The organism is Stenotrophomonas sp. CASM106 (assembly GCF_049384825.1).
In the GTDB taxonomy this organism is placed as follows: Bacteria; Pseudomonadota; Gammaproteobacteria; order Xanthomonadales; family Xanthomonadaceae; genus Stenotrophomonas; species Stenotrophomonas muris.
Genome location: NZ_JBMRFS010000002.1, coordinates 223,376 through 278,914, shown reverse-complemented (window position 1 = coordinate 278,914; position 55,539 = coordinate 223,376). Strand labels below are relative to the sequence as shown.

At 67.2% G+C, this 55,539-nt stretch carries 54 protein-coding genes and 1 pseudogene (2 of these 55 only partly in view); 33 read left to right on the top strand and 22 right to left on the bottom strand.

Going from position 1 to position 55,539, the window contains the following annotated elements:
* From uvrA to VG556_RS05050, 4 genes and pseudogenes are all read left to right on the top strand, one after another.
* Positions 1–2,028, top strand: the 3' portion of a protein-coding gene (gene uvrA / locus VG556_RS05065; protein ID WP_049441204.1) for an excinuclease ABC subunit UvrA. Its footprint begins 966 nt before the window's first position; only the last 2,028 of its 2,994 coding nucleotides appear in the window; its start codon lies beyond the left edge, outside the window; it ends in the stop codon at positions 2,026–2,028.
* Positions 2,028–2,435, top strand: a complete 408-nt coding sequence (locus VG556_RS05060; protein ID WP_014646371.1) for an acyl-CoA thioesterase — start codon at positions 2,028–2,030, stop codon at positions 2,433–2,435. The genes uvrA and VG556_RS05060 overlap by 1 nt, the downstream gene beginning before the upstream one ends.
* 97 nt (positions 2,436–2,532) lie before the next feature.
* Positions 2,533–3,258, top strand: coding sequence for a hypothetical protein (locus VG556_RS05055; RefSeq protein ID WP_049419389.1), 726 nt, complete (start codon positions 2,533–2,535; stop codon positions 3,256–3,258).
* 45 nt (positions 3,259–3,303) lie between these two features.
* A pseudogene (locus VG556_RS05050) lies at positions 3,304–3,384 on the top strand (enolase); the annotation flags it as partial.
* A 72-nt stretch (positions 3,385–3,456) separates the two neighbouring features.
* On the opposite strand, the gene VG556_RS05045 reads toward VG556_RS05050, so the two are convergent.
* The gene (locus VG556_RS05045) at positions 3,457–3,903 is read right to left on the bottom strand and encodes a copper chaperone PCu(A)C (protein WP_041863160.1); all 447 of its coding nucleotides are present in this window, start codon (positions 3,901–3,903) and stop codon (positions 3,457–3,459) included.
* Positions 3,904–3,937: 34 nt separating this feature from the next.
* Between VG556_RS05045 and VG556_RS05040 the strand changes: the two genes are divergently transcribed.
* From VG556_RS05040 to VG556_RS05025, 4 genes are all read left to right on the top strand, one after another.
* Positions 3,938–4,714 carry an enoyl-CoA hydratase/isomerase family protein gene (locus VG556_RS05040; protein ID WP_014646368.1) on the top strand — a complete coding sequence of 259 codons (777 nt, stop codon included), beginning with the start codon at positions 3,938–3,940 and terminating at the stop codon, positions 4,712–4,714.
* A gap of 87 nt (positions 4,715–4,801) precedes the next feature.
* Positions 4,802–5,722: an acyl-CoA thioesterase II gene (gene tesB / locus VG556_RS05035; RefSeq protein WP_005408551.1), complete on the top strand. Its 921-nt coding sequence runs from the start codon at positions 4,802–4,804 to the stop codon at positions 5,720–5,722.
* Between the two features lie 4 nt (positions 5,723–5,726).
* Entirely contained in the window at positions 5,727–6,236 is a 510-nt protein-coding gene (locus VG556_RS05030; protein WP_100449616.1) for a pathogenicity-like protein, read from the top strand.
* 177 nt (positions 6,237–6,413) lie between these two features.
* Positions 6,414–7,631, top strand: coding sequence for an RNA polymerase sigma factor (locus VG556_RS05025; protein WP_423179980.1), 1,218 nt, complete (start codon positions 6,414–6,416; stop codon positions 7,629–7,631).
* A 52-nt stretch (positions 7,632–7,683) separates the two neighbouring features.
* Here the strand turns inward: VG556_RS05025 and VG556_RS05020 are convergent, their stop codons facing one another.
* A complete protein-coding gene (locus tag VG556_RS05020) occupies positions 7,684–8,244 on the bottom strand; it encodes an EF-hand domain-containing protein (RefSeq protein WP_100449615.1) in 561 nt (186 codons plus the stop codon).
* 156 nt (positions 8,245–8,400) lie between these two features.
* Between VG556_RS05020 and VG556_RS05015 the strand changes: the two genes are divergently transcribed.
* Together VG556_RS05015 and VG556_RS05010 are read left to right on the top strand one after the other, a co-directional pair.
* Entirely contained in the window at positions 8,401–9,156 is a 756-nt protein-coding gene (locus VG556_RS05015) for an arginyltransferase (protein WP_100449614.1), read from the top strand.
* Between the two features lie 38 nt (positions 9,157–9,194).
* Positions 9,195–10,409: an endonuclease/exonuclease/phosphatase family protein gene (locus VG556_RS05010; protein ID WP_100449613.1), complete on the top strand. Its 1,215-nt coding sequence runs from the start codon at positions 9,195–9,197 to the stop codon at positions 10,407–10,409.
* A gap of 83 nt (positions 10,410–10,492) precedes the next feature.
* On the opposite strand, the gene purT is transcribed toward VG556_RS05010, so the two are convergent.
* Positions 10,493–11,680 carry a formate-dependent phosphoribosylglycinamide formyltransferase gene (gene purT / locus VG556_RS05005; protein WP_014646362.1) on the bottom strand — a complete coding sequence of 396 codons (1,188 nt, stop codon included), beginning with the start codon at positions 11,678–11,680 and terminating at the stop codon, positions 10,493–10,495.
* A 137-nt stretch (positions 11,681–11,817) separates the two neighbouring features.
* Between purT and VG556_RS05000 the strand changes: the two genes are divergently transcribed.
* Genes VG556_RS05000 through VG556_RS04980 form a run of 5 tightly spaced genes read left to right on the top strand, consistent with a single transcriptional unit; the run spans position 11,818 to position 14,516 of the window.
* The gene (locus VG556_RS05000) at positions 11,818–12,699 is read left to right on the top strand and encodes an SPFH domain-containing protein (RefSeq protein WP_014646361.1); all 882 of its coding nucleotides are present in this window, start codon (positions 11,818–11,820) and stop codon (positions 12,697–12,699) included.
* 45 nt (positions 12,700–12,744) lie between these two features.
* The gene (locus VG556_RS04995; RefSeq protein ID WP_014646360.1) at positions 12,745–12,924 is read left to right on the top strand and encodes a hypothetical protein; all 180 of its coding nucleotides are present in this window, start codon (positions 12,745–12,747) and stop codon (positions 12,922–12,924) included.
* Entirely contained in the window at positions 12,921–13,100 is a 180-nt protein-coding gene (locus tag VG556_RS04990; protein WP_014646359.1) for a DUF4177 domain-containing protein, read from the top strand. Before VG556_RS04995 ends, VG556_RS04990 begins: the two co-directional genes overlap by 4 nt.
* Before the next feature lie 3 nt (positions 13,101–13,103).
* A complete protein-coding gene (locus VG556_RS04985; protein WP_014646358.1) occupies positions 13,104–13,697 on the top strand; it encodes a PH domain-containing protein in 594 nt (197 codons plus the stop codon).
* A 9-nt stretch (positions 13,698–13,706) separates the two neighbouring features.
* Positions 13,707–14,516 carry a M15 family metallopeptidase gene (locus VG556_RS04980; RefSeq protein ID WP_049406427.1) on the top strand — a complete coding sequence of 270 codons (810 nt, stop codon included), beginning with the start codon at positions 13,707–13,709 and terminating at the stop codon, positions 14,514–14,516.
* Between the two features lie 154 nt (positions 14,517–14,670).
* Here VG556_RS04980 and VG556_RS04975 read toward each other — a convergent pair whose 3' ends face one another.
* From VG556_RS04975 to VG556_RS04960, 4 genes are all read right to left on the bottom strand, one after another.
* Positions 14,671–15,042, bottom strand: coding sequence for a DUF423 domain-containing protein (locus VG556_RS04975; protein ID WP_014646356.1), 372 nt, complete (start codon positions 15,040–15,042; stop codon positions 14,671–14,673).
* A 104-nt stretch (positions 15,043–15,146) separates the two neighbouring features.
* A complete protein-coding gene (locus tag VG556_RS04970; protein ID WP_014646355.1) occupies positions 15,147–16,220 on the bottom strand; it encodes an SRPBCC family protein in 1,074 nt (357 codons plus the stop codon).
* Positions 16,221–16,454: 234 nt separating this feature from the next.
* Positions 16,455–17,096: a response regulator gene (locus VG556_RS04965; RefSeq protein WP_006424175.1), complete on the bottom strand. Its 642-nt coding sequence runs from the start codon at positions 17,094–17,096 to the stop codon at positions 16,455–16,457.
* Entirely contained in the window at positions 17,096–18,292 is a 1,197-nt protein-coding gene (locus VG556_RS04960) for a sensor histidine kinase (RefSeq protein WP_100449612.1), read from the bottom strand. Before VG556_RS04960 ends, VG556_RS04965 begins: the two co-directional genes overlap by 1 nt.
* Positions 18,293–18,442: 150 nt before the next feature.
* Between VG556_RS04960 and VG556_RS04955 the strand changes: the two genes are divergently transcribed.
* Genes VG556_RS04955 through VG556_RS04935 form a run of 5 tightly spaced genes read left to right on the top strand, consistent with a single transcriptional unit; the run spans position 18,443 to position 21,466 of the window.
* Complete coding sequence (locus tag VG556_RS04955) at positions 18,443–19,039, top strand: GNAT family N-acetyltransferase (RefSeq protein ID WP_014036357.1); 597 nt, start codon at positions 18,443–18,445, stop codon at positions 19,037–19,039.
* Positions 18,985–19,830 carry a septum site-determining protein MinC gene (gene minC / locus VG556_RS04950; protein ID WP_100449611.1) on the top strand — a complete coding sequence of 282 codons (846 nt, stop codon included), beginning with the start codon at positions 18,985–18,987 and terminating at the stop codon, positions 19,828–19,830. Before VG556_RS04955 ends, minC begins: the two co-directional genes overlap by 55 nt.
* Before the next feature lie 37 nt (positions 19,831–19,867).
* Entirely contained in the window at positions 19,868–20,677 is an 810-nt protein-coding gene (minD, locus tag VG556_RS04945) for a septum site-determining protein MinD (protein WP_005415682.1), read from the top strand.
* A 2-nt stretch (positions 20,678–20,679) separates the two neighbouring features.
* Positions 20,680–20,940: a cell division topological specificity factor MinE gene (gene minE, locus VG556_RS04940; RefSeq protein WP_005408532.1), complete on the top strand. Its 261-nt coding sequence runs from the start codon at positions 20,680–20,682 to the stop codon at positions 20,938–20,940.
* A gap of 46 nt (positions 20,941–20,986) precedes the next feature.
* Positions 20,987–21,466: a hypothetical protein gene (locus VG556_RS04935; protein ID WP_014646351.1), complete on the top strand. Its 480-nt coding sequence runs from the start codon at positions 20,987–20,989 to the stop codon at positions 21,464–21,466.
* A 71-nt stretch (positions 21,467–21,537) separates the two neighbouring features.
* On the opposite strand, the gene VG556_RS04930 is transcribed toward VG556_RS04935, so the two are convergent.
* The 3 genes from VG556_RS04930 to VG556_RS04920 all read right to left on the bottom strand — a co-directional run bounded on the left by VG556_RS04930 (position 21,538) and on the right by VG556_RS04920 (position 27,205).
* Positions 21,538–22,782, bottom strand: a complete 1,245-nt coding sequence (locus VG556_RS04930; RefSeq protein WP_046429580.1) for a DUF819 domain-containing protein — start codon at positions 22,780–22,782, stop codon at positions 21,538–21,540.
* Positions 22,783–22,922: 140 nt separating this feature from the next.
* The gene (locus tag VG556_RS04925; RefSeq protein ID WP_100449610.1) at positions 22,923–25,001 is read right to left on the bottom strand and encodes an alpha/beta hydrolase family protein; all 2,079 of its coding nucleotides are present in this window, start codon (positions 24,999–25,001) and stop codon (positions 22,923–22,925) included.
* A gap of 239 nt (positions 25,002–25,240) precedes the next feature.
* Entirely contained in the window at positions 25,241–27,205 is a 1,965-nt protein-coding gene (locus tag VG556_RS04920; protein WP_100449609.1) for an OPT family oligopeptide transporter, read from the bottom strand.
* A gap of 276 nt (positions 27,206–27,481) precedes the next feature.
* On the opposite strand from VG556_RS04920, the gene VG556_RS04915 reads away from it, so the two are divergent.
* The 3 genes from VG556_RS04915 to VG556_RS04905 all read left to right on the top strand — a co-directional run bounded on the left by VG556_RS04915 (position 27,482) and on the right by VG556_RS04905 (position 31,128).
* Entirely contained in the window at positions 27,482–28,024 is a 543-nt protein-coding gene (locus VG556_RS04915; protein WP_234413132.1) for a hypothetical protein, read from the top strand.
* Positions 28,025–28,115: 91 nt separating this feature from the next.
* Positions 28,116–29,264, top strand: a complete 1,149-nt coding sequence (locus VG556_RS04910) for a DUF1624 domain-containing protein (protein ID WP_100449608.1) — start codon at positions 28,116–28,118, stop codon at positions 29,262–29,264.
* 109 nt (positions 29,265–29,373) lie between these two features.
* Positions 29,374–31,128 carry a peptide MFS transporter gene (locus VG556_RS04905; RefSeq protein WP_014646346.1) on the top strand — a complete coding sequence of 585 codons (1,755 nt, stop codon included), beginning with the start codon at positions 29,374–29,376 and terminating at the stop codon, positions 31,126–31,128.
* Positions 31,129–31,137: 9 nt separating this feature from the next.
* Here the strand turns inward: VG556_RS04905 and VG556_RS04900 are convergent, their stop codons facing one another.
* From VG556_RS04900 to VG556_RS04890, 3 genes are all read right to left on the bottom strand, one after another.
* Positions 31,138–32,535 (bottom strand): hypothetical protein, encoded by a 1,398-nt coding sequence (locus VG556_RS04900; RefSeq protein WP_146257705.1) that lies wholly within the window; start codon positions 32,533–32,535, stop codon positions 31,138–31,140.
* A gap of 136 nt (positions 32,536–32,671) precedes the next feature.
* A complete protein-coding gene (locus VG556_RS04895) occupies positions 32,672–34,660 on the bottom strand; it encodes an alpha/beta hydrolase family protein (protein WP_100449606.1) in 1,989 nt (662 codons plus the stop codon).
* A gap of 163 nt (positions 34,661–34,823) precedes the next feature.
* Entirely contained in the window at positions 34,824–35,459 is a 636-nt protein-coding gene (locus VG556_RS04890) for a LysE/ArgO family amino acid transporter (RefSeq protein ID WP_005415673.1), read from the bottom strand.
* A gap of 140 nt (positions 35,460–35,599) precedes the next feature.
* Here VG556_RS04890 and VG556_RS04885 point away from each other — a divergent pair, with 140 nt between their 5' ends.
* From VG556_RS04885 to VG556_RS04870, 4 genes are all read left to right on the top strand, one after another.
* Positions 35,600–36,505 carry a LysR family transcriptional regulator ArgP gene (locus VG556_RS04885; RefSeq protein ID WP_049406408.1) on the top strand — a complete coding sequence of 302 codons (906 nt, stop codon included), beginning with the start codon at positions 35,600–35,602 and terminating at the stop codon, positions 36,503–36,505.
* 185 nt (positions 36,506–36,690) lie between these two features.
* The gene (locus VG556_RS04880; protein WP_100449605.1) at positions 36,691–37,137 is read left to right on the top strand and encodes a GNAT family N-acetyltransferase; all 447 of its coding nucleotides are present in this window, start codon (positions 36,691–36,693) and stop codon (positions 37,135–37,137) included.
* A 191-nt stretch (positions 37,138–37,328) separates the two neighbouring features.
* Entirely contained in the window at positions 37,329–39,017 is a 1,689-nt protein-coding gene (gene mqo / locus VG556_RS04875) for a malate dehydrogenase (quinone) (RefSeq protein ID WP_046429482.1), read from the top strand.
* Positions 39,018–39,343: 326 nt separating this feature from the next.
* Entirely contained in the window at positions 39,344–41,536 is a 2,193-nt protein-coding gene (locus tag VG556_RS04870; RefSeq protein ID WP_100449604.1) for a TonB-dependent siderophore receptor, read from the top strand.
* Positions 41,537–41,605: 69 nt separating this feature from the next.
* On the opposite strand, the gene VG556_RS04865 is transcribed toward VG556_RS04870, so the two are convergent.
* Positions 41,606–41,926 carry a hypothetical protein gene (locus VG556_RS04865; RefSeq protein ID WP_100449603.1) on the bottom strand — a complete coding sequence of 107 codons (321 nt, stop codon included), beginning with the start codon at positions 41,924–41,926 and terminating at the stop codon, positions 41,606–41,608.
* A 153-nt stretch (positions 41,927–42,079) separates the two neighbouring features.
* Here VG556_RS04865 and VG556_RS04860 point away from each other — a divergent pair, with 153 nt between their 5' ends.
* Positions 42,080–43,027, top strand: coding sequence for a nucleoside hydrolase (locus VG556_RS04860; protein ID WP_100449642.1), 948 nt, complete (start codon positions 42,080–42,082; stop codon positions 43,025–43,027).
* A gap of 4 nt (positions 43,028–43,031) precedes the next feature.
* On the opposite strand, the gene VG556_RS04855 is transcribed toward VG556_RS04860, so the two are convergent.
* The 6 genes from VG556_RS04855 to VG556_RS04830 all read right to left on the bottom strand — a co-directional run bounded on the left by VG556_RS04855 (position 43,032) and on the right by VG556_RS04830 (position 48,957).
* Positions 43,032–44,291: an MFS transporter gene (locus VG556_RS04855; protein WP_005412589.1), complete on the bottom strand. Its 1,260-nt coding sequence runs from the start codon at positions 44,289–44,291 to the stop codon at positions 43,032–43,034.
* Positions 44,292–44,369: 78 nt separating this feature from the next.
* A complete protein-coding gene (locus VG556_RS04850) occupies positions 44,370–45,383 on the bottom strand; it encodes a hypothetical protein (RefSeq protein ID WP_100449602.1) in 1,014 nt (337 codons plus the stop codon).
* Positions 45,384–45,508: 125 nt separating this feature from the next.
* Positions 45,509–46,822 carry a sensor histidine kinase gene (locus VG556_RS04845; RefSeq protein WP_100449601.1) on the bottom strand — a complete coding sequence of 438 codons (1,314 nt, stop codon included), beginning with the start codon at positions 46,820–46,822 and terminating at the stop codon, positions 45,509–45,511.
* Positions 46,819–47,559: a response regulator gene (locus VG556_RS04840; RefSeq protein WP_100449641.1), complete on the bottom strand. Its 741-nt coding sequence runs from the start codon at positions 47,557–47,559 to the stop codon at positions 46,819–46,821. Before VG556_RS04840 ends, VG556_RS04845 begins: the two co-directional genes overlap by 4 nt.
* Before the next feature lie 57 nt (positions 47,560–47,616).
* Positions 47,617–48,162 carry a redoxin family protein gene (locus VG556_RS04835; RefSeq protein WP_100449600.1) on the bottom strand — a complete coding sequence of 182 codons (546 nt, stop codon included), beginning with the start codon at positions 48,160–48,162 and terminating at the stop codon, positions 47,617–47,619.
* 3 nt (positions 48,163–48,165) lie between these two features.
* The gene (locus VG556_RS04830; protein WP_100449599.1) at positions 48,166–48,957 is read right to left on the bottom strand and encodes an alpha/beta fold hydrolase; all 792 of its coding nucleotides are present in this window, start codon (positions 48,955–48,957) and stop codon (positions 48,166–48,168) included.
* A 342-nt stretch (positions 48,958–49,299) separates the two neighbouring features.
* Between VG556_RS04830 and VG556_RS04825 the strand changes: the two genes are divergently transcribed.
* From VG556_RS04825 to VG556_RS04805, 5 genes are all read left to right on the top strand, one after another.
* Complete coding sequence (locus VG556_RS04825) at positions 49,300–49,944, top strand: DoxX family protein (protein WP_049469733.1); 645 nt, start codon at positions 49,300–49,302, stop codon at positions 49,942–49,944.
* Between the two features lie 95 nt (positions 49,945–50,039).
* Entirely contained in the window at positions 50,040–50,516 is a 477-nt protein-coding gene (locus tag VG556_RS04820) for an EF-hand domain-containing protein (RefSeq protein ID WP_100449598.1), read from the top strand.
* Between the two features lie 54 nt (positions 50,517–50,570).
* On the top strand, positions 50,571–51,416 hold the full coding sequence (locus VG556_RS04815) for a DUF692 domain-containing protein (RefSeq protein ID WP_100449597.1): 846 nt from the start codon (positions 50,571–50,573) through the stop codon (positions 51,414–51,416).
* Entirely contained in the window at positions 51,409–52,143 is a 735-nt protein-coding gene (locus VG556_RS04810; protein ID WP_100449596.1) for a DNA-binding domain-containing protein, read from the top strand. The genes VG556_RS04815 and VG556_RS04810 overlap by 8 nt, the downstream gene beginning before the upstream one ends.
* Before the next feature lie 82 nt (positions 52,144–52,225).
* Positions 52,226–52,864 (top strand): ferric reductase-like transmembrane domain-containing protein, encoded by a 639-nt coding sequence (locus tag VG556_RS04805; protein ID WP_100449595.1) that lies wholly within the window; start codon positions 52,226–52,228, stop codon positions 52,862–52,864.
* A gap of 55 nt (positions 52,865–52,919) precedes the next feature.
* Here the strand turns inward: VG556_RS04805 and VG556_RS04800 are convergent, their stop codons facing one another.
* Positions 52,920–54,056, bottom strand: a complete 1,137-nt coding sequence (locus VG556_RS04800; protein WP_111144170.1) for a metallophosphoesterase — start codon at positions 54,054–54,056, stop codon at positions 52,920–52,922.
* Positions 54,057–54,176: 120 nt separating this feature from the next.
* Positions 54,177–55,539 carry the 3' portion of a TerC family protein gene (locus VG556_RS04795; protein WP_100449593.1) on the bottom strand. Its footprint extends 179 nt past the window's final position, so the window shows 1,363 of its 1,542 coding nt (coding positions 180–1,542); its start codon lies off the right edge, out of view; it ends in the stop codon at positions 54,177–54,179.

Sequence of the window (55,539 nt, the reverse complement as noted above, 5' to 3'; positions counted from 1 at the left end):
ATCGCCTCGCTGGCCAAGCACTACCGGTTCGACGTCGACGCGGCATGGAACTCGCTGCCGCAGAACGTGCAGCAGGCCGTGCTGTACGGCAGCGGCGATGAGGCGATCACCTTCACCTACTTCACCGAAGCCGGTGGCCGCACCCAGCGCAAGCACCGCTTCGAGGGCATCATTCCCAACCTCGAGCGCCGCTACAAGGAAACCGAATCGCCGGCGGTGCGCGAAGAGCTGTCCAAGTACATCAGCGAACAGCCGTGCCCGGAATGCCATGGCGCGCGCCTGAACAAGGCGGCACGCAACGTGTTCGTGGCCGACCGCCCGCTGCCGGAGCTGGTGGTACTGCCGATCGACGAGGCGCTGAAGTTCTTCAGCGAACTGAGCCTGCCGGGCTGGCGTGGCGAGATCGCCGCGAAGATCGTCAAGGAAATCGGTGAGCGCCTCGGCTTCCTGGTCGATGTGGGCCTGGATTACCTGACCCTGGAACGCAAGGCCGACACCCTGTCCGGTGGCGAGGCACAGCGCATCCGCCTGGCCAGCCAGATCGGCGCCGGCCTGGTCGGCGTGATGTACGTGCTCGACGAGCCGTCGATCGGCCTGCACCAGCGCGACAACGAGCGCCTGCTCGGCACCCTCACCCGCCTGCGCGACCTCGGCAACACGGTGATCGTGGTCGAGCATGACGAGGATGCGATCCGCCTGGCCGACTACGTGCTGGACATCGGCCCGGGCGCGGGCGTGCATGGCGGCGAGATCGTCGGCCAGGGCACCCTGCAGGACATCCTGGAGGCACCGCGCTCGCTGACCGGCCAGTACCTGTCGGGCAAGCGCGCGATCGAGATCCCCGCGCGCCGGCACAAGCCGAACCCGAAGATGACCCTGCACCTGCGCGGGGCCAGCGGCAACAACCTCAAGGGCGTGGACCTGGCGATTCCGTCGGGCCTGCTGACCTGCGTGACCGGTGTATCCGGCTCCGGCAAGTCCACCCTGATCAACGACACCCTGTTCTCGCTGGCCGCCAACGAGATCAACGGTTCCTCGCACCCGATCGCCCCGTACAAGGAGATCGATGGCCTGGACCTGTTCGACAAGGTGGTGGACATCGACCAGTCGCCGATCGGCCGCACCCCGCGTTCGAACCCGGCCACCTACACCGGCCTGTTCACCCCCCTGCGCGAACTGTTTGCACAGGTGCCCGAAGCGCGTGCGCGTGGCTATTCGCCGGGCCGTTTCAGCTTCAACGTGCGCGGTGGCCGCTGCGAAGCCTGCCAGGGCGACGGCCTGATCAAGGTGGAGATGCACTTCCTGCCGGACGTATACGTGCCCTGCGACGTCTGCCATGGCAAGCGCTACAACCGCGAGACGCTGGAGATCCTGTACAAGGGCTTCAACATCAACGACGTGCTGGAAATGACCGTCGAGGATGCACTGAAGCTGTTCGAACCGGTGCCGTCGATCGCACGCAAGCTGGAAACCCTGGTCGACGTCGGCCTGAGCTACATCAAGCTGGGCCAGAGCGCGACCACGCTGTCCGGTGGTGAAGCACAGCGCGTGAAGCTGTCCAAGGAACTGTCGCGCCGCGATACCGGCCGCACCCTGTACATCCTCGACGAACCGACCACCGGCCTGCACTTCCACGACATCGAAGCGCTGCTGGGCGTGCTGCACAAGCTGCGCGACGAAGGCAACACGGTGGTGGTGATCGAGCACAACTTGGACGTGATCAAGACCGCCGACTGGATCGTCGACCTGGGTCCGGAAGGCGGCCACCGCGGTGGCACCATCCTGGTCACCGGCACGCCGGAAGACGTGGCGGCCTGTCCGCAGTCGTATACCGGCCAGTTCCTGGCGCGCATGCTGCCGTCCACCAGCGCGCGCCCGGAACAGCCGGCTGCCGTGGCCAACAAGCCCGACGCCCGCCCGCCACGCAAGGTGAAGCCTGAGAAGCCGGCCAAGGTTGCCAAGAAGGCCGCGGCCGCCAAGAGCACCGGCAAGGCCAGCAAGAGCACATCGAAGAAGAAGGACGCCTGATGAGCAGCGAACACAAGATCCTGGCCCGCATCCCGATCAGCGTGCGCTGGCGTGACATGGACAGCATGGGCCACGTCAACAACGCCAAGTACATTTCCTACCTGGAAGAAGCGCGCGTGCGCTGGATGCTGGGCGTGGACGGCGTGTCGATGACCGACCGCATCGCACCGGTGGTGGCCGCGACCAACGTCAATTACCGGCTGCCGATCGTGTGGCCCAACGACATCCTGGTCGAGCTGTTCGTCGAGCGCCTGGGCAACAGCAGCGTGACCATCGGCCACCGCATCGTCGACCAGCACGACGCGTCGAAGCTGTACTCGGACGGCAACGTGGTGGTGGTGTGGATGGATACGCAGACCGGCAAGAGCGCGCCGCTGCCGGAGGCGATCCGCAGCGCCTCCACCTGACGCGCCCTGGTAGGTGCCGACCTTGGTCGGCACGCTTTGGCTGCAATGAGGTTGCCGGCCAGCGGCCGGCACTACCGATCCCATTCAATGGACTGACATGATCCACCAGACTGAACTGCGCGACCTGCTGCCCGGCATGGTCCCCTTCCCCACCGACGTCTTTCCCGCCGACCAGGCCTGGCTCGGCCAGCACCTGCTGCCGCTGCTGAAGATCGACCTGGGCGTGCTGCGGCCGGAACTGGCCGGCCAGGTGGCGACGATGCTGTGCCCGATCGAGCCGTACGACGGCTGCATCGGCGAGACCACCGAAGAACACCACAACGATTTCACCGGGACCAACTGGATCGCCTTCGAACTGACCGCCGGCAACCAGATGCGCTTCCTCGGCAATGAGGGCTATTTCATCGGCGAGGCGGTGCAGGACAAGGATGCGCAGGAGCACATCGCGCAGATGCGCGACAGCTACGCCAAGGCCCGCGATTACCATGCCGCGCACGGCCGTCTCGCCTGCTACTCGCGTTACGGCAAGGGTGAGGCCAGCGAACGCGACTACTTGGATACGCTGGGCGGACCGATAGGCTTCGGCAACTGGACCGAGACCGCGGAGATTCCCGCGGCCTTCGAACTGGGCTTCACCGACGCTGCCGATGATCCCAACGCTGCGGACGATGCCGAAACGGTGATCATCACCCGCAACGGCAACAAGTTCTTCGCTGTGGCCGGCGTAGCCGGCTACAACTGGTGCGCCACCGGCGCCGACGCGATCGTGATGCTGTACGAGCCGGAAAGCCGCACCGTGCTGTTCTCGTACGACTGGTCGTAAGGCCCTTTGATCGTGCCGGCCAGCGGCCGGTACTACACGATCCTCTGCGCCACCGGCGCCGACGCGGTCGAGGTGCTGTACGAGCCGGAAAGCCGCACCGTGCTGTTCTCGTACGACTGGTCGTAAGGCCCTGCGGTAGTGGCGGCCGCTGGCCGGCATTGCCCGTGCTGCCGGCCAGCGGCCGGCACGACCATCCCGCTACGGCGCAGCCTTGCGTACGGCCAGCGTCGCACTTGCTTCGCCGCCGCCTTCCAGCTGCAGCCGTAGCGGCACCGCCTGCCCCTCCTTCAGCGCGCCCTTGCCCTGCATCAGCATCAGGTGCAGGCCACCGGGCTTGAGCTCGGCACGTGCACCCGGCGCCAGCGGCAGGCGCTCGATCGCGCGCATCCGGCTGACCCCATCCGTGATCGTGGTTTCGTGCAGCGACACATCATTGAAGCTGCTGCTGGTCGCGCCGGTGATCACCACCGCCTTGCCGCAGCCGTTGTGGATGACGCCGTAGCCAGCGGTCATCGGCATTGCCGGATTCGGTGGCAACCGCGCCCAGCCCTGATCCACCGTGACGCAGCCCGATTCCGCCGCCGAGGCCGATGCTGCGGCCGCACACAGAAGCCACAGTACGCCAACGAATGGTTTGGTTATCATCGCCCAGGTTCCTTCTTCGCAACGAGACCGCAGCATGACGACGCTCATCGAGGTGATCAACCATGGCCCCATCCGCGAACTGCGCCTGGCGCGGCCGCCGGTCAACGCACTGGACACCGACCTGTGCCGGCAGTTGATCCATGCCATCGAGCTGGCCATGGCCGAAGACGCGCACGGCATCGTGCTGTCGGGCAGCGAGCGCATCTTCACCGGCGGCATGGACGTGCCGCACCTGCTCTCGCATGGCGATGACAAGCACAAGCTGCTGGACACCTGGAACGCCTTCTTTGGCGCCGTACGCACGCTGGCCGAGAGCCGCATCCCGGTGGTCGCGGCGATCACCGGCCACGCCCCGGCGGGCGGCTGCGTGCTGGCCCTGTGCTGCGACTACCGGGTGATGGCCCGCAGCGCCGATCCGTCGCGGCCATATGCCATCGGCCTGAACGAGGTGCAGGTGGGCCTGATCGCGCCGGAGGGCATCCAGCGCCTGCTGCGCCGTGCGGTGGGCGTGCACCGCGCCGGCGTGCTGCTGACCACCGGTTCACTGGTACCGGCCGAACAGGCGGTGCAGATCGGCCTGGTGGATGAGCTGGCAGAGGGGGACCTGGTGGTGGCACGCGCGATTGCCTGGCTGCAGGACCTGCTCAGGCAGCCGCGCCAGCCGATGCTGCTGACCCGCGCCATCGCCCGCGCCGACCTGCACGTGGCGCTGCAGCCGGACCTGATCCAGCTCGACCGCTTCGTCGAGGCCTGGTTCGCCCCGGACGCACAGAACGCCCTGCAGGCGCTGGTAGCCCGGCTGGGCAAATAGCGGTTGCCCCGCCCGGGGTCAGATCCCTTTCGCCGGGCGAAAGGGATCTGACCCCTGACCGGTATAATCAGGCCCTCTTTCACTGCTGTGGCCGCCCCCTTGAACGACACGCCCGAACCCGTCGTCTCCGAGCTGATAGACCTGCTCACGCTGGAGCGGCTGGAGGACAACCTGTTCCGCGGGCAGAGCCGCGACATCGGCACCAAGTACGTGTTCGGCGGGCAGGTGCTGGGCCAGGCGCTGGCCGCGGCACAGGCCACGGTCGACAACGGCCGCCACGTGCACTCGCTGCACGCCTATTTCCTGCGCGCCGGCAACATCGACCACCCGATCGTCTACGACGTGGACCGTACCCGCGACGGCGGCAGCTTCTCGGTGCGCCGGGTCACCGCGATCCAGCACGGCAAGGTGATCTTCTTCTGCGCGGCATCGTTCCAGCAGGCCGAGACCGGCGCCGAACACCAGCACAAGATGCCCGAAGTGCCGCAGCCGGAAGACATCGAACCGAACCGGCCGCTGCCGGCCGAAGTGCTGGAGCGGCTGCCGATCAAGGTGCAGCGCTGGCTGTCGCGCGGCGGCCCGTTCGAATTCCGCCACGTCTACCCGCGCGACGAACTGAACCCGCCCAAGCGCCCGCCCTACCACCAGGTGTGGCTGCGCCTGAGCGAGCCGGTCGGCGATGCTCCGGAACTGCACCAGGCCCTGCTGGCCTATGCCTCGGACTTCCACCTGCTGGGCACGGCGACGTTCCCGCACGGCATCAGCTACTACCACCCGCACGTGCAGATGGCCTCGCTCGACCACGCGATCTGGTTCCACCGCCCGTTCCGTGCCGACGACTGGCTGCTGTACTCGCTGGACAGCCCCAGCGCGCAGGATTCGCGCGGCCTGGCCCGCGGCCAGTTCTTCACCCGCAATGGTGTGCTGGTGGCCAGCACCGCGCAGGAGGGCCTGATCCGCGTGGTTCCCGACCAGGCTGCCGCGGCCGCCGTGCCGGCCAAGGAGTAAACCCATGCGCCAGATCTTCAGCAGCCAGCGCGTGGAAACCGTCGAAGGCGTGGCCGAGCTCCTGCGCGGGCATGGCATCGACGTCAAGGTGACCAACGGGCGCTCGTACAAGACCCGTCGCCGCGGCCAGTTCAGCTATACCGACCTCGGCAACGCCAACGCCTACCCGGCGGTATGGATCGTGCGCGCCGACGACCAGCCGCGTGCACGCGAGATCCTGCGTGAGGCGCGCCTGCTCGACACCACCCGCCGCGACCATCCGACCGCCGAGTTCGCCTTCCGCGACACGCCGGAACAGGGCAGCGGCGGCCGCAGCTGGGCCTGGCGCATCCGCATCGCCCTGCTGGTGGTGATCGCCGGCGTGGCGCTGGTGATCGGCCTGCGCCATCGCGGTGCCCCGGCCCCGGCAGCACCGGCCCCTGCCCCGCAGGCCCAGCCGCAGCAGGCGCAACCGGCCCCGCAGGCCGCACCGGAAGAGGATGAAGTCCGGGTCCGCATCCAGCCATCGAAATAACCCACGGGTCGTACCCGCCGCTGGCCGGCAACTGCAAAAAGGGGACGGAGGGGATTAAGTCGTTTGTGGCACAAACGACTTAATCCCCTCCGTCCCTTTTTTGTCAGCACAGAAAGTCGGTCACATTGGGCGCGCGGCTCCGTCATGGGACACAATCCCAGCAGGAGAGCCGCCGCCATGACGACGTTCGCCGCATCGATCGACCAGACCCTGGAACGCGAACTGCCCGCCGCCGCCAGCGGTTGCCAGCACGCCTACGGCCGTATCGTGCTGGCCTGCCAGAACACGGTCACCGCCATCGCCCTGGCCATCACCCGCGACCGCCAGGCCAGCGAGGACATCGCCCAGGAGGCCTTCGTGAAGGGCTGGCAGCAGCTGCACCAGCTGCGCAGCGCGACCAGCTTCCTGCCGTGGCTGCGGCAGATCACCCGCAACCTGGCCCGCGACTGGCTGCGTGCGCAACGCGGCCGGCCGCTGACCGGCGAGGCCGCGGAGGTGGCGATGGGCATGGCCGCCGACCCGGCCCCAGGTGCGGCCGATCGCCTGCAGCGGGTGGAAGAGGAGATCGCCGCCGAGGACATCATCTCCGCCCTGCCCGCCGACAGCCGCGAAGTCCTGTTGCTGTACTACCGCGAAGGACAGCGCTCGCAACAGGTCGCCGACCTGCTCGGGCTCAGCGATGCGGCCGTGCGCAAGCGCCTGTCGCGTGCACGTGCCCTGGTGCGCGAAGGCCTGCTGCAGCGCTTCGGCGAATTCGCGCGCAGTAGTGCACCAAGCGCCGCATTCGCCACCGCCGTGGTGTCGATGGTGCTGGTGGCCGCACCCGGCACCGCCAGTGCCGCGATCCTGATCGGCACCGGCGTCGGCGTCGGTGGCAGCAAGCTCGGTCTCGGCGGCGCCAGCGTTGCCGGAGGCACCGCGATGGGATCGTTGACCGCCACCCTGGGCCAGCTGCATGTGCTGCCGGCCGAAAGCTGGGGGGTGGTGATCGGGGGCGTGGTGGGTGGCGCGATCGGCAGCTACCTCGGCGGGCGCTTCCTGATGTCGTACACCGAAACTGCGGCAGAGCGGGCCGATGTGCGCCGCTTCCTCTACCTCAACATCACCACCGGCATGTTCTGGTGCCTGGCGATCCTGCTGGCTGTGGTGCTGCAGGCACCGGTCTGGACGCAGCTGACGGTGCTGGCGGTCGGGTTGGGCGTGGTCAACTACCAGTGCCTGGTGACGCTGCAGCGGGTGATGGCGCCGATGATCGCGCGCGATTCGGCGCGGCGCGGGCGAACCGGCATCAACTGGAAGTTCGAATCGATGTACGGCCGCACCGCCATCATCGCCATGAACCTGATGGTCATTGCGCTTGTGGCGTACTCGCTGATGCGCAGCGGCCGCCTGTAACGGACAACGCCGGCAGTGCCGCCGGCGTTGTCGTCATTCACTGCATTGACCCTCAGCGCGGCGGCTTCGGTGCGCCGCCGTCGCGCGGACCGCCATGGCGCGGGCCACCATGCATCGGGCCCTTGGCCGCATCAAACTCGGCCTTGCTCAGCTGGCCGTCCTTGTTGGTGTCGGCGGCGGCGAACCAGGCATCACGATGCTGCTTCATGCGCAGCTCGCGGTCGGCCTTGTCCAGGTAGCCGTCCTTGTTCAGATCAAGCTGGTCAAAACGCGCGGCCAGGCGCGGATCGGCCTTGGCTTCCTCGCGGCTGATGCGGCCATCCTTGTTGACGTCCAGCGCGGCCCAGCGCTCACCGCCGTGGTCACGACGGCCATGCTGCCAGCGCGGCAGCTCGTCGCGCGAGAGCTTGCCGTCCTTGTTCTTGTCCAGCTCGTCGAACTTCGCGGCCAGGCGCGGGTTGGCGGCCGCCTCGCTGCGGTCGATCACGCCGTCACCGTTGGTGTCCAGCTTGGCCGGGCGCGGTGCCGGCGTGGCCGGGGTGTCGGCCGCCAGCGCGATACCGGATGCGGAGGTGCCGAGCAGCAGGGCCAGCAGCAGGGGGGTACGGATCATGAGGTCACTCCTGGGGATGGGAACAGCGTCGGGGTGATCACTTCACCCTCGGGGGACAACAACGCCCGGGCGCGACGTCGGTTGACGCTACTGCCGATTCCATTCATCCGGCGGACAGTCGCCGCCACTGCGACAACCTGGGGCTATGCTGTGCCCATGGCGATACATGGCGACAGAGACGACGAACTGCGACTTTTCCAGACCGGCGAGCACCCCTGCGGGTACTGGTCGGACCGGGTGGCACGCGACCTGGTGCTGGACCCGAACGACCGCCGCCTCGGCGCGCTCTATCCACTGGCACTGAGCTGGGGCTTCCGCCGCAGCGGCGACCTGGTCTACCGGCCGCATTGCGCGCACTGCCAGGCCTGCGTGGCGGTGCGCATACCGGTGGCCCGCTTCGCCCCGGACCGCAGCCAGCGCCGCTGTGCCACCCGCAATGACGACCTGGAGGTGCGGATCACCGCCGCCACCGCCCGCGATGACCTGTTCGCGCTGTACCACCGCTACCTCACCCACCGCCATGCCAACGGCGGCATGGACGACCACGGCCCGCACGAGTTCGAGCAGTTCCTGATCGGCAGCTGGTCGCACACCCGCTTCATGGAGATGCGCCTTCCCGGCCACGACGGCCAGCCCAGCCAGCTGTTGGGGGTAGCGGTGACCGACGTCACCGAGCACGGCCTGTCGGCGGTCTACACCTTCTTCGACCCGGACCACGCCACGCGCGGGCTGGGCACCTTCGCGATCCTGCAGCAGATCGAGTGGGCGCGCCGCGAGGGCCTGCCGCACGTGTATCTGGGCTACTGGATCCGCGGCCACCAGAAGATGGACTACAAGCGCCGCTTCCATCCGCTGGAAGCCTACGATGGCCGCCGCTGGCACGATTTCGACAAGGATCTGGACGGGCGCTGACAAACCGCTGACACCGGGCCGGGTGCACAATACGGCCCATGAACATGACCCGCCGCCATCCCCTGATCCTCGCCCTGGCCCTGCTCTGCGGCGCCACCGCCCCTGCCTTCGCCACGTCCCCTGCGATGACCGAAAACCCGTCCGCTGCGCTGCGCCTGGCCACCTACAACACCTCGCTGTACTCCGATGACGCCGGTGGCCTGATCAAGGAGCTGGAAGGCGACAGCGAACACGCGCGCAAGATCGCCGCAGTGCTGCAGCAGGTGCGCCCGGACCTGGTGCTGCTGAACGAATTCGACTTCGACGACGCCCATCGCGCCGCCGACCTGTTCCAGAAGCGCTACCTGGAGGTCGCCCAGCCCGGCGGCGGCAAGCCGCTGCACTTCGCCTACCGCTATCTGGCACCGGTCAACACCGGCGTGCCCAGCGGCCTGGACCTGGACAACAACGGTGTGGTCGGTGGCGAAGGCCGCAGCCGCGGCAACGATGCCTGGGGCTACGGCCTGCACCCGGGCCAGTACGGCATGCTGGTGCTGTCGCGCTACCCGATCGACGAAGCCAGGGTGCGCAGCTTCCAGCTACTGAAGTGGAGCGCGATGCCCGGCGCGATCCGCCCGGTCGACCCACGTACCGGCCAGAGCTTCTACAACGACCATGTGTGGTCGCAGCTGCGCCTGTCGTCGAAGTCGCATTGGGACGTGCCGGTGAAGACCCCGGCCGGCGTGGTGCACGCGCTGGTGTCGCACCCGACCCCGCCGGTGTTCGACGGCCCGGAAAAGCGCAACGCGGCGCGCAACCATGACGAACTGCGCCTGTGGCAGGAATACCTGTCCAAGGGTGACAAGCCATGGCTGTGCGACGACAAGGGTCAGTGCGGCGGCCTGGCGCAGGACGCGCGCTTCGTGATCCTCGGCGACCTCAACAACGACCCGGTCGATGGCGATGGCCGCCATGAGGCGATCGTCGAACTGATCGAGAACGCCCGCGTGCTGCGCTACCCCACCCCACGCAGCGTCGGTGGCGAGCAGACCAGCCTGGCCTATGCGGCCAAGGGCATCGAGCGCAAGGGCGCACCGTTCCATGCCACCGGCGATTTCGGCCCGAAGTCCGGCACGATGCGCCTGGACTACGTACTGCCCTCGACCGGTTTCGAGTACGTCGGCAGCGGCATCTTCTGGCCGGCCAATGAAAGCCCGGAAGCGAAGATCGCCGACGGCAGCGACCACCACCTGGTGTGGGTGGACGTGCGGTAGAGTCGACGGCCCTGAAAAGGGGACGGAGGGGATTAAGTCGTTTGTGGCACAAACGACTTAATCCCCTCCGTCCCCTTTTTGCTTTACGGGCGCAGTTCGACGCCGATGGCGTCGGCGGCATCTCGCGCGATGGCGCGCGCCTCGTCGATGGTTTCCGCGCGCGCCAGGGTGACACCGACGCGGCGATGGCCATGCACGCTCGGCTTGCCGAACAGGCGTACGGCAGTATCCGGCACCTGCAATGCAGCGGCGACGTTGTTGAAGTACGGCACGCCCTCGCCGTGTGCCAACAGCGCGCACGACGCCGACGGGCCGCTCTGGCGGATCACCGGGATCGGCAGGCCGAGGATGGCGCGCGCATGCAGCGCGAACTCGCTCAACTCCTGCGATACCAGCGTCACCAGGCCGGTGTCGTGCGGGCGCGGCGACACTTCGCTGAACCACACTTCGTCGCCCTTCACGAACAGCTCCACGCCGAACAGGCCCCAGCCGCCGAGGTCATCGGTGATCGCGCGCGAAATCTCTTCGGCACGCGCCAGTGCCGCGCTCGACATCGGCTGCGGCTGCCAGCTTTCGCGGTAGTCGCCATCCTTCTGCAGATGGCCGATCGGCGCACAGAACGAGGTGCCACCGGCATGGCGCACGGTCAGCAGGGTGATCTCGTAATCGAAATCGATGAAGCCTTCGACGATGCAGCGACCGGCACCGGCGCGGCCACCGGTCTGCGCGTAGTCCCAGGCCGGGGCGATGTCCGCCTCGCTGCGCAGGGTGCTCTGGCCCTTGCCCGAGGACGACATCACCGGCTTGACAACGCACGGCAGGCCGATGGCGGCGACGGCAGCACGGTATTCGGCCTCGGTATCGACGAAGCGGTACGGCGAGGTCGGCAGGCCCAGGGTTTCGGCGGCCAGGCGACGGATGCCTTCGCGATCCATGGTCAGGCGTGCGGCGCGCGCGGTCGGGATCACCCGCAGGCCCTGCTCCTGTTCCAGCTGGACCAGGGTCTCGGTGTGGATGGCCTCGATTTCCGGCACCACCAGGTGCGGCTGCTCCTGGGCGATCAGCGCCCGCAGCGCCATCGCATCGAGCATGTCGATCACGTGCGAGCGGTGCGCGACCTGCATGGCCGGGGCGTCGGCATAGCGATCGGCGGCGATCACCTCCACGCCCAGCCGCTGCAGCTCGATGGCCACCTCCTTGCCGAGTTCGCCCGAGCCCAGCAGCAGCACGCGGGTGGCGGAGGGGGACAACGGCGTTCCAAGCTTGGCCATGGCGGTTCCAGCAGCGATGTGAAGGCGGGAGGGCATTCTAGCTGGCCGGGCACCCTGACCATGGCATCCGACGAACGGTAGTGGACAGGTGATATCACTTTGATATCTTAAATTTGAACCCTCAAGGACGTACCGCCATGAAAGAGAAGTCGCTGTCTTCCCTCAACGGCCTCGGCACGCTGGTCGGCGCCCTGCTCGTCGGCCTCGCCGGCGCCGCCCTGTTCGTGGTGGGCGTGGCAGCCAAGGCCAGCACCGGCTCGCCCAGCCTGCTGCTGATGCTGCTGGGCGCCCTGCTGGTGGCGCTGGGCGTGTTCATCCTGGCCGGTCTGTACACCATCCAGCCCAACCAGGCGGCGGTCCTTAGCCTGTTCGGCAAGTACGTGGGCACGGTGAAGGACAACGGCCTGCGCTGGAACAACCCCTTCTTTGCCAAGCGCCGGGTCAGCCAGCGCGTGCGCAACTTCGAGAGCGGCAAGCTGAAGGTCAACGAGCTGGACGGCAGCCCGATCGAGATCGCCGCGGTGATCGTCTGGCAGGTGGTCGACGCCTCCGAGGCCGTCTACAACGTGGACGACTACGAGAGCTTCGTACACATCCAGTCCGAATCTGCGCTGCGTGCGATGGCCACCAGCTATCCCTACGACCAGCACGAAGACGGCCAGCTGGCCCTGCGCAGCCATGCCAGCGAGATCTCCCAGCACCTGAAGAACGAGCTGGCCGAACGCCTGGCCGACGCCGGCGTGCAGGTGATCGACGCACGCATCAGCCACTTGGCCTACGCCGCCGAAATCGCCCAGGCGATGCTGCAGCGTCAGCAGGCCAACGCGGTGATCGCCGCACGCACGCGCATCGTGGCCGGTGCGGTGGGCATGGTTGAAATGGCCCTGGCCGAACTGCAGAAGAACGGCGTGGTGCAGCTGGATGAAGAACGCAAGGCGCACATGGTCAGCAACCTGCTGACCGTGCTGTGCTCGGACCGCGGTACCCAGCCGATCGTCAACGCCGGTTCGCTGTACTGAACCACCCTCGCAACGGGGTGCCCCACCACCCCGCCAGGAGCTTGCATGAGTGAGAAGAAAGCCTACCCGCTGCGCATCAATGCCGACGTCCTGGCCGCCGCGCAACGCTGGGCTGACGACGAGCTGCGCAGCCTCAACGCACAGATCGAATACGTGCTGCGCGACGCCCTGCGCAAGGCAGGACGCCTGCCGAAACCCACGCCATCTTCGGGGGACAAGGAATGAGCAAGCGCTGGAGCTACCAGACGATCGAGGTCAAGACGTCCATGATGGGCCAGCTCAAGGCCGAGGACATCCAGAGCGAACTGAGCCGCCAGGGCCAACTGGGCTGGGAGCTGGTCAACATCATCATCCCCGCACCGATGCGCCCGGCGATGCTGGTATTCAAGAAGGAGGCCTGAGCCATGGGTGCCAGCGATCCAAAGCAGTACGAGGTGGCCGAGAGTTCGCCGTTGCGCGTGCTGTGGATCGTGCTGCCCCTGCTCGCCGCCTTCGTGGCCTGCCTGTATGCGCAGCTGTACAAGGCACCGGCCACGGCGCCCTGGATCGAAGTAACGCTGTCGCCGCCCTGGTTCCGGATGGGCGGCAGTGCCGCCTGGAGCCTGCTGGTGATCGCCGCGCTCGGTATCGGGTTGGGCGCGGCGTTCTTCCGCCGCCGGGTGGAACTGGCCGACGACGTGCTGGACGTGCGCTCGACGATGTACCGCCGCCGCGTTCCGGTGGCACAGCTGCGGCTGGACCAGGCCGAGGTGGTCGACCTGCAGCGTGACCGCCGCTATGGCATTCGTTTCAAGACCAATGGCTATGCGATGCCGGGCTTCTATTCCGGCCACTTCCGCCTGCAGGGCGGCGGCAAGGGGTTCGCGCTGGTCACCGACCGCACGCGCGTTCTCGCCCTGCCGGTCAGCGATGGCAGCACGCTGCTGCTCAGCCTGGAGCGGCCGCAGGTGCTGCTGGACGCACTGCGCAAGGTGGCCGCACCGGCGCCTCGGCGGTAAGCTGCGGCGATGCAACGACGCGCCCCCCTGCTGATCAATACCGAGGCCATCGAGCTGTGGCCCGCCCACCTGCTGCGCGCACGAAGCAACCTGGATGCCCGCCTGCTGTCGCAGGCACAGTGGGTGCTGCGACGCAAGCGCGATGGCCGCTATCTGGCGGCGGTAACGACGCATGGCGTGCATTCGCTGGTGCCACGCCTGCCGCGCGAGCCCGGGGCCGAGGACGCACTGGCGCTGCTCGATGCAGCGGCGGCACGTCCGTTCGGCGCTGCGCTGCAGGAACAGTGGCTGCCGCTGGCCGGGCTGCAGCAACGCCTGCAGCAACTGGGCCTGGATGCACAGCGCTATGCCGACGACAGCGGCCTTCCGCTGGAGCCCGAACCGTGCCTGCTGCATTTTGCCGGCCGCGACCGCTTCGGCCGGCCGCTATGGCTGCGCCGTAGCGCCGCGCAGGGCTGGCGACGGATGCGACTGCAGGCGGCACGGGATGGCATTGCGCTGGACGCGATCTCCGGCTTCCGCAGCCATGCCTACCAGCTGGGCATCTTCGAGCGGAAGCTGGCACGTGGGTTGAGCGTGACGGAGATCCTGAAGGTCAATGCAGCGCCGGGGTTCAGCGAACACCACAGCGGCCATGCGCTGGACATCGGCACACCGGGCGATGCCCCGGCCGAGGAATCATTTGAAGCCACCGACGCGTTCGCCTGGCTGCAGGTGCATGCGGGCGGGCATGGCTTCCATCTGAGCTACCCACGCGACAACCCGCACGGCATCGTCTACGAACCCTGGCACTGGTGCTGGAGGCCGGCCAACGGCTGAGCCCCTCGTGGCGCCCGCACGCGGAATGGAACGAGAGAGCGAAGCCAAAAGCGGGCCGCTTCGCTCGAAGCCGAGCATGGCTCGGCTCTACAGCAGCTGCCGCGCAACGCCCCCATGTAGTGCCGAGCCATGCTCGGCTGTACCCGGATTGCCGTCACCGCCTCAACGCATTGATCGCCAGCACCACCCAGCCGGCCATCATGCTGGTGCCACCGATCGGCGCCATCCGCGTCGGCCACTGCCACAGCGCCCCGCCCACCAGGCTGCCTGAAAACAACAGCACACCCAGCAGCAGCACGTACAGCGCCAGGTGTGCGATCGCCCCGTGCGCGCGCGGCCCGAGTGCCACCAGTACCGCACCATGCGCGAACGCGTACAGCGCCGCCATGTTCAGGTGCTGCTGCGCCAGCGGATCGGCCACGCCATGCGAGGCGTAGGCGGACAGGCCGATCGAGGCGGCGGCCAGCAGCGCCCCCAGGCAGGCCAGCAGGGACGGCTTACGTGCACGACGTTCGAGATTGAACATGGGGGCTCCTTGCGCAGCGCCCCTTGCCGGGCGCCGGATCAAAAAAAACGCGCCGCAATGAGCGGCGCGTTTTCGTGTCCAACACTACATGGGTCAGCCGGGGCTTACTTGACGGCCCAGTAGATGTCGTAGGTCGCTTCCGGAGTGAACGACTTGTCGATGCCGTCCTTCCAGGTTTCGTACGGGCGGTCGATGACTTCGTTGCCCGAAGTCACGGCCCAGGCACGCAGGCCGTTGCGGGCCACGTCCAGACCCGCCATGTGGCCAGTGTAGGCCGCATGCGCCGAACGGTGCGGAGCAACGTGCACGTACTTGACCGGAGCGCCGCCGTCGATCTTGACGGTCAGCTCGTCGGCAGCAGCACCTTCAGCACCCTTCTTCTTCACCGGCTGGGCGATGTCGAAGGCGTACTTCTCCTGGCCGAAGTCGGTGGTGATGATGCGGAACGGGCCGGCGGCTTCAAGGCCATTGGCCTCCATCACGCGCTTGATCCACTCCTGGTTGTCCTTGATGGACTTGGTGATGGTGTCCTGACCGCGGTCCACGTTGCCGGCGTTGACCACCAGCAGGTTCTCGGCCGGCACTTCAACGATGGCCAGGTCGGTCAGCGGGGCTTCCGGCGTGCGGTAGTCCACGTTCGGCACGGTTGCGAGCATGTTGGCGATGCGCGACAGGCCCAGCTTGATGTCGTCGCCGATCTGGCGGCTGACATACAGGCCGGCGTAACGGCCGAACAGGTCGAAGCCGTACTTCACCGAGTAGTCCTGGGTGATCTTGACGTTGCGACCGCCCTTGCCGGTCGGCTCCAGGTTGAAGGTGGTGACCTTGTCGTGACCCTTGGTGGCGTCTTCGATGGCGATCACAACACGCTTGTTCTCTTCGGCTTCGGTGATCTTCCAGGAACCGGTGCCCAGGTCCTTGGAGGTGAAGTCGAGGGTGGCACCGGTACCGGAGGCCGGGCCGGACAGCTTCAGTTCAACGGCGGGATCGCGCAGTACCAGCGGGTTCCAGTCCTTGAAGCGGCGCAGGCTGCTGACCGTGTCGTACACGATCGTCATCTTGCGGTTGGTCTCGATGCTTTCGGTGATGTGACGCTCGCCCGGCAGACATACGCCAATGATGACGAACAGGCCAGCCACGATCCCCAAGGCGATCAGGAACTCGATAATACGGGTCATTCAGAGAGTCTCCGGGGCCGATCCCACGGCCGGGTTGATTGAAGCGAAGCGCCAATCCTAGCAGGCTTCGCGGGCATTGTTTATCGGGATTGGCGCACCGGTTTCCCTGCCGGCTGCGTATTTGTATGGACAAAGAATTCGAAGGGTAACGCATACCGCTACCCGGCAAGTAGGGGGCAACCTTGGCAGGAACCCGCGACTACGACCCAAGTCTTTGTACTTGAACGATTTTCTTCAGACCAGCTGGAGTTCGAACGCCTTCAGTACGGCACGCGTACGGTCGCGCACGCCCAGCTTGGACAGGATGTTGGACACGTGGTTCTTGATGGTGCCTTCGGCCACGCCCAGCGAATTGGCGATCTCCTTGTTGGAGAAGCCGCTGGCCATCAGCCGCAGGATCTCGGTCTCGCGGTCGGTCAGCGGGTCCGGGCGGTCCAGGCTGACGAACTCGTTGCGCATGTGCTCCAGGCCGGACAGCAGGCGCTGGGTCACCGCCGGCTGCACCAGCGAACCGCCGTCGGCCACGGTACGGATGGCACCGACCAGCTGCGCCAGGGTGACATCCTTGAGCAGGTAGCCCTTGGCACCGGCCTTGAGCCCGGCCAGCACCAGCTGGTCATCGTCGAACGTGGTGAGGATGATGGTCGGCGGCAGCTGTTCCTGCCGCGACAGCACCTGCAGTGCCTCCAGACCGGACATCACCGGCATGCGCATGTCCATCAGCACCACGTCGGGGCGCACCTGCGGTATCAGCTCGACCGCCTGCCGGCCGTCGCCGGCCTCGGCCACCACCTCGATGCCGTCGTCGAGCGCCAACAGGGAGCGGATTCCCTGCCGCACCAGGGTTTGGTCGTCGACCAGGCAGACGCGAATCATCAACGCACTCCTTCAGGAACCTTGGTAAGGGCCGCCACCAGCACCGTTGCCGGCACCGTCGCCCGCAGCCGGAAGCCTTCTCCGGGACGGGTTTCGATCTGCAGCTGGCCACCACATTGTTGCAGGCGCTCGCGCATGCCGCGCAAGCCATTGCCTACATTGACCATATCCGCGCCGACGCCGTCGTCGCGGGCCTCCACCACCACCCGGTCGGGGGCTTCACGGTACACCTTGATCCACAGGTGGCGGGCGCTGGCGTGGCGCACCGCGTTGGTAATGATCTCCTGGGTACAGCGCAGCAGCACGTGGGCCCGCTGCGGGTCTTCCACGTTCAACGGATCCTCGATCTCCAGCTGGATGTCCAGCGAGGGCACGTTCTCGGTCAGCGGGCGCAGCGCCGCGGCCAGATCGATCGCGCCGGTCTCGCGCAGCTGGCTGACCACCTCGCGCACATTGCCCAGCAGCAGCTTGGCCAGCGCGTGCGAGCGCTTCACGTGGTCCAGCGCCTGGCCCTCGGCCAGGTGGCCGGCGACCTCCAGGTTCAGGGTCAGCGCAGTCAGCTGGTGGCCCAGCAGGTCGTGCAGCTCGCGCGAAATGCGGGTGCGCTCGTTGACCCGCGCGCTCTCGGCCAGCAGGGCGCGGGTGGCACGCAGCTCCGAATTGAGCCGGCGCTGCTCGTCGCGGGCCTCGGTCTGCTGCCGTGCAACCAGGCTGGTCACGAAGATGAACATGGAGAAGCCGCCGTACAGCAGCGACTGCATCACCGCTTCGAACAGCGGGAAGCGCAGCAGCAGGTAATAGACCGGCGCCACCGCCAGCTGGCTGACCAGCAGCCACAGCACCCCCAGCCGAACCGACAGCATCCACGGAATGACCCCGGCGGCGACCATCATCAGGATGCTGCCCAGGCCCGAACCGCTGAGGAAACTGACCCCCAGCGCCGAGACCGTCAGCAACAGCAGCAGGCCGCGGTCCAGCCAGCTGGTGTGGCTGTCGCTGCGCAGGATACGGGTCAACCAGTAGTAGGCCGTGCCGAAGGACAGGTAGGCGACGAACAACAGGATCGCCCAGCCACCCATGTCACCGCGGCTGTGCAGGTTCTCGAACTGCGAGTACGCCAGGGGCAGGCCGACCATGACCCAGGTGAACAGGCCGGCCAGGCGGAGGACGCGGGTATGGCTGAGGACTCCCAACATGCCAGCACTCTACGGGCCGCGCCTGCGCACCGCACCCCACGGAAGTCATGCCTGCCCGGTCGCCTGTTCATGCCGCAGCCCACCCCGGGCATGCAATAATCGTGCGCAGGGTCCCTTGATGGACCAACCGCGTTACCCCACGGAGTCACAATGTCGATTGTCATCCGCGACGTGCGCGAGCACGAGCTCGATTCCGTCCTGGCTTTGAACAACAACGCTGGCCTGGCCATCCTTCCCCTGGATGCGGCCCGCCTGCGCCTGTTCTATGAAACCGCTGAGTATTTCCGCGTCGCCGAGCGCGACGGCAACCTGGCCGGCTTCCTGATCGGCTTTGGCAGCGACAGCCAGCACGACAGCAGCAATTTCGCCTGGTTCAAGCAGCAGCTGGACACCCCGTTCTTCTATATCGACCGCATCGTGGTCGCCAGCCGCCGTCGTGGCGGTGGCGTCGGGCGTGCGTTCTACGCCGACGCGCAGAGCTTCGCCGAGCTGCGCTACCCGCAGATGACCTGCGAAGTCTTCCTCGACCATGGCGCCGATGCCGCCCTGCTCTTCCACGGCAGCTTCGGCTTCCGCGAGCTGGGCCAGAACACCATGCCGCAGGTCGATGTGCGCGCCAGCATGCTGGCCAAGGAACTGTGCAGCTACCCGTGGGTCCAGGAGACCTACGGCGACAAGCTGCCGGATGTGGCATGGACACGCGCCCGGCAGCTGCCGGCGCAGGCACAGCGGCCGACGGGGACCTGAGCGTGGCGGTGAATTTCGATTACGAACAGGCCGGTGAACTGAAGATCGGCCAGGTGGGCATCGCCAACCTGCGCATCCGTACCCTTGATGTCGAACGCCTCGTGCAGGAAATGCGCGAGCGCGTGACCCGCGCACCGAAGCTGTTCGGCCGCGCCGCGGTGATCCTCGACTTCGGCGGCCTGAGCCAGGTGCCGGACGTGGCCACCGCGCAGGCGCTGGTGGACGGCCTGCGCAGCGCCGGGGTGCTGCCGGTGGCGCTGGCCTACGGCACCAGCGCGGTCGACCTGCTCTCCCAGCAGCTCGGCCTGCCGCTGCTGGCCAAGTTCCGCGCGCAGTACGAGCGTGCCGAGGGGGAACCGGCCCCGCCGCCGCCCGCACCGGATCCGCGCCGGGCAGCCCGTGCCGAACCGAAGCCAGCCCCAGCGACGCCGGTGGCCAAGGTGGCCGACGCCGCTGCACCGCAGCCGGGCCGCATGCAGCTGGGCAACGTGCGTTCGGGCCAGCAGCTGTACGCGGAAAACTGCGACCTGACCGTGATGGCCACCGTCGGCGCCGGCGCCGAGGTCATCGCCGATGGCAGCATCCATATCTACGGCACCCTGCGCGGCCGCGCGCTGGCAGGGGCCCAGGGCAACACCGCGGCACGCATCTTCTGCCGTGATTTCCATGCGGAACTGGTGGCCATTGCCGGCCACTACAAGGTACTGGACGATGTTCCGGACAACCTGCGCGGCAAGGCCGTCCAGGTGTGGCTGGAACAGGACCAGATCAAGATCGCTGCGCTGGACTGACGCAGCACCAAACTCATGCAGAACCAGGAGAAGTCCTTTGGCTGAAATCATCGTAGTCACCTCCGGCAAGGGCGGCGTCGGCAAGACCACTTCCAGCGCGAGCCTGGCCTGCGGCCTGGCGCGGCGCGGCAAGAAGGTGGCGGTGATCGACTTCGACGTCGGCCTGCGCAACCTCGACCTGATCATGGGCTGCGAACGCCGCGTGGTGTACGACTTCGTCAACGTCGTGCACGGCGAAGCCACCCTCAAGCAGGCCCTGATCAAGGACAAGCGCTTCGACAACCTGTACGTGCTGGCGGCCTCGCAGACCCGCGACAAGGACGCACTGACCCAGGAAGGCGTGGGCAAGGTCCTGAAGGACCTGGCCGCCGACGGCTTCGACTACATCATCTGCGACTCCCCGGCCGGCATCGAGAAGGGCGCCTTCCTGGCGATGTACTTCGCCGACCGCGCGGTGGTGGTGGTGAACCCGGAAGTGTCGTCGGTGCGCGACTCCGACCGCATCATCGGCCTGCTCGATTCGAAGACCCACAAGGCCGAATCCGGCCAGGACGTGCCGGCCTTCCTGCTGCTGACGCGCTACACCCCGCTGCGCGTGGAAAGCGGCGAGATGCTGAGCATCGCCGACGTCGAGGAAGTCCTCGGCCTGAAGGCGATCGGCGTGATTCCGGAATCGGGCGACGTGCTCAACGCCTCCAACAAGGGCGAGCCGGTCATCCTGGATGTCGAATCCGCTGCCGGCCAGGCCTATGAAGACGCCGTCGCGCGCATCCTCGGCGAAGAACGCCCGATGCGCTTCACCAACGTCGAGAAGAAGGGCTTCTTCAGCAAGCTGTTCGGAGGGTAAGCATGGGCCTGTTTGATTTCCTCAAAGCGAAGAAGACCACCGCCGAAACCGCCAAGAACCGCCTGCAGATCATCATCGCGCAGGAACGCAGCCACCGTGGTGGCCCGGACTACCTGCCGCTGCTGCAGCGCGAGCTGCTGGAAGTGATCAAGAAGTACGTGAACATCGACGTCGATGCGGTGAAGGTCGACCTGGTGAAGGATGGCCAGCACGATGTGCTGGACATCTCCGTGGCGCTGCCCGAAGGCCCGGACAAACCCTGATCCCCTGCCCCGCCCGTGCCTGCATGGGCGGGGCTGCCTGACCCGCATGACCGATACGACAACCGCCGTGGACATCACCTGCGTGGGCGACATCGCCTTCGCCGATGCGCAGTGCCTGCTCGCCGCGCATGGCCTGCGGCTGCACCACGTGGCGGCCGGCGAGCCGATTCCCGGCAGCTACTGGGGCGAGCCCGAGGCGGGCATCATCGCCAGCAACGTCTACGTGCGCGATGACACGCCCGTGCACTCGATGCTGCATGAGGCCTGCCACCTGATCGTACTGCCGCCGGAGCGGCGGGCGCAGGTGCATACCGATGCCACCGACTCGGTGGCCGAGGAAGACGCGACCTGCTACCTGCAGATCGTGCTGGCCGGGCAGCTGCCCGGCGTCGGCAGCCAGCGGCTGATGGCCGACATGGATGCCTGGGGGTATACGTATCGGCTGGGATCTACGAAAGCGTGGTTCGAGCAGGACGCCGAAGACGCGAAGGCATGGTTGATCGAACGCGGGTTGCCGGTGGCGTGATTCACCGGGAACCGGGGTCAGATCCCTTTTGCGTCGCAAAAGGGATCTGACCCCATCACCCCGTCGCCGTATCAGCCCTGCCCGGCCAGTGCGCGCAGGGTGATGCCGACGATGTAGGCCAGGTAGGTGCCGGTGGCATAGCCCATCGTGCCCAGCAGCACGCCCACCGGCGCCAGGGCCGGATGGAACGCGGCCGCCACCACCGGCGCCGAGGCCGGGCCACCGATGTTCGACTGCGAACCGACGGCGAAATAGAAGAACGGCACCTTCAGCAGCTTGCCCAGGCACCACAGCAGCACGATGTGCACGGCAATCCAGATCAGGCCAAGCAGGAACAGCCACGGGCGATCCAGCAGCGCCAGCAGATCCATCTGCATGCCGATGCAGGCGATCAGGAAGTACAGCAGCAACGAACCCAGCCGCGATGCACCCGCCCCTTCCAGGTTGCGTGCGCGGGTGAAACTCAGGCTCAGGCCCAGCGTGGTCGACAGCACCACCACCCACACGAACGGCGCGTCCAGGCTGAACTGCGACGCCCAGCTGACGTTGGCCTTGAACCAGGCCGCCAGCGGCGCACCGATCGCATGCGACAGGCCGACGCCGCCGAAGGCCACCGCCACGATCAGCATCAGGTCGGTCAGGCTGGGAATGCGTTCGTGCTCGGCCTGGAAGCGCGCGATGCGCTCCTTCAGTTCATCGATGGCCGAGGTATCAGCGCCACTGCGTGCATCGATCTTCGCTGCACGTCCTGCCAGGAAGATCAGCGCGGCCATCCACACGTAACCGACGCCGACATCGACCACCGCGAACTGGCCAAAGGTGGTCGCGTTGACGTCGAACACTTCGCGCATCGCCAGCATGTTGGCACCACCACCGATCCAGCTGCCGGCCAGTGCCGCCATGCCGGCCCAGGTATCGCCGGCCACGGTGTCGGGATGGATCGCGCGCATCACCAGGAACGCCACCACCGCACCGAGCATGATGCTGGCCGAGGCGCCCAGGTACATCAGTACCAGCTTCGGGCCGAGCCGCAGGATGCCCTTGATATCCACTGCCAAGGTCAGCAGGATCAGCGCCGCCGGCAACAGGATGTCGCGCGCGATCGGGTTGTAGAGCTTGGTGTTCTGGCCGTCGATCAGGCCGACGGTGTTGTAGATGCCGGGAATCAGGTAGCACAGCAGCAGCGCTGGCACGAACGTATAGAAGCGCTTCCACAGCCCCTGCTCGCGCGAGGCGGTCCAGAACACGGCGCCAAGGGTGGCGGCGATCAAACCGAAGACGACGATGTCGTTCTGGATCAGGGCAGTCGAAGGCATGCAGGCGCTCTGGTAGAGCCGGCCGCTGGCCGGCTGCTGGTGGCGGCAGATCAGGAAGGTGTGCCGACCAACGGTCGGCACCCACCGGTAAAGCAGATGGTGAAACAGAAGCGCCGCCCCGGAGGGCGGCGCCGCAACCATCAGTTGCCGATGTGCTGCTTCAGCCAGGCATTGACGGTGTCATGCCACAGGATGCTGTTGTTCGGCTTCAGCACCCAGTGGTTTTCATCCGGGAAGTACAGGAACTTCGATTCGATGCCCTGGCGCTGGGCAGCGGTGAACGCGGCCAGGCCCTGCTCGACCGGGATGCGGAAGTCCTGCTGGCCGTGGATGACCAGGATCGGCTTCTTCCAGTCCGCCACGTGGTTGACCGGGTTGAACTTCTCGTAGTTCGCCGCCTTCTGGTACGGCGTACCGCCCTGCTCCCACTCGGTGAACCACAGTTCTTCGGTGGCGTAGCCCATCATGCGCTGGTCGAACACGCCGTCATGGTTGACCAGGCACTTGAACGGGCTGTTCCAGTTGCCGGCAATCCAGTTGACCATGAAGCCGCCGTAGCTGGCGCCCAGCGCACAGGCCTTGTCACCATTGAGGAAGGAATACTTCTTCAGCGCCGCATCCCAGCCCTTCTGCAGGTCTTCCAGCGGGCGGTCGCCCCAGTGCTGGCTGATCGCATCGGTGAACGCCTGGCCGTAGCCGGTGGAGCCGTGGAAGTCGATCATCACCACCGCATAGCCCTGGCCCGCGTAGGTCTGCGGATTCCAGCGGTAGCTCCAGCCATTGCCGAAGCTGCCCTGCGGGCCGCCGTGGATCAGGAACGCGACCGGGTACGACTTGCCTTCCTGGTAGTTGTGCGGCTTGACCACGTAGCCATGCACGGTGTCGTTGTTCCAGCCCTTGAACTCGAACTGTTCGTAGTCGCCGAAGCTGACATCCTTGAGCACCTCACCAGCGGCCGGGGTCAGCGCGCGCAGCTCGCCGATGGCTTCGCCCGCGGCCGGCAGCAAGCCAACCAGCACCTGGTCGTTGCTCTTCAGGCTGTTGCGGGTGATCGCCACGCTGTTGCCGGCCACATCCACCGAGGTCACGCTGCCGTCGCCGATCAGCTTGGTGGCTTTGCCGCTGGCCACGTCGATCTGGAACAGCGGGTGTTCGCCGAGGTCATCGGCAGTGGTGTAGATGCTGGCGCCGTCGGCGGACAGGGTGATGCCGCCAGCCGAACGATCCCACTGCGGGGCGATCTCGCGGGTCTTGCCACTGGCCAGGTCCATCGCCATCAGGCCGAAGCGGTCAGCCTCGAAGCCCGGGCGCTTCATCGCGCGGTAGAACAGGGTCTTGCCGTCGGCACTGAACACCGGGCCGGCATCCCAGGCCGGGTTGGAGGCGGTCAGGTTGACCGGCGCCTGCTTGCCCGCCGCGTCGAAGCGGTACAGGTCGAAGTTGGTCGACCACGGCTCCTGCTTGCCGGCCACGCGGATGCTGGCGACCACGCTGGCGCCATCCGGCGACCACGCGAAATCATCATTGCCGCCGAACGGCTTGGACGGGGCATCACCGTCGATGGTGGCGCTCAGCGCGGAAGCGCCCTTGACCGGACCGGCCTTGGCTGCCGGCAGCGGCGCGACGAACAGGGTGTTGCGGCGGCCGTCGTTCCAGGTATCCCAGTGGCGCACGAACAGCGAATCGAAGACCTTTCCACTGGCCTTGGCGCCCGCGACGTCCTTGAGCTTCTTCTCGGTGCAGGTCAGGTCCGAGGCACAGGCCTGGAACACGCCGGCGCTGAACAGCACGCGGTCGTCCTGCGGCGACACGTGGTAGCTGTCCACGTCGACCGGGAAGTCGGTCAGCTGGCGCGGGGCGCCGCCGCTGACCGGCTGCGCGTACAGCTGCTGGCTGCCGTTCCTGGCGCTGAGGAAATACACGGTCTGGCCATCGGCCGACAGCGAAGCGGAATTGACGTTCCAGCCGGCCGGGGTGATCTGCTTCGGCGGTGCTGCATCGCGGGTACGCAGGTTGCGCGCGAACAGCGCGGTGGAGGCCTTCAGGTTGGCATCCACGCTGCGCTTGGCGAACACCACGGTGCCGCCGTCAGCGGTCAGTACCGGTGCGGAGACGCGGTCCATGGCCACCATGTCGCGGACTTCCAGGCCACGGGCAGCGGCGACGCTGGGCAGGGCGGCCAGCAGGCTCAGTGGCAGCAGGGCATGACGCAGTTTCATCGGGGTCTCCGCAGGACGGCAAAAAACCGATGGTAGGCCCGTGCGGCCGGGGCTGCCAAGGCCATCGGTCATGGCCGGGGACGGGTCGATGCCTTCGCCAGAAAAGGCAAACCGCGCCGTGGCGCGGTTTGTGGGGACACCGGGGTCGGATCCGATTCCGACGGAATCGGCTCTGACCCCAGACGCTGTCAACCCGGGGTCAGAGCCCTTCCCTGCGGGAAGGGATCCGACCCCAACCCTTACGCCATGGCGCGCTTGCCGGTGCGGTAGATCAGCCAGCAGACCAGGAACAGCACGGCCAGGCCGATCCACTGTGCGCCCGGCAGGTGGAACGGCACGGCCAGCACGTCGGCGCGACTGCTCACCACGATCGGAATCGCGATGGCGATGCCCATCAGCGCTTCGCCGGTGATCAGGCCGGCGGCGAACAGCACGCCCGGCTTGTGCACGCGGTCGCGACCTTCTTCGTCATCGGCACGCACCTTGTGGAAGCGCTCGACCAGGTAGGCGATCAGGCCGCCGAGGAAGATCGGCACCATCAGTTCCAGCGGCAGGTAGATGCCGATGGCGGCGGCCAGCACAGGCACGCGGAAGCGGGCGTTGCGCGACTTCAGCCAGCTGTCGAACGCGATGATGGCGGCACCGACCACGGCACCGATGCCGATGAAGGTCCACGGCAGTTCACCACCGAACAGGCCCTTGGCCACCGAGGCCATCAGGTTGGCCTGCGGCGCGGCCAGCGCGTTCGGGTGCAGCTCCGACTTCACGCCGATGCCGTAGGCGGTGGCCAGCAGGTTCAGCACCGGGGCCATGATCAGCGCGCACGAGAACGCACCGATGCCCAGCATCAGCTGCTGCTTCCACGGGGTGGCACCGACGATGTAACCGGCCTTGAGGTCCTGCAGGTTGTCACCGCCGACCGCTGCAGCACAGCACACCACCGCGCCGATCATGATCGCGGCCACCGCGCCCAGCGGCGCGCCGAAGGCGCCGACCGGCTGCAGGCCATCCTTGCCCAGCAGCACCACCAGCACGGCCGAAGCGAACAGGATGGTGGAGATGGTGATGCCCGAAACCGGGTTGTTGGACGAGCCGATCAGGCCAGCCAGGTAGGCCGAGACCGAGACGAACAGGAAGCCGGCGACGATCATGATGAGGGTCATCGGGATGGACACGTGCCACTGGCCGACGATGGCCTGGTACAGGGCCAGCAGCGGCAGCACGAACACCACCAGGGCGACCAGCATCCACTTCATCGGCAGGTCGCGCTCGGTGTGCGCCAGCACCGGGCCACCGCTCTTGCGGGCGGCGGCAAAGCCGCTCTTGACGCCGTTGAGCAGCGACTTGCGGAGCGAGATCAGGGTCCAGATGCCACCGATCAGCATCGCACCGACGCCCAGGTAGCGCATCTTCGCGCCCCAGATGGCGAACGCGGCCTCGGTGGACGAGGCAGCGGCAACCGACGCGGCCAGCGCCGGGTCGGTGTTCATGAAGAACGCCTGGTAGATCGGGATGGCAATGTGCCAGGTCAGGATCGAGCCGGACACCACCACGATGCCGACGTTGAGGCCGACGATGTAGCCCACGCCCAGCAGTGCCGGCGACAGGTTGGTGCCGATGAAGGCGGTGACCTTGGAGCTGCCGACGTAGGCCGAGGTGGCCCAGGCATCGGGAATCAGGCGCATGCCGCTTTCCGCGGCCAGCTTGACGAAGGCACCGATCACCGCCGACAGGCCGAGGATCTTCAGGCCCGGGCCCGGGTTCTCACCGGCCTTGAGCACTTCGGCCGCAGCCTTGCCTTCCGGGAACGGAAGCGGGTCTTCGACAATCATCGAACGGCGCAGCGGCACCGAGAACAGCACGCCCAACAGGCCACCGAGGCCGGCGATGCCCAGCACCCACCAGTACTTGAAGTCCGGCCAGTAGCCCATGATCACCAGCGCCGGGATGGTGAAGATCACACCGGCGGCGATCGACGAACCGGCCGAGGCGCCGGTCTGCACGATGTTGTTCTCGAGGATGGAGCCACCGCCCAGCAGGCGCAGCACGCCCATGGAAATCACCGCGGCGGGAATGGCGGTGGCGATGGTCAGGCCTGCGAACAGACCGAGGTAGGCGTTTGCGGCCGACAGCACCACCGCCAGCACGATGGCCAGGGCCACTGCGCGGAAGGTGAGCTGCTTGGGCGCAGCGTCGTGGTTCATGGGAGCCCCTGCTGGCAAAAAATCCCTGCCACGCTAGCGTTCAGGGGGCGGCAAGTCCAGTGCGGTTCGGGAGGGTTGCGGCCAGGTCGGCAGTGAGATAGTCGCTTCTGGCCAAACTCGGCCAACGCATCAAGCGCATGGGGCACATCCCGGACGGCTGCCGGGCCTCGCGGTCTCTTGTCCTGCAGGGGCCAGGCCAACCAGTCCTGCAGCATTCCAGCCATCATCGTTTGAAGTGCCTCAACGCCCCGTGCATCGTGTTCATGATCTGAACCGATGACGCTGAGCCGCCCGATGAACAACCCACTGCGGATCCGCCCGATCAAATCACCGGTCGTGGCTCTCGTGACCCTGATCTGCCTGATGCCGCTTTGCGACTACGCATCTGCCTGGAGCCGCATTGGCGAAGTCGAGATCACCGACCACGCCGGCAAACCCTGTTTCGGACTACCCAAGAAAGAGCGCAAGCGTATCGGTAAAACTCCGGAGGTGTTTGGTGTGGAGGTGCATGACGCAATTGCTCCACCGCTGCGGCGGCAATGGTCTTTCTACTTTGCCCATCCCGCATCAATCCCACTTCCACCCGGAGCCTGCGTGGTCTACGGAGAAGTGCCAGTCAACGCCATTTCAAGGCAAGCGGCCATGCCACTGCAGCCCGGACGCCTGTACGACGTTTCGCTGTCGGCCACCAGGACCGGCGCCACGCAATACCACAGCGCCCGATTCTGCTTGAAGGCCAACCCCGACGGGAGCCTGCGAGCGATCCAGGTCCACTACGACGAGGCACTGGGCTGGAGCCCCTCGGTTTGCCTGCCCTGAGCCGACGCGCGCGCTCGTCGGAACAGCTCAGCACGCGCTGGAAAGACGCAATTGTTATGTTATATCCTGCCACGCCGACCGAACTTCGTACGTGGCCCCTTCCCCCACTACCCGCCTGGCCTCCATCGACCAGCTGCGCGGCACCGTGATGCTGTTGATGCTGCTGGACCACGTGCGTGAGACCTTCTTCCTGCAACACCAGGTGAGCGACCCGATGGACGCAGCGACGGTCTCCCCTGCGCTGTTCGCCTGCCGTCTGCTGGCCCACCTGTGCGCCCCCGTGTTCGTACTGCTGACCGGGCTGTCGGCTTGGCTGTACGGCCAGCGCCAGGCGGATCCGCGCGGGGCCACAGCTGCGTTCCTGCTCAAGCGCGGGCTGTTCCTGGTGGTGCTGGAACTGACCCTGGTGAATTTCGCCTGGACCTTCCAGCTGCCGCCGGAAACGCTGTACCTGCAGGTGATCTGGGCCATCGGGCTGAGCATGATCGCGCTGGCCGGGCTGCTTTGGCTGCCGCGCCCGGCCCTGCTGGTGCTGGCAATCGCGGTGGTGGCCGGGCACAACCTGTTCGACGGCTTACGGGTGCAAGGCAATGGCCTGCTGGCGCTATTGTGGAAAGTGCTGCACCAGCGCGACTGGATCGAGGCCGGCGCGCTGCGCCTGCGCACCTCCTACCCGGTACTGCCGTGGATCGGGGTGATTGCGCTGGGTTATCTGATGGGGCCCTGGTTCGGCCGCGCGCGCGCGCCGGAGCAGCGCCAGCGCTGGCTGCTGTGGGCAGGCGTCGGCGCGCTGGCCCTGTTCGCGCTGCTGCGGTTCGCCAACCAGTATGGGGATGCTCCCTGGTCGTACCAGACCACTACGCTGCGCACGTGGTTGAGCATCTTCAACGTCACCAAGTACCCGCCGTCATTGCAGTTCCTGTTGCTGACCCTGGGCGTGGGGCTGTTGCTGCTGCGGCTGTACGAATGGCCGCCGCTGGCGCGGGCACTGCAGCCGCTGGCCGATATCGGCGCTGCGCCGATGTTCTTCTACCTGCTGCACCTGTACGTACTGAAGGGGCTGTACCTGGCCGCGTTGGCGGCCTGGGGGCCGACCCATGGCGAGCTATATGCCCTGGATTCGGTCAGCGGCCTGCTGCTGGTGGCCTGTGCGCTGGCGGTGGTGCTGTACCCGCCGACGCGGGCCTTCGCGCGGTTCAAAGCGCGAAGGCGCGATCTGCCTTGGTTGCGATACCTGTGAGCGGTGGCCGCCGGGGGAGCGCCATCCCTGCATGGCGTGGATCCACCGGCGGCTGCCTGCCCAGGCCCAGAGGCCTATAATCGCGCCCTTTCCGCTGTCCCCGCCGTCGATGACCGTTGCCGCCTCTGCTTCCGACGACTTCCTGGGCCACCCCAAGGGCGTCTACGTCTGCTTCTTCACTGAAATGTGGGAGCGCTTCTCCTTCTACGGCATGAAGGCGCTGTTGCTGCTGTACCTGACCAAATACCACCTGTTCGGCGACAAGGCCGGCCTGGACCTGCTCGGTGCCTACGGTGGCCTGGTGTACTGCATCCCGGTGTTCGGCGGCATGCTGGCCGACCGCTGGCTGGGCATGCGCCGGGCAGTGCTGTTCGGCGGCATCCTGCTGGTACTCGGCCACCTCGGCATGGCCTTCGAGGGCCACGCCGCGTACCGGGTGAACGGCGAAGTGGTGCGCGACACCTCGGCGCTGGCGGTGACCTACCTGTCGCTGGCGCTGATCATCATGGGCGTCGGCTTCCTGAAGCCGAACATCTCCACCATTGTCGGCAAGCTGTACGCCAAGGACGACCCGCGTCGCGACTCGGGCTTTTCGCTGTTCTACGCCGGCATCAACCTCGGCGCGCTGTTCTCGTCCCTGGTGTGTGGCTTCCTCGGTGAGGCCTACGGCTGGAAGTACGGTTTCGGTGCGGCCGGCATCGGCATGCTGGCCGGCCTGGCGATGTTCCTGTGGGGCCAGAAGTACCTGCAGGGCCATGCCGAACCGCCGCAACCGGCGGCGCTGAAGCAGAAGGTGCTGGGCCTGCCACGCGAATGGCTCATCTATCTGTGCGCGGTGCTCGGCGTGCTGCCGGTGGCATGGCTGATGTGGGCCGCCGGCAACGGCGCGTTCGCGCTGGGCGGTGAAATCAGCCTGGCGCTGATGCTGATGCTGGTGGTGCTGGGCGGCGTGCTGGTCTGGTTCGCCTGGTTCACCGGCACGAAATGCACGCCGGTGCAGCGCCAGCAGATGATCGCGCTGATGGTGCTGATCTTCATGGCGCTGGTGTTCTTCACGATGTACGAGCAGTCCTACGGCTCGTGGGTGACCTTCACCGACCGCCTGCTGACCAAGGACATCGTGCCCTCGCTGGTGATCACCGGCGGCACGCCGCTGCCGTGGTCGATCCTCTCGCTGCTGCTGGCACCGCTCGGCTTCGTGGTCAGCGCGCGCCTGTCGGAACGGCGCCCGGGCTCGGCCGCGCCGCGCACGTTCTTCGCCGCCATCGTCGTACTGATGCTGGTGCTGCTGGTGCGCGACTGCCTGGTGATTCCGCAGACCGCCGGCTCGCTGACCTACCTCGGCGGCCTGTTCCTGGTGCTGCTCGCTCCGGCCTTCGCCGCGCTGTGGACGTGGATGGACCGCCGCGGCTGGGAACCGGGCAAGCCGGTGAAGTCGGCCTGGGGCCTGGTGATCGGCGCGCTGTCGTTCGTGCCGCTGGCGCTGGCCGCACAGCAGGTGGGCGCCACCGGCGAGATGGCCAGCGTGTGGTGGCTGGTGCTGGCCTACTTCCTGCTGGCCAGCGGCGAGATGTGCCTCTCGCCGGTCGGCCTGTCGGCGGTGACCCAGCTGGCCGTGCCGCGGGTGATGAGCCTGATGATGGGCACCTGGTTCCTGGCCACCGCATTCTCGGAAACGCTGGCCGCGCTGTTCGGCAAGCTGGCCGCGATCGAGGTGCCGGAAGGCGAATCGCTGGACATGGTGGCTGCCGCCGGTGCCTACGCGCACCTGTTCTGGCTGCTGATGTGGATCGGCCTGGGTTGCGCGTTGGCGGCCTTCATCGCCGCGCCGCTGCTGAAGAAGATGATGCACGGGGTGAAGTAAGTCCCGACGTCATTGCCAACCGCCACGCATGGCGTCGGCCATCTGCAGCCGCATGCTCTGGATTTTGTCGCGGGTATCTTCGTCCAGGGCTGAAGGATCGATGTTCTGCACGCGCAGCACGTCCGGCAGGAAGCGGCTGATGTTGGACGGCTTGCCCCACTCGTCGACCACCGGCGTCGGCAGCAGCGTGCGCGCCTGCAAAGCCGCGTGCGCGCCGACGGGCAAGTCCCAACGCTGGGCATGCGCGCTCCAGCCGAGGGTGGTGAAGCCGATCAGGGTGGTACTTCCGACGCTGCCGATGGACGTGCGCAACGCCCCCAACACCTGCCGGTAGTGCTGTTCCAGCGCATCTTTTGGAAGGGATGCGGCCATCTCCGGCACCGCAATGGCATCCAGCGCCGGTACCGTGCATCGAACTTCCATGCGCGCGCGCCGGCCTTCTTCGTCGATGAGCTGTGCTCGCACCGGCTGACATTGCAGGGGCGAGACCGCTGCCGCGGCAACATAGGCCTCCACATCACTGCGCAGTGACTCGCGCAGAACGGGCGGTATCCATAGCAGGATCTGGGTGGTCAGCTCCTCCGAGGCCGGTTGTCCAAGGGCCTGTTCACTGAAGTCTGCGAACAGCGCCTTCTGTGCGACTGCATCCACGGGCCGCACTTCGTCCATGGAGATCGACCGTCTGGCGAGTGCCTCGACCAGCCGCCGATCACCGGACCACGCGCGCCCCTTCCAGAACGAAAGCAGCTGCATGTCACCACCGTCTGCCTGGGGCCAGTGCCGATCACGCGCCATGCCCGCCTGCAGATCGGCAAGCAACTGCCCCGCTACCGGGCGGCGCCCCTGCTTGAGCACGTCTATCGCGGCCAACGCGAGAACCCTGTGAGCCGAAATGTAGGAGGTGATGCATCGGTATTGAACGTCGACAACCGTTGCATGAGCCGGCAGCGGGGTGTCCCCGAAGCGCTCCAACGCATAACCGTGCAGCGGCGCATTCTCCGGCTGTTGCTTGACGCCGTGCGCCATGCAGCGCGAAGCGCCAGCGCTGTTGGCGTCCGCCAGCAGTTTCCGCGCTGCCTGCGCTTCGGACCCCGCTGCTTCCACACCGTACAGCGCGTCAATCCAGCTGTCCGTCAGCCCGGTTGCCAATGCAATCGCGCGGGTCATCATCCTGACCTCGCGCTCAGCGTCCGCGGGCATGTCGACCGCGGCCCCCGTCAACCATCGATGCAGCTGCAACCCCTCCTCGTGGACCGCGCCGGTAGCGAGCAGCGAGCGTGCGACTTCATCGGCCTCGTAGCGTTCCCCCACCTCGGCTTGCACGTCCAGGACCAGCAAGCCGAGACAGGCGAATGCCAGCGTTCCGCACCGGGCAAGCACAGGTGTGCATCGATCAGGGAGGGCCATGGCAACACCGTATCGGGGAAACAAGCATGATCCCCACGCAGCAGGCACATATGCCATGCAACTTGTTTCAAATACGATCTGTGCGGTCATCGCACCTCAGCGCCTGCGGGGGACCACTCCCCCGCAGGCACTGGGCTCAGGGCGCCTTGTCCTTGCCGGCCACGGGCGCGGTCGTCGCGGTCTTGCCCCCCAGGCTGCGCGCCAGGAACGCCAGCAGCTTGTCGTAGTACTCGCTGCGATGCGCCTCGGTGTAGAAGCCGTGGCCTTCGGTCTTGTAGTACAGGCTTTCCACCGGTGTGCCGGCGCGCTTGAGCGCCGCTTCCATGCGCTCGGTATGCTGGATCGGCGCACGCTTGTCTTCGCCACCGGCGGCGAGGAACACCGGCACCTTGATCCGTTCGGCCAGGTTCACCGGCGACACCGCGCCCAGCTTGGCCGGATCACCCAGCCATTCGCGCAGGTAGGTCACGCCTGAGCCGCGGTCCTGGATATCGCCACGGGTGTACATCATCGGCAGGTCGTAGACCCCCACATAGCCGGCCGCGCACTGATACAGCCCGGGTTCGCGGGCCGCCCCCATCATCGCCGAGTAGGCCCCGTAGCTGGCGCCATAGATGCAGATGCGACGAGCATCGGCGATGCCTTCGCTGATTGCCCAGCGGGTGGCATCGGTGACATCGTCCTGCATCGCCGCGCCCCACTGCTGCGCACCGGCCTGGGTGTGGGCCCGGCCGTAATTGCCCGACCCACGGAAGTTGACCTGCAGCACGGCATACCCGGCGGCGGCCAGCATCTGGGTTTCGCGGTCGTACTGGCCGGAATCGAAGATGTCGAACGGACCGCCATGCGGCATCACCACCATCGGCAGGTTGCGGCCGTTGCTGCCGGCCGGCAGGGTCAGGAAGCCATGCAACGGCAGCCCGTCCCGCGCCTTCAGTGCAATCGGCTTCACGCTGGCACTGCGGTCCACGTCAATCCAGTCGCTGCGGCTGATCAGGTGGTCAGCCTTGCGCGCCACCGTGTCGTAGACGTAGAAATCGCCCGGGTTCGAGCCCGACCAGGTTTCCACCAGCACGACACGGCCATCGCGGGTGCTGGAGGTGATGTAGACCGGCCCTCCGAAGGCGGCTTCCAGGCTGCGGTACAGGCGCGCCTCCGGCGACTTCTCGTCGAAGAACCGGGTACGCGGCGTATCGCCCAGATAGAGCGCGCCCACCGGCACGTGGGTGCCGGGCCGATGGATGATGCGATACGGATTGACCACCTCGTCGCGCAGCAGCGTGGCACGCTCGCCGGTCTGCGGGTTCCAGCTGACGATCGCGTCCGGGCCCTGGGTCTGCTCGACGTTGAGGTAGGCCAGGCTGTCATCGGCCGAGAAGCCGAGGGCGGTTTCGATGCGCTTGCTGACGGCCTCGTCGTTGATCAGCTTCCAGCTGTCGCCACTGCGTTCGCGGAAGTACAGCTTGTTGATGTTGTCGCTGCCCGAGCCATGCACGAAGCGCACTTCGCCGGCGCCGTCGGTGGTGAACTCGCCGCGCCTTACCGGCGAGGATGCCACCCGCGAGCGACGACCCGTAGTCACATCCATGCGATCTACGCGGGTGAACGGATCCTCGGCCAGCGGCCACACCGTGACCAGCACGTTGCGCTCGTCGCCCGGCAGGTCGTCGGCCAGGAAGGCGGCCACTGCTTCGACCTTCTTCGGCTGGATGCGGGTTCCCGGGCCGTTGCTCTCGACTCGGTAGCCCACCAGCAGTTCGCCGCGATTGCCGTTGGCGTCGATGGCATAGAGTTCGCCGGTGGGATTGGGCTGGTCGAGCGAGCCCCACTTCTGGGCCAGGCCGATCAGCAGGCGCTCGTTGCTGACCCAGTCGAATTCCTGCGCGTGGTTGCGGCTGGGTGGCCGGAAACTGCCGACCATCTGCTTGTCCTTCAACCGCAGCACGGCAATCGCGGTGGCGTCCTCCATCGGCACCGTCGCCGCCACGTACTCGCCTCCCGGCGAAATCTTGATGTCGGTGAAAGTCTCGCGACGCAGGTATTGCGTCAGGTCCACCGCCCCCACGCTGCCTGCGGCAACGCCCCCGATGACGGCCAGCGCGGCCGCCAGAATCGTCCTGTGCATCCTTCCCCTGCTCCTGTGGACACCTTGTCCTGGTGGCCGATTCTAGGCAGGGCAATGGGTTTTCCGCCAGAGCCGGAAAAGACGACGGCACCGTTGCCGGTGCCGTCGTTGCCACTACCTTGGAGAGAGAGTCAGGACGTGGGTTCGGGGGGCGTGCGCCGGGTCAGTGGACCCCGCGCACCGCCAACATGAGGGCCAGGATGCTGAGGATCACGGCGATGGTGCCGTCGAGCACGCGCCAGGTGCTGGGCTTGGTGAACAGCGGCGCCAGCAGGCGTGCGCCAAGGCCCTGCGCGGTCAGCCACAGGCAGCTGGCCGTGACCACGCCCGCAGCGAAGGCCATGCGGGCATTGCCGAAGTTCTCGGCGATGGAGCCGATCACCATCATGTCCAGCCAGAAGTGCGGGTTGATCAGCGAGAAGCCGACCGCGGCCATCAGCACCGCGCGGCGGCTGCCGTCGTCGCTGTCGGCCTCGCCCATGCCACCGCCGCCGGCGATCGCACGGCGTGCCGACTTCATCGCATACCAGGCCAGGAACGCGACACCGGTCCACAGCACGGCGGTGGTCAGCCACGGCAGCGCCGAGGTGAGCGTGCGCAGGCCGGCCACGCTGGCGAAGATGAAGATGGCATCGATGGCCGCGCAGGTGGCGACCACCGGCACGATGTGCTTGCGCAGGATGCCCTGGCGCAGAATGAAGGCGCTCTGGGCGCCGACCACGGCGAACAGGCCGATGCCGGTGGCTGCACCAGAGAACCAGGCACCGAGGCCGGTGCTGGCGGAGATGACCGAGAACATGGGATTCACTGCCTTGTATTGCTTGGGGGGGGACGGTGCCTCGCGAAGGCGGACAGCACCGGAACGGGCGCCATTGTCGCGCCGCAACATGGAAAAGACGAGCTAAACTTCCTAAACCAACATTAGCGGAGCTTAATTCGATGCGCATCGATCACGCCCAGCTGCGCGCCCTGGCCGCGGTGATCCGCGAAGGCAGCTTCGACCGCGCCGCGCAATCGCTGAATGTCACGCCCTCGGCCATCTCGCAGCGGGTCAAGGCACTGGAGGACCGGATCGGCCGCCTGCTGGTCAAGCGTGGCACCCCGGCCACCGCCACCGCCGAGGGTCAGTTGCTGGTGCAGCTGGCCGAGCAGACCGCCCTGCTCGAACACGATGCGCTGCACCGGATGGGCCTGGCGGATGAGGACCTGCCCCAGGCCAGCATCCCGGTGGCAGTGAACCACGACAGCCTGGAAACCTGGTTCCCGCAGGCCGCGGCGCAGTTCGCGCAGGGCACCGGGACCACCCTGGACCTGCGCGTGGAGGACCAGGACCACACCGTCGAACTGCTGCGCCAGGGCACGGTGCTGGGTGCGGTGACCACGCTGGACGAGCCGGTGCAGGGCTGCCAGATCCACGCGCTGGGCAGCATCCGTTACGCGGCGACCTGCACCCCCGAGTTCCGCGAACGCCACTTCGCCAAGGGCGTGACCGCGCAGGCACTGGCGCAGGCACCGGTTCTGGTGTTCAACCGCAAGGACGAAATGCAGTCGCGCTTTGCCCGGCGCATGGCCGGCGATGACCTGCCCAGCACCGCACCGACCTGGTGGATCCCCTCCACCCGCGCCTTTGTGCAGGCCAACCTGGGCGGCATGGGCTGGACGATGAATCCGCTGCCGCTGGTCAAGCGGCACCTGGACGCCGGCCGCCTGGTCTACGTACGCCAGCGCGCGTGGGAAGACGTGCCGCTGTACTGGCAGCACTGGAAGGGCGACGTGCAGACCATGGCGCTGCTGACCCGCGCCGTGCTGGATGCATCCTCGGCATTGATCCGGCGCAAGCGCTGACGCACAGCGCAAAAAGGGGACGGAGGGGATTAAGTCGTTTAAGGCCAATACGACATCCAAGGCAAATACGGCTTAATCCCCTCCGTCCCCTTTTTCGGGGCTCCATCGGATCTCCATCAAGCCTACACACCGGGTCCATGCGCGATGCGGATACTGGCGGGCCGACCATTACAAGGATGTCCGGCATGCCCGTGTACCTGCGCGATGCCCGCCCCGAGGATGCCGCTGCCTGCATCGACCTGCGTGGGCGCACCCGCGAGAACGCCTTCAGCGCCGAGCAGCTGGCCCAGCTGGGCATCACTGTGGACAGCTGGGCGGCCGGCATCGCCCAGGGCGATTCGATCGGCCGCGTCGCCTGGGAGGGGGAGCGCATGGCCGGCTACTGCTTCGCCGACCGCGACAGCGGCGAGGTGCTGGTGCTGGCCCTGCTGCCGGACTACGAGGGCCGCGGCATCGGCCGCCAGCTGCTGCAGGAAGTGGTCAGCCTGACCCGCGATGCCGGCCACCGGCGGCTGTTCCTGGCCTGCTCGGCCGACCCGCGTTCGCGCTCGCACGGCTTCTACCGCCGCCTGGGCTGGCGCGCGACCGGCGGGGTCGATGAGGCTGGCGACGAGATCCTTGAGCTGGTCTGATCCCACCGTCGCCGGGCATCGCCTGCCGCCCATGTGGCAGCACCGCGAAACGTCGGATGCTGCGTTGCATCAAAAAAGGACCGGATCCGGTTAGAATCACCGGTGGATGATGCAAGGCGTTGTTTCTTCACGCCCTTTCCCTGCCCCACGCGCATCCTGACCCCTTCCCCTCCGCCAACGATCCCGCCCCCATGAAGAAATTTGGCAAGGCTCTTCTCGCCCTGCTCGTGCTGCTGTTGCTGGCCGCCGCGCTGTTCCTGTACTGGCCGCTGACCCAGCGCTCGGTGCCCGCCGCCAGCAACGACAAGCCCGTCGATGTTGTGCTGGTCGGCGCCGGCATCATGAGCATCACCCTGGCCACCTACCTGCAGGAACTGCAGCCGGACTGGAACATCCAGGTCTACGAACGCCTCGACGGCGTCGCCGGTGAAAGCTCCGATGGCTGGAACAACGCCGGCACCGGCCACTCGGCGTTCGCCGAACTGAACTACACCCCGGAACTGCCCGACGGCAGCATCGAGACCAAGCGCGCGGTCGGCATCGCCGAATCGTTCGAGGTCTCGCGCCAGTTCTGGTCGCACCAGGTGAAGGAGGGCCGGCTGAGCCAGCCCAGCGACTTCATCAACCCGACCCCGCACATGAGCTTCGTCTGGGGCGATGACAACATCGCCTACCTGCACAAGCGCCAGCAGGCCCTGGTCAAGAACCCGCTGTTCTACGGCATGCAGTACTCCGAGGATCCGGCCCAGATCAAGCAGTGGGCCCCGCTGCTGATGGAAGGCCGTGACCCGAAGCAGAAGGTTGCCGCAACCTGGATGCCGCTGGGCACCGACGTCAACTTCGGCGTGATCACCCGCCAGCTGACCGCCGGCCTGCAGCGCAGCCCGAACTTCAGCCTGCACCTGAACCATGAAGTGAGCGCGCTGCGGCAGAACGCCGACAAGAGCTGGAACGTGACGGTGAAGGACCTCAAGGCCGGCACCGAATCCACCACCCACGCCCGCTTCGTGTTCATCGGTGCCGGTGGCGCCGCACTGAAGCTGCTGCAGATGTCGGGCATTCCGGAATCGAAGGACTACGCCGGCTTCCCGGTCGGCGGCCAGTTCCTCGCCTTCCAGGGCCAGGACGTGACCTCGCGCCATGGGGTGAAGGCTTACGGCATGGCCGAGACCGGCTCGCCGCCGATGTCGGTGCCGCACCTGGATGCGCGCAAGCTGGACGGCAAGCCGGTGGTCCTGTTCGGGCCGTTCGCGCTGTACAGCACCAAGTTCCTCAAGCACGGCTCGTGGTGGGACCTGTATTCCTCGGTCACCCACAACAACGTTGGCCCGATGCTGGAAGTGGGCAAGGACAACCTGGACCTGGTGCAGTACCTGATGGGACAGGCGCGCCTGAACGATGCCGACCGCCAGGCCGAACTGGTCAAGTACTTCCCCAATGCCAAGCCGGGTGACTGGAAGCTGGTCACCGCCGGCCAGCGCGTGCAGATCATCAAGCGCGATCCGCTGAAGGGCCCGGTGCTGCAGTTCGGTACCGAGATCGTGACCGACAAGGACCACACCCTCGCCGCCCTGCTCGGCGCGTCGCCGGGCGCGTCGACCTCGCCGCCGATCATGCTTGACCTGATGGCCAAGGCCTTCCCGGAGCAGATGAAGGCCGGCTGGGAAACCCGCCTGCGCGAGATCGTGCCGTCGTACGGGCGCAAGCTCAACGACAGCGCCGCGCTGGTCAACGAGATCCGCACGCTGACCAGCCAGACCCTGCAGCTGCCCTACCTGGAGGTGCCGGTGGACGCGAACGCGGCATCGCCCGCTCCGGCGGCGGTTCCGGCGCCGGCCAAGGAAAAGCGCAACGCCAACGAGGAACTGCAGGCGCTGTAAGCCCGCAGTTTGCTTTCGATGCAGACGGACGGCCACCTTCGGGTGGCCGTTTGCGTTTGTGCAGGCTACGCCTGTAGAGCCGAGCCCATGCTCGGCTCCGGCAAAAGGCAGCCGAGCATGGCTCGGCTCTACAGAAAGCGATGCCCCGTGCCGGGAACCCTGCGCACAATGACGCGAATTGTAATGTTGTTAAGAATTATTTACATTTGCGTCCTGCGCAGTGACCGCGCCTCGCCCCCAGACGGACCTGACCGTGCCCGAAGCCGCCGCCCCGGGTGCTGGACGACTGTTGCCGCCCCTCCCCGCCTCCACGCTTCGAGCCCACCATGTGCCTGACCTTCGATAACCGCCTGCCCCGCCGCGCGCTGCTGCCGGCCGCCCTGCTTTCGTCGTTGACCCTGCTGGCCGCGCCCAGCGCGTTCGCCGCCACTGATGGCGCTGCCGACGCCAAGACCCTGGACCGGGTGAGCGTGCGTGCCGAACAGTCGGCGCCGCCGGCCAGTACCACGCGCCTGCCGATCACCCTGCAGGAAACCCCGCAGTCGGCCACCGCGATCAGCCTGCAGCGCCTGCAGGACGAATCGCTGTTCAGCATCAACGATGTGATGCGCAACGTGACCGGCGTCAGCGTGTCCTTCTATGACACACAACGCCCGCTGTACTACGCGCGCGGCTTCGCCATCACCGACTTCCAGGTCGACGGCATTCCCACCTACAGCGGCTCGACCAACCAGGAGTACGACACCGCCTTCTACGACCGCATCGAAGTGATCCGCGGTGCCAACGGCCTGCTCAGCGGCGCCGGCGTGCCGTCGGCCACGGTCAACCTGCTGCGCAAGCGCCCCGGCAAGGAATTCGACGCGTCGTTCGCGGTCAGCGCCGGTAGCTGGGACTACCGCCGCATGGAAGCCGACGTAACCGCGCCGCTGACCGCCGACGGCCGCTTCCGCAGCCGCGTGGTCGCCGCCTACACCGATCGTGGCCTGTATTACGACCGCTACAAGGAAAACAAGATGGCCGGCATGGCGGTGCTGGAAGGCGATGTCACCGACAGCACCACGGTCACCGTCGGCTACCAGACCCAGGACAACAACCCGACCGGTTCGACCTGGGGCACCGTGGCGTTCTTCGACAACCAGGGCAACTTCGCGCATCTGGCGCGCTCGACCAACCTGTCGCCGAAGTGGAGCTACTGGAAGCGCGAAAGCAATACCGCCTTCGCCAACCTGGAACAGCGTTTCGGCGACCACTGGCTGCTGAAGATCAACACCGCCTACACCCGCGGCAACGTGCAGAACGTGCGCCTGTACGGCACCGGCAACCCGGACCCGGTGACCGGCGCGGGCATCTACCTGCGCACGGCCGCCGGTGATTCGAAGGACACCCGCCGCAATGTCGATGCCTACCTGACCGGCAGCTTCCCGCTGTTCGGCCGCGACCACGACCTCACCGTCGGCGCGCAGTGGTCGGACCTGGAAGGCACCACCAATACCGTGGCGCTGAACTTCCCGGGCGACTGGGCGACCTGCGGGCGTGAGCGCTGCTACTACATCCCCAACGTGTTCAACTGGAACGGCGACATCTCCGAAGTGACCTACACCCGCACCGGCGCACGCCGCGTGGCCAAGACCACGCAGAGTGGCGTCTACCTGGCCACCCGCCTGCGCCTGGCCGAGCCACTGTCGCTGATTGCCGGTGCACGCCTGAGCCGCTGGGAAACGCTCAGCCGCTCGTACAACGCTGCCGGCGCCTATACCGGCACCAGCGGTGCATACAAGGTGAGCGATGAGGTCACTCCGTACGTGGGCCTGGTCTACGAGATCACCCCGAACGTGTCGGCCTATGCCAGCTACACCGAGATCTTCAATCCGCAGAACTACAAGGACCGCAACGAGAACCTGCTGGCACCGGTGCAGGGCTCGAACCTGGAAGCGGGCATCAAGACGCAGTGGTTCGATGGCCGCCTGACCGCCAATGCGGCGGTGTTCGAGGCCAAGCAGGACAACTACGCGGTGCGTGACATGAGCGTGCCGGAAGGTACGCTGAGCGACGGCAGCTCGGCCTATATCGGCATCAACGGCACCAAGGCGCGCGGTTGGGAGATGGACGTCAACGGCGAGATCCTGCCGGGCTGGACGGTCAATGCCGGCTACACCCGCGTCAAGGTGACCCGCGCCGCCACCGACCTGCTGTACGCCAATCCGCCCAAGGACCTGCTGCAGCTCAACACCCAGCTGCAGCTGCGCGGCGCGCTGGAGCGACTGAGCATCGGCGGTGGCCTGCAGTGGCAGAGCCGGGTGCAGGGCTACAACATCGCCTACCCGCTCGGCGGCACGGTGACGGTGAACCAGCCGGCGTATTCGCTGGTGCAGTTCAACGCCAACTACCGCATCAGCGACAACTGGACCGCGACGCTGAGCGTGCGCAACGCGCTGGACAAGACCTACTGGGCCAACCTGGACTACAACAACTTCGGCGAGCCGCGCTTCGTGTCGGCCAGCCTGCGCTGGAAGTTCTGAGGCAGGCAGGGTTGCCGGGCTATGCCCGGCACCTTGTAGCGTCGAGCCATGCTCGACGCTACAGGGACCTCAATCGCCGCAGCTGCCGCCGTCCCCCCCACCACCATCACTGCTGCAGTCGGAGCTGCTGTGGCTGTGATGGCTGTGGCTGTCACCGGAATAGCCGACGGAGGTGTCATGGCTTGCGCCGCCATCCCCCCGGCTGGCCGAGCCATCGGCCGTGGCCACTGCCAGGCACAGGATGGCGCCGACCAGCGGCAGCAGCCAGACCAGCAGCAGCTGCACCGCGCGGCCACCCGCCGACAGGCCATCACGCCTGACGATCACCACGGTAGCCGCCACGTTCAGGCCCAGCACCAGCAGGACCAGCAGAAGGGCAACGATCAACATTCGGCAGCTCCATGCCTGGACTGGAGGGCATTATGGGCCTGCCAGCCCGGCAATGGCCCTGCCCGTCATGAAGATGGGACAATGCAGGGCGCGCCGGCCTGCTTCCAGGCCGCCGGCGCCCCCCGCACCACACGGAAGAAGAAGAACAACAACATGCTGAAAGTCATTTTCGATACCGACCCGGGCGTCGACGACGCCCTGGCCCTGCTGTACCTGCACAAGCACGCCCAGATTGACCTGATCGGTGTCACCACCACCTTCGGCAATGCCTCGGTGGAGTCGACCACGCACAACGCGCTGTACCTGAAGCAGGCCTGGGGCTTCGCCGCCCCGGTCGCGCGCGGTGCCGGTGGCCCGCTGCAGCCGGAAGCCACCCCGGAAGCCTGGCCGGTGCACATCCACGGCCACAACGGCCTGGGCAACCACCCGGTGCCGACCGAACTGGACGTGGCCGCCGACGCGCGCCCCGCTCACCAGCTGATCATCGACCTGGTCCGCGCCCATCCGGGCGAAGTGACCCTGGTCGCGGTCGGCCGCATGACCAACCTCGCGCTGGCCCTGCAGCAGGCCCCGGACATCGCCGGCCTGGTGCGCGGCGTGGTGATCATGGGCGGCGCGTTCCATGTCAACGGCAACATCACCCCGGCCGCCGAAGCCAACATCTGGGGTGACGCCGAAGCGGCCGACGTGGTGTTCACCGCAAGCTGGCCGGTCACCGCGATCGGCCTGGACGTGACCACCCGCGTGGAAATGGACCGTGACGGCCTGGATAAGCTGGCAGCGATCGGCGGTACCGACGCCGAACTGGTGCGCGCGCTGTCGCAGGACTACGTGGACTTCTACCTGCAGGCCGGCCACAAGGGCATGGTCGTGCACGACTGCTGCGCCTGCATCGCGCTGACCCGACCGGAGCTGTTCCAGTTCGAACGCGCCAGCGTGCGCGTGGCCACCGACGGCGTTGCCCGCGGCATGACCATTCCCAAGCCGGAAGGCCTGGCGTTCGGCCCCAGCGTGTGGGACGGCCACGTGGTGCAGTCGATCGCCATCGGCGTGGATGCGGCCGCGGTACTGGCCGACATCGAGCAGACCCTGAAGGTCTGACCCGCTAGCGCTTGGCCCTGCCCGGGACCGTCTCGGGCAGGGTCCACAGCACCGGCAGCACCAGCACCGCCACCAGCGCGATCATCGCGCCCGGCGCCGCCGCCCAGCCGCTGCGTTCCACCCACCATTGCGCCAGCCATGGCGTTGCCCCGCCGAAGAAGGCCGTGGCCATGGTCACGCCCAGTGCCAGCCCACTCACCCGCCCTTCGCCGGGGAACTGCTCGGCCGTGGCCGGGGCCGCCACCGCGCTCACGCCACCGGCCACGCAGGCCAGCAACACCGCGGCCAGCGCGATGCCCAGCGGCGTCGCCTGCGCCATCCACGCGAACAAGGACAGCGGCAGCAGCGCTGCCAGCACGGTCAGGCCCAACAGCACCGGCCGTCGTCCGACACGGTCGGACAATGCGCCGCACAGGGGCGTGATCGCGATCACCGCCACGGCCGCAATCGTCGACAGCCACAGCGCATCGCCCTCATCGTGGCCCCGCGCATGCAGGAATGCGGGCACATAGGTGATGCCGACGTAGTAAGTAATCGAGCCCAGCGCCGAGATCGCGAACGTGCGCGCCACCGCCAGCGGATGGTTGCGCAGCACATGCTTCAGCGGCGTCGCGGGAATGCTGCCCTCGCGGCGCTGCCGCTCGAACTCCGGCGACTCGTGCATGCCCGAGCGCGCGACCAGGATCACCAGTGCCAGCGCCGCGCCGACGAAGAACGGAATACGCCAGCCCCAGCTGTCCAGCTGCGCGGGCGCGAGCAGCGCCACGGTGACCGCCGAGATCGCTACCGCCAGCAGTGCGCCTACTTCACTGGCGGCCGAGGCCAGCGAGGTCACCAGGCCACGCCGCCGCGCCGGTGCGCTTTCCAGCAGATATGCCACCACGCCGGTGTACTCACCGCCCACCGAAAACGCCATCACGCAGCGCAATACCAGCAGCAGCACGCCCGCCGTGGTACCTGCGGTGGCCGCGGTCGGCAGCAACGCAGTGGCCAGCATCGCCGCCGCCATCAACGCCATCGAAGCCAGCAGCATCCAGCGCCGGCCCAGGCGGTCGCCCAGGTGGCCGAAGCACAGCGCGCCCAGCGGGCGCATCAGGTAGGACACCGCGAAGCCTGCCAGCGTGACCAGCAGCGCCTGTTCGCCGCCGCCGAAGAACACCCGCGACAGCACCGTGGCGAAATACAGGTACAGGGTGAAGTCGTACCACTCCACTACCGTGGACAGGCCCGCCACCCACATCGAGCGCTGCCGCGCCGCGGTCATTGCGTGTTCGCCTTCAACAGCCTCGGTCCCGGTTGCGCAGGTTCGGGGCAGGATGTCATGGCCCGGGTGAAATACCGGTCATCGGCCATCCGCTGCCTGCATGTACTGGGTTTCATGGCCGGTGAAGCGCTCACCGTCAAAACCGAAGCAGAAGCGCCCTTCCTCGAACACGCGGTAGACCAGCAACGCGCCATCGAGGCAGAACTGCGGCTGGTCCACGCCCGTCTCCAGTGTCCCGTAGCCGGTAGCATCACCGCCCTTCCCCGCCGGCCCGGTGAAGGCATCAATCGGCAATGGCGTGGCGCGTCCGGTGCGGGCATCGACCAGCACCAGCGTGCGCTGGAAATACTCCGGACGATCATCGACCTGTACCAGCAGGTAGTGCCGGTTGAAATTGGGTTTCTGATGCTGGAGGGCATCTTCGATGGCTGCGCGGTGCCGCGCATCGCAGAAGTCGACCGGGCTGTAGCGGTAACTGCAACCGTCGTGGTCGTAGGGCAGGTTCATGCCGGAATAGCTGATGCTTCCCTCGCTGTCCACGTCGTGGCCCAGTTCCGGGGTGCTGCACAGCAGCCACGAACGCTGCGCATCTTCGGGATCGGCCATCAGCTTCGGCTCGCGGCCCTCCTCGTAAGCCGCACCACCCGGGAAGTCCTGGCCGAAACGCTGGCGGACGATGGGACGTGCCTTCTCCAGCGGCAGGCCGATCCTGGCCCCACGGAACGAAACGAATGTCATCGTCGGCAGGATCACCTCTTCCACCGGCAGCCCCTTCCACTGCCCCTGCACGCAGAACGTGGCGATCTCGTTCTCCACGTCTTCCTTGCAGGGCTTCGGCGCGTTCGCCGCCAACCAGGGATGGGCCGGGCGCCCGGTCTGCTGATCGATGTACCAGCCGTCCAGCGCGCAGGTCGGCAAGGCGTCGAGCAGCGGAGAGAGATCTGTTGCGGTGGCCGGGGCGGCAGGCGGTGTGCCCGCTGCGGGTGCGTCGGTCGGTGCGTCCGGTGTGCGCTGGCAGGCCGCCAGCGCGAGCAGACCGACCAGCAGCGCGACGTGGCGCGGGCGCTGGATTGAATGCTGCGTTCCCTGCATTGCGTGCTTCCTGGTTTCGACACTCCCTGCAGATGATCGCCGATCCCAAGGCCGTGCAGGAACGTCACAGATCCCACATCGGGGTCAGAGTCCTTCGCTCCCGCAAAGGGATCCGACCCCGCCCGTTACCCCGGCAGCTGCAGCTCAGCCATCAGCCCGCCACCCTCGCGGTTGCGCAACCGCAGCGAGCCGCCCAGCGACTGCGCCAGCTGCACCGCGATGGCCAGGCCCAGGCCAGTGCCGCCGGTATCGCGATTGCGCGAGCTTTCCAGCCGATGGAACGGCGCCAGCACTGCCTGCAGCTGGTCCTCGGGGATGCCCGGGCCACGGTCGGAAATTCCGATCCATACCCTTCCGGCCTCGTCACGGCCGGCCTCGATCTCGGCAGCGCCGGCGTAGCGGAGTGCATTATCGACCAGATTGCCGACCACCCGTCGCAGCAGCTGCGGCCAGGTCTGCACGACCAGTCCAGCGGGCGCACCGCCACTGACCGGCTTGCCCATGTCCTCGTAATCGCCGACCACACTGGCCAGGAACGCGCCCAGGTCCATCGACACCGGCGCGCCACTGGCGACGTGGCTGCTGCGCGCATAGGCCACACCCTCGCGCACCAGTTGCCCAAGGTGGTCGAGGTCGGCCAGCAGCCGCTGCTGGGTGCTGTCTTCAGGCAGGGTCTCCACCCGGAGCTTCATGCGCGTGATGGGGGTCTGCAGGTCATGCGAGATCGCGGCCAGGATCTGCAGGCGTTCACTGACATGGCCACGAATGCGTGCCTGCAGTGCGTTGAGCGCGGCTGCTGCGCCGCCTACTTCCGCCGGGCCATCTTCAGGCAGTGCAGGCCCGTCCTTGCCCGGCTGCAGATGCTCCACCGCATGCGACAACTGCTGCAGCGGGCGCATGGCCAGGCGCACCGCCAGCCACGCGCACACCAGCAGCAGCGCCAGCTGCACCAGCAGCACGGCGGGCAGCCAGCGCGCCAGCGGCAGGCCCGACGGGGTGACTTCAATGGTCAAGGGAGTGCCGTCGTGCAGGCGCAGTTCCACCTCGAACCGCTCCGGCAGGCGAGCCACCTGGCGCGCCTGCAACGGATAGCGGTGCTGCAGGCTGTCATCGATGATCGCCGTGACCTGGCGTGCACGATCGGTCTGCAGCCCCGGTCCGGCCGCGGCCGGGCGCAGCAGGTAACGGTAGGTGCGCCGCTCCAGCCGCGGCACCCAGGCATCGCGCTGGTCCGCGGGCAGGTGCTCCAGCAGCGCGACACTCACGGCCACGTCTTCGTCCAGGTTGCGCAGCATCATGCTGCGGGTGGACTGGTAGCGTTCGAAGAACAGCAGGCCGAAGGACAGTGCGTGGGCCAGCGCCAGTCCGCCCAGCAGCACCAGCAGCAGCCGCGCCGACAGCGTGCGCGGCCAGCGTGGGCGGCGCGCGGTGGTGTTCATTCGTCCGGCCCCAGCAACTGCACCGGCACGCTGAACACATAGCCTTCGCTGCGCACGGTCTTGATGTAGGTCGGCTCGCGTGCGTCGTCACCCAGGCGCTGCCGCACGCGGCTGACCAGCAGGTCGATCGAGCGATCGAACAGTTCGGCGTCGCGGCCCTGGGTGAGGCTGAGCAGCTGGTCGCGGCTGAGCACCCGATTGGCGTGATCGAGGAATACGCGCAACAGGCGGAATTCGGCGCCACTGAGTGGATACGCGGTGTCCTGTGCATCCAGCAGATGGCGTGCGGTGGTGTCCAGGCGCCACTCGCCGAAGGCCAGCTGGCGACCGGCTTCGCTCACCTGCAGGTTCGGCGGCAACATCCGGGTACGGCGGATCACCGCATTGATGCGTGCCAGCAGTTCGCGCGAAGAGAAGGGCTTGGTCACATAGTCATCAGCGCCCATTTCCAGGCCGATGATGCGGTCGGTCTCGTCGTCGCGGGCGGTCAGCAGCACCACCGGCACCGCACGATGCTTGCCGGCGCGCAGGTTGCGGCACAGGCTCAGTCCGTCCTCGCCCGGCATCATCACGTCCAGCACGACCAGATCCACGGCATGGGTATCCATCAGCGCGCGCATGGCCCGGCCACCGTCGGCCTGGCTCACGCGCAGGCCGTTGCGTTGCAGGTAATCGGCCAGCATCTGGCGGATCTCGCTGTCATCGTCGACGACCAGGATATGCGATACGTGGTTCATTGCGTTCTCGATGAGGACGAAGGTCAAGGCCGCGCGGCGCGGCCATGGTAGCGCGGCTCAGGGGTTGGCCAGCAGGCGCTGGATCTCGCTTTCGGTACGTGCGTAGTCGCCCTCGCCGTAATGGCGGTAGACCACCCGCCCCTGCCGGTCGAGCAGGTACAGTGCGGGCCAGAAGCGGTTGCCCCAGGCGTTCCAGATCCGGTACTGGTTGTCCTGCACCACCGGCCAGGTGATGTCCAACCGTGCGATGGCCTTGCGCACGTTGCCAGGCAGCCCTTCATAGGCGAACTCCGGCGTATGCACGCCGATCACCCTCAGGCCCTGCGACGCGTAGCGTGCATGCCACTGCTGGACATACGGCGCCACGTTGAGGCAGTTGCTGCAGGTGTAGGTCCAGAACTCGACCAGCACCACCTGCCCCCGCAACTGCTCCAGTGTGAGCGGCGGGCTGTTGTGCCAGGGCCCGCCACCGTCGAACCCGGCGGCGGGAACGGCCTGTGCCGGCTGCGCATCGGCCTCCGGGCTGGGCCAGGCCATCAACAGCGCAGCCCCACCCAGCACGCCCATCAGCAACGGCAGCACGTACGCACGCAGGCCGGCCATCGCTCAGCCCCCCTGCTCGGCCAGTGGCAGTTCCGCCGGCTTCACCCCCGCCGCTTCCAGGATACTGTCGGCCACCTGCGCCGGATGCGAGAGCAGCGACACATGGCTGCTGCCGATCGATTGCAGCTGCGCGCCAATGCGCTTTGCGGTGGCGGCCTGCAGCTGCGGCGACAGCATGCGATCGTCACGGCTGAGCACGTACCAGCTCGGCTTGCTGCGCCACGCCGCAACGTTCACTACTTCGCCCAGCGCGCTGGCCTTCAACGGGACCTGCGTGCTGTACAGCAGTGCGGCCGACTTCTTCATCACGTCCGGCGCGAAGTCCTGGGCGACAGCGTCAGCCGGCAACGTCAGGTAGCCGTTCCTTTCCTGCAGGCGGGCCAGGCCCGGACCGACCGGGAAGCCTTCGCCCTGTTGCGCCGATGATTGCCCTGCATCCGGCGCGAACGCCGCCACGTACACCAGCGCCTGCACCTTCGGGTCATTGCCCGCTTCGGTGATGACCGTGCCACCCCAGCTGTGGCCGACCAGCACCACCTTGCCAGGCGCAGCGGCAATCGCACGACGGGTGGCGGCGACGTCGTCGGCCAACGAGGTGAGCGGATTCTGCACGGCCACCGCCGGCAGCTTCCAGTCATGCAGGGTGCTGATGACCTTGCTCCAGCTGGAGCCATCAGCGAACGCGCCGTGCACCAGGATGACGGTGGGCGGTGCAGCGGTATCGGCCTGGGCAGCGAAGGCAGGGGCGGCGGCGGCAAGGGCGAGAGCGGCGGCCAGCAAGCAGGTACGGATCATGGGGGGCACTCCGGAGTTGGGAGTGGCCATTTCCGCCTGCCGGTGTATCGGCGCTGTTTCGCCGCAGCGCGGAGTTGTACCGGACTGTAGGGCGCAGGCGGGTTTCTACAGTGGGATACATTCGCGCGCCGGTCCTGGCCGGGCGCTTTCGGGTGGATATCGCTGCCCGCACGCGGGCGCGCAACGCCCCGATGCGCATCAGCGCATCGTCTTTGTATCTGACTGTACGAAACCCCGGCCGCGGCCACAGTCGCTGACAAAACCCCGGGCAACGGCACACGTTGCCGATACCTGCGCCGCCTGGAATGGCTTCCATCGACCACTGGCCCGCAGGACACCACCATGATCAGCACCGCTTCTTCCGTGTATACGCCCCGCCTGGACGCCGTCGGCCGCTGGCTCTCGCCATTGGCGCTGCGCACCCTGCTGGCCTGGGAGTTCTTTGAATCCGGCCGCGAGAAGCTGGGCGGCCAGAACTGGTTCGCCGACCTGGAAGGCCGCTTCCCGTTCCCGTTCTCCACACTGCCCGCGTCGCTGAACTGGCAGCTGGCCACGTGGCTGGAACTGGTGGGTGCGGTGATGCTGCTGCTCGGTCTGGCCACGCGCTCGGTGGCCTACGTCTTCTGGGTACTCACCATCGTTGCCATCGCCGCCGTGCACTGGCCCGACCAATGGAACGGCCTGGGTGAACTCTGGCAGGGCTATGCGATCACCGACCAGGGCTACGGCAACTTCAAGCTGCCGTTGCTGTTCCTGGCCATGCTGCTGCCACTGATCCTCAACGGCGGTGGCGCACTCAGCGTGGACCGGCTGCTGGCCGGCCCCGGCCGTGCCACGGCAGGAAATGACGGCCTGGGTTGGGGCGTCAGCCTGATCGCCCTGCTGCTGCCGGTTGCCGCGCTGTTGCCCGGCATCGGCTTCGGCGGTGCCCTGCTCGGCGGTGTGCTGCTGCTGGGCCATCTGCTGCGCCGTCGCCGCGCCGCCTGAGCCGACTCCCCTGTTCCCGCGCGTTTCGCTTTCCGTCGCCTCTTCGGCGGCGTCCATCCCGCACGCCCCGCGTGCTTTCCCAAGGAGTCACCACCATGTCCATCTCGACCAAGAACACCTCTTCCTCCCGCCAGCCGCGCATCGGTGCCATCGGCATCGCCCTGGCCGGTGGCCTGCTGCTGGCCGGCCAGGCCGCGGCGATCCAGCCGCTGGCTATCAGCGCGGTGGCCATGAGCGCCGCCGCCGAAGGCAAGTGCGGTGAAGGCAAGTGCGGGGCCAACAAGGCCACCACCGGCAAGCCCGCCGGCAAGGCCAAGGTGGCCGAGGGCCAGTGTGGCGAAGGCAAGTGCGGCGACGCCTCGTTTGCCCGCACTGATCGCGACCACGACGGCAAGGTCTCGCGTGCCGAGTTCAATGCTGTGGCCGCCAAGCGTGCCGCCGAGTTCGATCGCATCGACACCGACCACGACGGTTACATCAGCGAGCAGGAAGCACACGACTACCTGCGCAGCGTCTACACCGCCAACGGCAAGCCGATGCCGAAGGGCCTGTTCTCCCGCGTTGCCGATTGATCGACGTTCACCCGGCGCCGCCTTCAAGGCGGCGCTCTCTCTGGAGCATCCGCCATGTCCCTGCCCCTGCCCACCCATGCCGCCGGTCTTGGCCTGCGCCGTGGCCTGATCGACGAACTGCTGGCCATGCCGGCCGGTGCCATCGACTTCCTCGAAGTCTCCCCCGACAACTGGATCGGCGTCGGCGGTGCACACGGCGACGCGCTGCGCCAACTCAGCGAGCGCCACCCCTTGACCTGCCACGGCCTGTCGCTGTCGCTGGGCGGTCCTGATCCGCTGGACCGCACCCTGCTGGCACAGACCCGTGCCTTCCTCGACCTGCACCAGGTGCAGCTGTACAGCGAACACCTGAGCTACTGCGCCGCCGGTGGCCATGTCTACGACCTGCTGCCACTGCCGTTCACCGCCGAGGCCGTTCACCATGTCGCCGGCCGTATCGCCCAGGTGCAGGACATGCTGGGCCGACGCATCGCCGTGGAGAACATTTCCTACTACACCGTTGCCGGCGCGGACATGAGCGAGATCGACTTCATCAACGCCGTGCTCGCCGAAGCCGACTGCGACCTGCTGCTGGACGTCAACAACGTCTTCGTCAATGCCTGCAACAACGGTTACGACGCCTTCGAATTCCTGGCCCGCATGCCGTCCCACCGTGTCGCCTCGCTGCACGTAGCGGGCCACTTCGATGAAGACGACGGCTTCAAGATCGATACCCATGGTGCGCCGGTGAAAGGCGTGGTCTGGGCCCTGTTGCGCGAGGCCTACATGCGGGTGGGCGTGCGTCCCACGCTGCTCGAACGCGACTTCAACTTCCCGCCGCTGGCCGGGTTGCTGGCCGAGATCGCGCAGATCCGCCAGGCGCAGGCTGAGGCACGTTGGCCGGAGGTGGCCCATGGCTGAGCCGCTGGCTACCCTGCAACGGCGCTGGGCCGATCATGTGCGGGACCCTGCAAAGACCGCACCCGATGGCGTGGAGGCGCGCAGGCTGGCGGTATACCGCCGCCTGTGCATCGACAGCCTGGACACCCTGCTGGCCGGCAGCCTGCCGCGCCTGCAACAGCAGTTGGGCACGTCGCGCTGGCGCGACACCGTGGCGCACTACTACGCCCACCACGCCTGCCAGACCCCGTTGTTCCCACGGATCGCCGGCGAGTTCGCGGCCTGGCTGGCAGTACAGGACACGCTGGCACTGCCGGGCTGGGCGGCGGAACTGGCGCACTACGAGAGCACGCAGCAGTCGCTGCACATTGAACCGCGTGGCGCTGGGTGTTTGCTGCAGCGCGTACCCGAGGACAGTGATGTGCTGGCGGTTTCGCCGCTGGTGCGGGTGCTTGGGTACCGGTGGCCAGTGCATGAGGACGAGGGGCTGAAACCGGTGTTGGGCGCAGCTCCCACGCTGCTGGTGATCCAGCGCCGCGCCGATTTCAGCCTGAAGGTCGAGCAACCGTCACCGCTGGCCTACGCGCTGCTTTCGGTCTTCGGTGACGACGGCGCGCGTGTGGATGAGGCACTGCAGGCGCTGTCCGAAACACATGACGTGGCAACGGACACATTGCGTGCTGCCTGCGTGCCCGTTCTGGGCGAGCTGTGCACGGCGGGGGTGCTGGTTGCATTGCCTGCTTTCTGAGGTGCCGGCCGGCGGCCGGCACTACCCGTTCATTGACCGGCAAGCGGCCGGCACTACCCGCCCCCTACTTCGAGGTCTCATCATGGCTGCTTCCAACATTTCCTTCCTGCACGGCTGGCGCCTGTTCGTAGCCATCGCCGTGGTCCTGATCGCGTTCGCACTGACCGCCTTCGCCCTGTATCCCGATGCAGCCGAAGGCAGCCGCGCGGCGATCCGGCTCACCGCCCGCACATCGTTCCTGCTGTTCTTGGGGGCATTCACGGCATCCTCCTTCGCCACCCTGCTGCCCGGCCCGTTCACCCGGTTCCTGCTGCGCGAACGGCGCATCATCGGTCTGTCCTTCGCGTTCTCGCACCTGCTGCACGCAGTCGCCATCACCAGTTTCGGCATCCTCAACCCGGCGTTCTGGCCAGCACGCTCCGCGCTGGCCAACCTCCCGGGCACGGTGGGCTACATCGCCATCCTGGCGCTGGCCATCACCTCGCACCGGGGGCTCGCCCGGCGCATGGGACCCACCGCCTGGCGTCGCCTGCACGTCACCGGCATGTGGATCATCGCGGCGGTGTTCACCTACTCGTACTTCAAGCGCGTGCCCGGCAACTTCTGGTATGCGGTGCCGTCGGCGTTGCTGTTCACCGCCTTCGTGGTGCGCTGGATCGCCAAGCGGGCGCAGGCCCTGCGTCGAAGTGCGCATGCGCGGCCGCCGCTGCGGGCGGCCTGACGGGCCGGGGTCAGATCCCTTTGCCAAAGGCAAAGGGATCTGACCCCACATCAGGTCACGGCGCGCGGCGCAGCGTGATCAGGGTGATCTCCGAAGGCACGCCGATGCGCGCCGGGAAACCGGCCCAGAGGCCCGCGCCGTTGCCCACGTACAGCGTCATCCCCTCCACGTCGTAGCGGCCGGACACGAAACCGCCATTGGCCCGCTTCACCAGCTGGTCCATGCCAATGATCTGCCCGCCATGGGTATGCCCGGACAATTGCAGCTTCACCCCGCGCGCCGCCGCTTCGCGCGCGTTGCGCGGGCGGTGGTCAAGCAGGATCACCGGTGCAGAGGGATCGGCACCGGCCAGTGCAGCGTCCAGATCCGGCAGCGGCAGGCCGTAGCGTGCGGCCACCGGATCGGTGACACCGGCGATGGTCAGCGCCGCATCGCCGCGCCGCACCTGCAGGTGGCTGTTCTCAAGCACCTGCATGCGCAGCGCGCGGAACGCCTGCATCCATTGCTGATACTGCGCGTAGTACTCATGGTTGCCGGTGATGGCAATGACGCCGTCCGGCGCCTGCAGATCGGCCAACGGGCGCGCGTCGTCACGGCGGGCCTCGACGCTGCCGTCGATCAGGTCGCCAGTGATCACGATCAGGTCCGGCTTCAGCGCGTTGCTCTCGTCCACCACGCTGCGCACCCAGTCGCCGGTCAGCAGGCGGCTGGCGTGGATGTCGGTCAGCTGCAGCACGCGATAGCCGTCGAACGCAGCAGGCAGATCCTTGATCGCCACGTCGATCTGCCTGGGCTGGGGCACGGCCATGCCCTGGCTGATGCCATAGCCACTCACAAGCAGCGCCAGCAGGCCCGCCAACGGCCGCAGCTTCGAGGCGCGCAGGGCCGATACGATGCGCGGCCATCGCAGCAGGCGCGAAAGCAGCAGGCCCACATCCAGCACCAGCATCAGCAACGCCAGCAGCAGCACCGCCGTGGAGCCGGTGGCCAGGACGGCGATGGCCATCCTCGGGATTTCCGGCGATGCCATCGTGCCCCAGAAGGTGGCCACGATGCGCAGCTGCACGGCCATGGCCACCACCAGCAGCGACAGCACGACCTTCAACCCGATGGGCATGCGCAGCGGCCAGAACAGGCGCCAGGCCACATACAGGCCCATCAACAAACCGATCGTACTCAGCACTGCAACCATCCATGACAGAAAGCGGGCCCGCCATGGTGACGGCTGCGGGTCGTGTTGTGTAGAGCCGCGCCCATGCTCGGCTTCTCGACACGCAGCCGGGCATGGGCCCGGCTCTACAACAACAGGCGGTCAGGCCATTCCGTCGAGGCGCTCCACCCGCAGGCGGGCGATACGGCGCTTCTCCATTGCCAGCACGGTGATGCGCACGCCGGCCACCTCCACTGCGTCGCCGACGTCCGGCAGGCGGCCCAGCTGCTCCAGCACCAGACCCGAGATGGTCATGTAGTCGGCACTGCGGGGCAGCGACACGCCCGCCAAACGCTGCAGGTCGTCCAGGGTCAGCGCACCATCGGCCTCCCATTGATCCTCGCCCTGCGCCACCACGCCATAGCGCTCGTCCTGGGTATCGACCAGGTCACCGGCAATCGCCGCCAGCAGGTCGTTGGCGGTCACCAGGCCCTCCACGCTGCCGTACTCGTCCACCGCCACCGCCAGCGGCACCGGATGCTGGCGGATCAGTTCCAGCGCCTGCAGCGCACTGGCAGTGGACAGAACGTACTGCGGTTCGCGCAGGTTGCCCTCCAGCTGCAGTGGCTTGCCCTGCAGCAGGTCGGCCAGCACGTCCCGGCTCTGCACCACGCCACGCAGGCTGTCCAGGTCACCGTCGCCGACCAGCAGGCGCGTATGCGGCGAGGCCACCAGGCGCGCCACCACATCCTCCTGACCACGCGCCAGGTCGATCCATTGCACGTCGGCACGCACAGTCATCACGCTGGACACCGGACGATCGGCCAGGCCCAGCACGCTGCGGATCATTTCGTGCTCCGCCGGCTGCAGGCGCTCGTCGGCGTCCGCCTGCTCGTCCACGCCTTCGTCCTCGTGGCCGTTCGCTGGACGCGCGCCCAGCATCCTCAGCACGGCATCGGCGGTGCGCTGGCGGAACGGCTGGCGGCGCTCGTTGCGCTCACGGTTGAAACGCACCCACTGGTTGAACGCCTCGACCAGGATCGAGAAAGCGATCGCTGCGTACAGGTAGCCCTTCGGGATCTTGTAGCCCAGGCCTTCAGCCACCAGGCTGAAGCCGATCATCAGCAGGAAGCCCAGGCACAGCACCACCACGGTGGGATGCTTGTTGACGAAGCGGGTCAGCGGCTTGCTGGCCAGCAGCATCAGCGCCATGGCGATGGTCACGGCCGCATACATCACGCCCAGGTTGTCGACCATGCCGACGGCGGTGATCACCGAGTCCAGCGAGAACACCGCGTCGAGCACCACGATCTGTGCCACCACCATCGCGAAGCTGGCATAGACCTTCTTGCCATCCTCGTGATGCGCGCGGCCTTCCAGCCGTTCGTGCAGTTCCATGGTGCCCTTGAACAGCAGGAACAGGCCACCGCCCAGCAGGATCAGGTCGCGCCCGGAGAAGCTGTGGTCGAACAAGGTCACCAGCGGCTCGGTCAACTTCATGATCCAGGCCAGCGCCGCCAGCAGC

What these genes read in the sequence shown, in the direction of transcription:
- VG556_RS05060 (WP_014646371.1), top strand. Translation starts at nt 2,028, where the DNA reads ATGAGCAGCGAACACAAGATCCTGGCCCGCATCCCGATCAGCGTGCGC.
- VG556_RS05055 (WP_049419389.1), top strand. Translation starts at nt 2,533, where the DNA reads ATGATCCACCAGACTGAACTGCGCGACCTGCTGCCCGGCATGGTCCCC.
- VG556_RS05045 (WP_041863160.1), bottom strand. Translation starts at nt 3,903, where the DNA reads ATGATAACCAAACCATTCGTTGGCGTACTGTGGCTTCTGTGTGCGGCC.
- VG556_RS05040 (WP_014646368.1), top strand. Translation starts at nt 3,938, where the DNA reads ATGACGACGCTCATCGAGGTGATCAACCATGGCCCCATCCGCGAACTG.
- VG556_RS05030 (WP_100449616.1), top strand. Translation starts at nt 5,727, where the DNA reads ATGCGCCAGATCTTCAGCAGCCAGCGCGTGGAAACCGTCGAAGGCGTG.
- VG556_RS05025 (WP_423179980.1), top strand. Translation starts at nt 6,414, where the DNA reads ATGACGACGTTCGCCGCATCGATCGACCAGACCCTGGAACGCGAACTG.
- VG556_RS05020 (WP_100449615.1), bottom strand. Translation starts at nt 8,244, where the DNA reads ATGATCCGTACCCCCCTGCTGCTGGCCCTGCTGCTCGGCACCTCCGCA.
- VG556_RS05015 (WP_100449614.1), top strand. Translation starts at nt 8,401, where the DNA reads ATGGCGATACATGGCGACAGAGACGACGAACTGCGACTTTTCCAGACC.
- VG556_RS05010 (WP_100449613.1), top strand. Translation starts at nt 9,195, where the DNA reads ATGAACATGACCCGCCGCCATCCCCTGATCCTCGCCCTGGCCCTGCTC.
- purT (WP_014646362.1), bottom strand. Translation starts at nt 11,680, where the DNA reads ATGGCCAAGCTTGGAACGCCGTTGTCCCCCTCCGCCACCCGCGTGCTG.
- VG556_RS05000 (WP_014646361.1), top strand. Translation starts at nt 11,818, where the DNA reads ATGAAAGAGAAGTCGCTGTCTTCCCTCAACGGCCTCGGCACGCTGGTC.
- VG556_RS04995 (WP_014646360.1), top strand. Translation starts at nt 12,745, where the DNA reads ATGAGTGAGAAGAAAGCCTACCCGCTGCGCATCAATGCCGACGTCCTG.
- VG556_RS04990 (WP_014646359.1), top strand. Translation starts at nt 12,921, where the DNA reads ATGAGCAAGCGCTGGAGCTACCAGACGATCGAGGTCAAGACGTCCATG.
- VG556_RS04985 (WP_014646358.1), top strand. Translation starts at nt 13,104, where the DNA reads ATGGGTGCCAGCGATCCAAAGCAGTACGAGGTGGCCGAGAGTTCGCCG.
- VG556_RS04980 (WP_049406427.1), top strand. Translation starts at nt 13,707, where the DNA reads ATGCAACGACGCGCCCCCCTGCTGATCAATACCGAGGCCATCGAGCTG.
- VG556_RS04975 (WP_014646356.1), bottom strand. Translation starts at nt 15,042, where the DNA reads ATGTTCAATCTCGAACGTCGTGCACGTAAGCCGTCCCTGCTGGCCTGC.
- VG556_RS04970 (WP_014646355.1), bottom strand. Translation starts at nt 16,220, where the DNA reads ATGACCCGTATTATCGAGTTCCTGATCGCCTTGGGGATCGTGGCTGGC.
- VG556_RS04965 (WP_006424175.1), bottom strand. Translation starts at nt 17,096, where the DNA reads ATGATTCGCGTCTGCCTGGTCGACGACCAAACCCTGGTGCGGCAGGGA.
- VG556_RS04960 (WP_100449612.1), bottom strand. Translation starts at nt 18,292, where the DNA reads ATGTTGGGAGTCCTCAGCCATACCCGCGTCCTCCGCCTGGCCGGCCTG.
- VG556_RS04955 (WP_014036357.1), top strand. Translation starts at nt 18,443, where the DNA reads ATGTCGATTGTCATCCGCGACGTGCGCGAGCACGAGCTCGATTCCGTC.
- minC (WP_100449611.1), top strand. Translation starts at nt 18,985, where the DNA reads ATGGACACGCGCCCGGCAGCTGCCGGCGCAGGCACAGCGGCCGACGGG.
- minE (WP_005408532.1), top strand. Translation starts at nt 20,680, where the DNA reads ATGGGCCTGTTTGATTTCCTCAAAGCGAAGAAGACCACCGCCGAAACC.
- VG556_RS04935 (WP_014646351.1), top strand. Translation starts at nt 20,987, where the DNA reads ATGACCGATACGACAACCGCCGTGGACATCACCTGCGTGGGCGACATC.
- VG556_RS04930 (WP_046429580.1), bottom strand. Translation starts at nt 22,782, where the DNA reads ATGCCTTCGACTGCCCTGATCCAGAACGACATCGTCGTCTTCGGTTTG.
- VG556_RS04925 (WP_100449610.1), bottom strand. Translation starts at nt 25,001, where the DNA reads ATGAAACTGCGTCATGCCCTGCTGCCACTGAGCCTGCTGGCCGCCCTG.
- VG556_RS04920 (WP_100449609.1), bottom strand. Translation starts at nt 27,205, where the DNA reads ATGAACCACGACGCTGCGCCCAAGCAGCTCACCTTCCGCGCAGTGGCC.
- VG556_RS04915 (WP_234413132.1), top strand. Translation starts at nt 27,482, where the DNA reads ATGACGCTGAGCCGCCCGATGAACAACCCACTGCGGATCCGCCCGATC.
- VG556_RS04905 (WP_014646346.1), top strand. Translation starts at nt 29,374, where the DNA reads ATGACCGTTGCCGCCTCTGCTTCCGACGACTTCCTGGGCCACCCCAAG.
- VG556_RS04900 (WP_146257705.1), bottom strand. Translation starts at nt 32,535, where the DNA reads ATGGCCCTCCCTGATCGATGCACACCTGTGCTTGCCCGGTGCGGAACG.
- VG556_RS04895 (WP_100449606.1), bottom strand. Translation starts at nt 34,660, where the DNA reads ATGCACAGGACGATTCTGGCGGCCGCGCTGGCCGTCATCGGGGGCGTT.
- VG556_RS04890 (WP_005415673.1), bottom strand. Translation starts at nt 35,459, where the DNA reads ATGTTCTCGGTCATCTCCGCCAGCACCGGCCTCGGTGCCTGGTTCTCT.
- VG556_RS04885 (WP_049406408.1), top strand. Translation starts at nt 35,600, where the DNA reads ATGCGCATCGATCACGCCCAGCTGCGCGCCCTGGCCGCGGTGATCCGC.
- VG556_RS04880 (WP_100449605.1), top strand. Translation starts at nt 36,691, where the DNA reads ATGCCCGTGTACCTGCGCGATGCCCGCCCCGAGGATGCCGCTGCCTGC.
- mqo (WP_046429482.1), top strand. Translation starts at nt 37,329, where the DNA reads ATGAAGAAATTTGGCAAGGCTCTTCTCGCCCTGCTCGTGCTGCTGTTG.
- VG556_RS04870 (WP_100449604.1), top strand. Translation starts at nt 39,344, where the DNA reads ATGTGCCTGACCTTCGATAACCGCCTGCCCCGCCGCGCGCTGCTGCCG.
- VG556_RS04865 (WP_100449603.1), bottom strand. Translation starts at nt 41,926, where the DNA reads ATGTTGATCGTTGCCCTTCTGCTGGTCCTGCTGGTGCTGGGCCTGAAC.
- VG556_RS04860 (WP_100449642.1), top strand. Translation starts at nt 42,080, where the DNA reads ATGCTGAAAGTCATTTTCGATACCGACCCGGGCGTCGACGACGCCCTG.
- VG556_RS04855 (WP_005412589.1), bottom strand. Translation starts at nt 44,291, where the DNA reads ATGACCGCGGCGCGGCAGCGCTCGATGTGGGTGGCGGGCCTGTCCACG.
- VG556_RS04850 (WP_100449602.1), bottom strand. Translation starts at nt 45,383, where the DNA reads ATGCAGGGAACGCAGCATTCAATCCAGCGCCCGCGCCACGTCGCGCTG.
- VG556_RS04845 (WP_100449601.1), bottom strand. Translation starts at nt 46,822, where the DNA reads ATGAACACCACCGCGCGCCGCCCACGCTGGCCGCGCACGCTGTCGGCG.
- VG556_RS04840 (WP_100449641.1), bottom strand. Translation starts at nt 47,559, where the DNA reads ATGAACCACGTATCGCATATCCTGGTCGTCGACGATGACAGCGAGATC.
- VG556_RS04835 (WP_100449600.1), bottom strand. Translation starts at nt 48,162, where the DNA reads ATGGCCGGCCTGCGTGCGTACGTGCTGCCGTTGCTGATGGGCGTGCTG.
- VG556_RS04830 (WP_100449599.1), bottom strand. Translation starts at nt 48,957, where the DNA reads ATGATCCGTACCTGCTTGCTGGCCGCCGCTCTCGCCCTTGCCGCCGCC.
- VG556_RS04825 (WP_049469733.1), top strand. Translation starts at nt 49,300, where the DNA reads ATGATCAGCACCGCTTCTTCCGTGTATACGCCCCGCCTGGACGCCGTC.
- VG556_RS04820 (WP_100449598.1), top strand. Translation starts at nt 50,040, where the DNA reads ATGTCCATCTCGACCAAGAACACCTCTTCCTCCCGCCAGCCGCGCATC.
- VG556_RS04815 (WP_100449597.1), top strand. Translation starts at nt 50,571, where the DNA reads ATGTCCCTGCCCCTGCCCACCCATGCCGCCGGTCTTGGCCTGCGCCGT.
- VG556_RS04810 (WP_100449596.1), top strand. Translation starts at nt 51,409, where the DNA reads ATGGCTGAGCCGCTGGCTACCCTGCAACGGCGCTGGGCCGATCATGTG.
- VG556_RS04805 (WP_100449595.1), top strand. Translation starts at nt 52,226, where the DNA reads ATGGCTGCTTCCAACATTTCCTTCCTGCACGGCTGGCGCCTGTTCGTA.
- VG556_RS04800 (WP_111144170.1), bottom strand. Translation starts at nt 54,056, where the DNA reads ATGGTTGCAGTGCTGAGTACGATCGGTTTGTTGATGGGCCTGTATGTG.